61 protein-coding genes and 1 riboswitch (2 of these 62 running past the window's edge) are annotated in these 54,316 nt (G+C 60.1%); of the genes, 25 read left to right on the top strand and 36 right to left on the bottom strand.

What is annotated here, in order from left to right:
• On the top strand, positions 1-187 hold the 3' end of the coding sequence (locus ACP7CZ_RS18800) for a class I SAM-dependent methyltransferase (RefSeq protein WP_034126326.1). 812 nt of this gene lie to the left of the window's left edge; only the last 187 of its 999 coding nucleotides appear in the window; its start codon lies beyond the left edge, outside the window; it ends in the stop codon at positions 185-187.
• A gap of 50 nt (positions 188-237) precedes the next feature.
• Positions 238-357, top strand: a riboswitch (yybP-ykoY riboswitch).
• An 87-nt stretch (positions 358-444) separates the two neighbouring features.
• Positions 445-1,029, top strand: coding sequence for a TMEM165/GDT1 family protein (locus tag ACP7CZ_RS18795; protein ID WP_054897011.1), 585 nt, complete (start codon positions 445-447; stop codon positions 1,027-1,029).
• A 141-nt stretch (positions 1,030-1,170) separates the two neighbouring features.
• On the opposite strand, the gene ACP7CZ_RS18790 is transcribed toward ACP7CZ_RS18795, so the two are convergent.
• The 4 genes from ACP7CZ_RS18790 to ACP7CZ_RS18775 form a co-directional block, all read right to left on the bottom strand.
• Complete coding sequence (locus ACP7CZ_RS18790; RefSeq protein ID WP_014716953.1) at positions 1,171-1,989, bottom strand: M48 family metallopeptidase; 819 nt, start codon at positions 1,987-1,989, stop codon at positions 1,171-1,173.
• Between the two features lie 120 nt (positions 1,990-2,109).
• Positions 2,110-2,730, bottom strand: coding sequence for an SOS response-associated peptidase (locus ACP7CZ_RS18785; RefSeq protein WP_034126325.1), 621 nt, complete (start codon positions 2,728-2,730; stop codon positions 2,110-2,112).
• Between the two features lie 36 nt (positions 2,731-2,766).
• The gene (locus ACP7CZ_RS18780) at positions 2,767-3,027 is read right to left on the bottom strand and encodes a putative signal transducing protein (protein WP_032893538.1); all 261 of its coding nucleotides are present in this window, start codon (positions 3,025-3,027) and stop codon (positions 2,767-2,769) included.
• 32 nt (positions 3,028-3,059) lie between these two features.
• Complete coding sequence (locus ACP7CZ_RS18775) at positions 3,060-3,242, bottom strand: CPXCG motif-containing cysteine-rich protein (protein ID WP_034126324.1); 183 nt, start codon at positions 3,240-3,242, stop codon at positions 3,060-3,062.
• A 132-nt stretch (positions 3,243-3,374) separates the two neighbouring features.
• Here ACP7CZ_RS18775 and ACP7CZ_RS18770 point away from each other — a divergent pair, with 132 nt between their 5' ends.
• Positions 3,375-4,538 (top strand): 1-acyl-sn-glycerol-3-phosphate acyltransferase, encoded by a 1,164-nt coding sequence (locus ACP7CZ_RS18770; protein ID WP_169918829.1) that lies wholly within the window; start codon positions 3,375-3,377, stop codon positions 4,536-4,538.
• 165 nt (positions 4,539-4,703) lie between these two features.
• On the opposite strand, the gene ACP7CZ_RS18765 is transcribed toward ACP7CZ_RS18770, so the two are convergent.
• Positions 4,704-4,961 carry a hypothetical protein gene (locus tag ACP7CZ_RS18765; RefSeq protein WP_034126322.1) on the bottom strand — a complete coding sequence of 86 codons (258 nt, stop codon included), beginning with the start codon at positions 4,959-4,961 and terminating at the stop codon, positions 4,704-4,706.
• Between the two features lie 182 nt (positions 4,962-5,143).
• Here ACP7CZ_RS18765 and ACP7CZ_RS18760 point away from each other — a divergent pair, with 182 nt between their 5' ends.
• Positions 5,144-5,353, top strand: a complete 210-nt coding sequence (locus ACP7CZ_RS18760; protein ID WP_003188620.1) for a hypothetical protein — start codon at positions 5,144-5,146, stop codon at positions 5,351-5,353.
• 60 nt (positions 5,354-5,413) lie between these two features.
• Here ACP7CZ_RS18760 and ACP7CZ_RS18755 read toward each other — a convergent pair whose 3' ends face one another.
• Positions 5,414-5,998 (bottom strand): YajG family lipoprotein, encoded by a 585-nt coding sequence (locus tag ACP7CZ_RS18755; protein WP_034126321.1) that lies wholly within the window; start codon positions 5,996-5,998, stop codon positions 5,414-5,416.
• A 183-nt stretch (positions 5,999-6,181) separates the two neighbouring features.
• Between ACP7CZ_RS18755 and ACP7CZ_RS18750 the strand changes: the two genes are divergently transcribed.
• Together ACP7CZ_RS18750 and mqo are read left to right on the top strand one after the other, a co-directional pair.
• Positions 6,182-6,415 (top strand): hypothetical protein, encoded by a 234-nt coding sequence (locus tag ACP7CZ_RS18750; RefSeq protein ID WP_034126320.1) that lies wholly within the window; start codon positions 6,182-6,184, stop codon positions 6,413-6,415.
• 727 nt (positions 6,416-7,142) lie between these two features.
• On the top strand, positions 7,143-8,681 hold the full coding sequence (gene mqo / locus ACP7CZ_RS18745) for a malate dehydrogenase (quinone) (RefSeq protein WP_034126319.1): 1,539 nt from the start codon (positions 7,143-7,145) through the stop codon (positions 8,679-8,681).
• Between the two features lie 98 nt (positions 8,682-8,779).
• On the opposite strand, the gene ACP7CZ_RS18740 is transcribed toward mqo, so the two are convergent.
• From ACP7CZ_RS18740 to ACP7CZ_RS18730, 3 genes are all read right to left on the bottom strand, one after another.
• Complete coding sequence (locus tag ACP7CZ_RS18740; protein WP_003188614.1) at positions 8,780-9,067, bottom strand: PA4642 family protein; 288 nt, start codon at positions 9,065-9,067, stop codon at positions 8,780-8,782.
• A gap of 211 nt (positions 9,068-9,278) precedes the next feature.
• On the bottom strand, positions 9,279-9,746 hold the full coding sequence (locus ACP7CZ_RS18735; RefSeq protein ID WP_034126318.1) for a WbuC family cupin fold metalloprotein: 468 nt from the start codon (positions 9,744-9,746) through the stop codon (positions 9,279-9,281).
• A gap of 3 nt (positions 9,747-9,749) precedes the next feature.
• On the bottom strand, positions 9,750-10,307 hold the full coding sequence (locus tag ACP7CZ_RS18730; RefSeq protein WP_003188610.1) for a hypoxanthine-guanine phosphoribosyltransferase: 558 nt from the start codon (positions 10,305-10,307) through the stop codon (positions 9,750-9,752).
• 164 nt (positions 10,308-10,471) lie between these two features.
• On the opposite strand from ACP7CZ_RS18730, the gene upp reads away from it, so the two are divergent.
• Complete coding sequence (gene upp / locus ACP7CZ_RS18725) at positions 10,472-11,110, top strand: uracil phosphoribosyltransferase (protein WP_003188608.1); 639 nt, start codon at positions 10,472-10,474, stop codon at positions 11,108-11,110.
• A 2-nt stretch (positions 11,111-11,112) separates the two neighbouring features.
• Complete coding sequence (locus ACP7CZ_RS18720; protein ID WP_003188606.1) at positions 11,113-12,387, top strand: uracil-xanthine permease family protein; 1,275 nt, start codon at positions 11,113-11,115, stop codon at positions 12,385-12,387.
• A 127-nt stretch (positions 12,388-12,514) separates the two neighbouring features.
• Here ACP7CZ_RS18720 and hisC read toward each other — a convergent pair whose 3' ends face one another.
• The 10 genes from hisC to ACP7CZ_RS18670 form a co-directional block, all read right to left on the bottom strand.
• Positions 12,515-13,567: a histidinol-phosphate transaminase gene (gene hisC / locus ACP7CZ_RS18715; RefSeq protein ID WP_054897013.1), complete on the bottom strand. Its 1,053-nt coding sequence runs from the start codon at positions 13,565-13,567 to the stop codon at positions 12,515-12,517.
• 3 nt (positions 13,568-13,570) lie between these two features.
• Positions 13,571-14,887: a histidinol dehydrogenase gene (gene hisD, locus ACP7CZ_RS18710; protein WP_054919317.1), complete on the bottom strand. Its 1,317-nt coding sequence runs from the start codon at positions 14,885-14,887 to the stop codon at positions 13,571-13,573.
• A 128-nt stretch (positions 14,888-15,015) separates the two neighbouring features.
• Positions 15,016-15,651 (bottom strand): ATP phosphoribosyltransferase, encoded by a 636-nt coding sequence (gene hisG, locus ACP7CZ_RS18705; protein ID WP_003188599.1) that lies wholly within the window; start codon positions 15,649-15,651, stop codon positions 15,016-15,018.
• A gap of 211 nt (positions 15,652-15,862) precedes the next feature.
• Positions 15,863-17,128, bottom strand: a complete 1,266-nt coding sequence (murA, locus tag ACP7CZ_RS18700) for a UDP-N-acetylglucosamine 1-carboxyvinyltransferase (protein ID WP_034126315.1) — start codon at positions 17,126-17,128, stop codon at positions 15,863-15,865.
• Between the two features lie 23 nt (positions 17,129-17,151).
• On the bottom strand, positions 17,152-17,391 hold the full coding sequence (locus ACP7CZ_RS18695) for a BolA family protein (RefSeq protein WP_003188597.1): 240 nt from the start codon (positions 17,389-17,391) through the stop codon (positions 17,152-17,154).
• A gap of 114 nt (positions 17,392-17,505) precedes the next feature.
• Positions 17,506-17,811: an STAS domain-containing protein gene (locus tag ACP7CZ_RS18690; RefSeq protein ID WP_003188596.1), complete on the bottom strand. Its 306-nt coding sequence runs from the start codon at positions 17,809-17,811 to the stop codon at positions 17,506-17,508.
• Positions 17,808-18,455, bottom strand: a complete 648-nt coding sequence (locus ACP7CZ_RS18685; RefSeq protein WP_054919319.1) for an MlaC/ttg2D family ABC transporter substrate-binding protein — start codon at positions 18,453-18,455, stop codon at positions 17,808-17,810. Before ACP7CZ_RS18685 ends, ACP7CZ_RS18690 begins: the two co-directional genes overlap by 4 nt.
• Before the next feature lie 11 nt (positions 18,456-18,466).
• On the bottom strand, positions 18,467-18,934 hold the full coding sequence (mlaD, locus tag ACP7CZ_RS18680; protein WP_003188593.1) for an outer membrane lipid asymmetry maintenance protein MlaD: 468 nt from the start codon (positions 18,932-18,934) through the stop codon (positions 18,467-18,469).
• Positions 18,934-19,731 (bottom strand): lipid asymmetry maintenance ABC transporter permease subunit MlaE, encoded by a 798-nt coding sequence (gene mlaE, locus ACP7CZ_RS18675; RefSeq protein WP_003188592.1) that lies wholly within the window; start codon positions 19,729-19,731, stop codon positions 18,934-18,936. Before mlaE ends, mlaD begins: the two co-directional genes overlap by 1 nt.
• Positions 19,731-20,540: an ATP-binding cassette domain-containing protein gene (locus tag ACP7CZ_RS18670; protein ID WP_003188590.1), complete on the bottom strand. Its 810-nt coding sequence runs from the start codon at positions 20,538-20,540 to the stop codon at positions 19,731-19,733. The genes mlaE and ACP7CZ_RS18670 overlap by 1 nt, the downstream gene beginning before the upstream one ends.
• 310 nt (positions 20,541-20,850) lie before the next feature.
• Between ACP7CZ_RS18670 and ACP7CZ_RS18665 the strand changes: the two genes are divergently transcribed.
• From ACP7CZ_RS18665 to ACP7CZ_RS18620, 10 genes are all read left to right on the top strand, one after another.
• Positions 20,851-21,825, top strand: coding sequence for a KpsF/GutQ family sugar-phosphate isomerase (locus ACP7CZ_RS18665; RefSeq protein ID WP_294163506.1), 975 nt, complete (start codon positions 20,851-20,853; stop codon positions 21,823-21,825).
• A complete protein-coding gene (locus ACP7CZ_RS18660) occupies positions 21,826-22,350 on the top strand; it encodes a KdsC family phosphatase (protein WP_034126313.1) in 525 nt (174 codons plus the stop codon).
• Between the two features lie 8 nt (positions 22,351-22,358).
• Positions 22,359-22,931: an LPS export ABC transporter periplasmic protein LptC gene (gene lptC / locus ACP7CZ_RS18655; RefSeq protein ID WP_014716937.1), complete on the top strand. Its 573-nt coding sequence runs from the start codon at positions 22,359-22,361 to the stop codon at positions 22,929-22,931.
• Positions 22,918-23,451 (top strand): lipopolysaccharide transport periplasmic protein LptA, encoded by a 534-nt coding sequence (lptA, locus tag ACP7CZ_RS18650; RefSeq protein ID WP_032893554.1) that lies wholly within the window; start codon positions 22,918-22,920, stop codon positions 23,449-23,451. Before lptC ends, lptA begins: the two co-directional genes overlap by 14 nt.
• The gene (gene lptB, locus ACP7CZ_RS18645) at positions 23,451-24,176 is read left to right on the top strand and encodes an LPS export ABC transporter ATP-binding protein (protein ID WP_003188582.1); all 726 of its coding nucleotides are present in this window, start codon (positions 23,451-23,453) and stop codon (positions 24,174-24,176) included. The genes lptA and lptB overlap by 1 nt, the downstream gene beginning before the upstream one ends.
• 184 nt (positions 24,177-24,360) lie before the next feature.
• The gene (locus ACP7CZ_RS18640) at positions 24,361-25,854 is read left to right on the top strand and encodes an RNA polymerase factor sigma-54 (protein WP_034126312.1); all 1,494 of its coding nucleotides are present in this window, start codon (positions 24,361-24,363) and stop codon (positions 25,852-25,854) included.
• 75 nt (positions 25,855-25,929) lie between these two features.
• Positions 25,930-26,235 carry a ribosome hibernation-promoting factor, HPF/YfiA family gene (hpf, locus tag ACP7CZ_RS18635; RefSeq protein WP_003171804.1) on the top strand — a complete coding sequence of 102 codons (306 nt, stop codon included), beginning with the start codon at positions 25,930-25,932 and terminating at the stop codon, positions 26,233-26,235.
• 10 nt (positions 26,236-26,245) lie between these two features.
• Positions 26,246-26,710: a PTS IIA-like nitrogen regulatory protein PtsN gene (gene ptsN / locus ACP7CZ_RS18630; protein WP_034126311.1), complete on the top strand. Its 465-nt coding sequence runs from the start codon at positions 26,246-26,248 to the stop codon at positions 26,708-26,710.
• A 2-nt stretch (positions 26,711-26,712) separates the two neighbouring features.
• A complete protein-coding gene (gene rapZ / locus ACP7CZ_RS18625; protein ID WP_019816957.1) occupies positions 26,713-27,570 on the top strand; it encodes an RNase adapter RapZ in 858 nt (285 codons plus the stop codon).
• Between the two features lie 16 nt (positions 27,571-27,586).
• Complete coding sequence (locus ACP7CZ_RS18620) at positions 27,587-27,859, top strand: HPr family phosphocarrier protein (RefSeq protein ID WP_003188577.1); 273 nt, start codon at positions 27,587-27,589, stop codon at positions 27,857-27,859.
• Positions 27,860-27,976: 117 nt separating this feature from the next.
• Here the strand turns inward: ACP7CZ_RS18620 and ACP7CZ_RS18615 are convergent, their stop codons facing one another.
• The 6 genes from ACP7CZ_RS18615 to pmbA form a co-directional block, all read right to left on the bottom strand.
• On the bottom strand, positions 27,977-28,870 hold the full coding sequence (locus ACP7CZ_RS18615) for a ZIP family metal transporter (RefSeq protein WP_054897016.1): 894 nt from the start codon (positions 28,868-28,870) through the stop codon (positions 27,977-27,979).
• A gap of 32 nt (positions 28,871-28,902) precedes the next feature.
• The gene (locus ACP7CZ_RS18610; protein WP_034126308.1) at positions 28,903-29,514 is read right to left on the bottom strand and encodes a superoxide dismutase; all 612 of its coding nucleotides are present in this window, start codon (positions 29,512-29,514) and stop codon (positions 28,903-28,905) included.
• Between the two features lies 1 nt (position 29,515).
• Positions 29,516-29,944, bottom strand: a complete 429-nt coding sequence (locus ACP7CZ_RS18605; protein WP_003188573.1) for a hypothetical protein — start codon at positions 29,942-29,944, stop codon at positions 29,516-29,518.
• A 27-nt stretch (positions 29,945-29,971) separates the two neighbouring features.
• On the bottom strand, positions 29,972-31,348 hold the full coding sequence (locus tag ACP7CZ_RS18600; RefSeq protein ID WP_294163504.1) for a class II fumarate hydratase: 1,377 nt from the start codon (positions 31,346-31,348) through the stop codon (positions 29,972-29,974).
• Positions 31,341-31,736, bottom strand: a complete 396-nt coding sequence (locus ACP7CZ_RS18595; RefSeq protein ID WP_003188570.1) for a hypothetical protein — start codon at positions 31,734-31,736, stop codon at positions 31,341-31,343. The genes ACP7CZ_RS18600 and ACP7CZ_RS18595 overlap by 8 nt, the downstream gene beginning before the upstream one ends.
• A 146-nt stretch (positions 31,737-31,882) precedes the next feature.
• Positions 31,883-33,229: a metalloprotease PmbA gene (pmbA, locus tag ACP7CZ_RS18590; protein WP_034126305.1), complete on the bottom strand. Its 1,347-nt coding sequence runs from the start codon at positions 33,227-33,229 to the stop codon at positions 31,883-31,885.
• A 108-nt stretch (positions 33,230-33,337) separates the two neighbouring features.
• Here pmbA and yjgA point away from each other — a divergent pair, with 108 nt between their 5' ends.
• The gene (gene yjgA / locus ACP7CZ_RS18585) at positions 33,338-33,859 is read left to right on the top strand and encodes a ribosome biogenesis factor YjgA (protein ID WP_003188568.1); all 522 of its coding nucleotides are present in this window, start codon (positions 33,338-33,340) and stop codon (positions 33,857-33,859) included.
• 45 nt (positions 33,860-33,904) lie between these two features.
• On the opposite strand, the gene tldD is transcribed toward yjgA, so the two are convergent.
• From tldD to mreB, 8 genes are all read right to left on the bottom strand, one after another.
• Positions 33,905-35,347 carry a metalloprotease TldD gene (tldD, locus tag ACP7CZ_RS18580; RefSeq protein WP_003188566.1) on the bottom strand — a complete coding sequence of 481 codons (1,443 nt, stop codon included), beginning with the start codon at positions 35,345-35,347 and terminating at the stop codon, positions 33,905-33,907.
• Between the two features lie 16 nt (positions 35,348-35,363).
• Entirely contained in the window at positions 35,364-36,212 is an 849-nt protein-coding gene (locus tag ACP7CZ_RS18575; RefSeq protein WP_054897020.1) for a carbon-nitrogen hydrolase family protein, read from the bottom strand.
• 48 nt (positions 36,213-36,260) lie between these two features.
• A complete protein-coding gene (locus ACP7CZ_RS18570) occupies positions 36,261-40,076 on the bottom strand; it encodes a YhdP family protein (RefSeq protein WP_054897021.1) in 3,816 nt (1,271 codons plus the stop codon).
• A gap of 78 nt (positions 40,077-40,154) precedes the next feature.
• On the bottom strand, positions 40,155-41,612 hold the full coding sequence (gene rng, locus ACP7CZ_RS18565; RefSeq protein WP_003188562.1) for a ribonuclease G: 1,458 nt from the start codon (positions 41,610-41,612) through the stop codon (positions 40,155-40,157).
• 70 nt (positions 41,613-41,682) lie between these two features.
• Positions 41,683-42,279 carry a Maf family protein gene (locus tag ACP7CZ_RS18560; RefSeq protein ID WP_060764720.1) on the bottom strand — a complete coding sequence of 199 codons (597 nt, stop codon included), beginning with the start codon at positions 42,277-42,279 and terminating at the stop codon, positions 41,683-41,685.
• A 51-nt stretch (positions 42,280-42,330) separates the two neighbouring features.
• The gene (gene mreD, locus ACP7CZ_RS18555; protein WP_003188558.1) at positions 42,331-42,819 is read right to left on the bottom strand and encodes a rod shape-determining protein MreD; all 489 of its coding nucleotides are present in this window, start codon (positions 42,817-42,819) and stop codon (positions 42,331-42,333) included.
• A complete protein-coding gene (gene mreC, locus ACP7CZ_RS18550; RefSeq protein ID WP_072447076.1) occupies positions 42,819-43,892 on the bottom strand; it encodes a rod shape-determining protein MreC in 1,074 nt (357 codons plus the stop codon). The genes mreD and mreC overlap by 1 nt, the downstream gene beginning before the upstream one ends.
• 139 nt (positions 43,893-44,031) lie before the next feature.
• Positions 44,032-45,069 (bottom strand): rod shape-determining protein MreB, encoded by a 1,038-nt coding sequence (mreB, locus tag ACP7CZ_RS18545; RefSeq protein ID WP_002555108.1) that lies wholly within the window; start codon positions 45,067-45,069, stop codon positions 44,032-44,034.
• A 210-nt stretch (positions 45,070-45,279) separates the two neighbouring features.
• Here mreB and gatC point away from each other — a divergent pair, with 210 nt between their 5' ends.
• From gatC to ACP7CZ_RS18515, 6 genes are all read left to right on the top strand, one after another.
• Entirely contained in the window at positions 45,280-45,567 is a 288-nt protein-coding gene (gene gatC, locus ACP7CZ_RS18540; RefSeq protein WP_003188556.1) for an Asp-tRNA(Asn)/Glu-tRNA(Gln) amidotransferase subunit GatC, read from the top strand.
• Between the two features lie 16 nt (positions 45,568-45,583).
• Complete coding sequence (gene gatA, locus ACP7CZ_RS18535; RefSeq protein ID WP_014716920.1) at positions 45,584-47,035, top strand: Asp-tRNA(Asn)/Glu-tRNA(Gln) amidotransferase subunit GatA; 1,452 nt, start codon at positions 45,584-45,586, stop codon at positions 47,033-47,035.
• A gap of 10 nt (positions 47,036-47,045) precedes the next feature.
• Complete coding sequence (gene gatB / locus ACP7CZ_RS18530; RefSeq protein WP_054897023.1) at positions 47,046-48,491, top strand: Asp-tRNA(Asn)/Glu-tRNA(Gln) amidotransferase subunit GatB; 1,446 nt, start codon at positions 47,046-47,048, stop codon at positions 48,489-48,491.
• A gap of 130 nt (positions 48,492-48,621) precedes the next feature.
• Positions 48,622-48,993: a septal ring lytic transglycosylase RlpA family protein gene (locus ACP7CZ_RS18525; RefSeq protein WP_034126298.1), complete on the top strand. Its 372-nt coding sequence runs from the start codon at positions 48,622-48,624 to the stop codon at positions 48,991-48,993.
• Positions 48,994-49,019: 26 nt separating this feature from the next.
• Positions 49,020-50,099 (top strand): calcium/sodium antiporter, encoded by a 1,080-nt coding sequence (locus ACP7CZ_RS18520; protein WP_200582828.1) that lies wholly within the window; start codon positions 49,020-49,022, stop codon positions 50,097-50,099.
• Positions 50,096-50,479, top strand: coding sequence for a carboxymuconolactone decarboxylase family protein (locus ACP7CZ_RS18515; protein ID WP_034126296.1), 384 nt, complete (start codon positions 50,096-50,098; stop codon positions 50,477-50,479). The genes ACP7CZ_RS18520 and ACP7CZ_RS18515 overlap by 4 nt, the downstream gene beginning before the upstream one ends.
• 124 nt (positions 50,480-50,603) lie before the next feature.
• Here ACP7CZ_RS18515 and ACP7CZ_RS18510 read toward each other — a convergent pair whose 3' ends face one another.
• The 3 genes from ACP7CZ_RS18510 to ACP7CZ_RS18500 form a co-directional block, all read right to left on the bottom strand.
• Complete coding sequence (locus tag ACP7CZ_RS18510) at positions 50,604-51,545, bottom strand: AEC family transporter (protein WP_034126295.1); 942 nt, start codon at positions 51,543-51,545, stop codon at positions 50,604-50,606.
• A 219-nt stretch (positions 51,546-51,764) separates the two neighbouring features.
• Positions 51,765-53,318 (bottom strand): galactarate dehydratase, encoded by a 1,554-nt coding sequence (gene garD / locus ACP7CZ_RS18505; RefSeq protein WP_294161811.1) that lies wholly within the window; start codon positions 53,316-53,318, stop codon positions 51,765-51,767.
• Between the two features lie 10 nt (positions 53,319-53,328).
• Positions 53,329-54,316, bottom strand: partial view of an MFS transporter gene (locus tag ACP7CZ_RS18500; RefSeq protein ID WP_003188541.1) — the 3' portion only. It continues 377 nt past the right edge of the window; 988 of the gene's 1,365 nt are visible here — the last part of the coding sequence; its start codon lies beyond the right edge, outside the window — the gene reads right to left on this strand; the stop codon is at positions 53,329-53,331.

The following is a 54,316-nucleotide window of genomic DNA, read 5'->3' as shown; positions in this document are numbered from 1 at the left end:
TACCGATTATTTCGCCACGGAGAACCTGCTGCGAAAAGCAGCGAAACACCTGGCAAAAGGTGGCGAACTTCGCCTGGTTGCCAATAGCTTCCTGAAGTACCAGCCACTGATCGAAGAGCATTTGGGCATCTGCGCAATCAAGGCCGAAGGCAATGGTTTTCGCATTTACCGCGCCAAGCGCCCCTGACGGACGTTTGAAAAAGAACGCTTGCCGAATGGATTTTGCCTAGGCAGAATCCGCAGCGTCCTAGGGGAGTAGTCTCCCACGAGCCATGCTCGTCCGGCATACGTCAACATACTTGGTCAGCAGACCATGGCGTATGCGACCCAGGAGTCCGCACAGACGGACCGGGGTTTGACAAGACCTATGACACGCACACCTTACCCGGGGCGGGAAGGCTGTACGTGTCATAGCCGTGTCGACCCGCCCCTGGAAACTACCTGATGCTGGATTCACTACTCGTTCCTACCGCAATCGTTGCCTTGGCCGAAATCGGCGACAAGACGCAACTGCTCGCACTCATCCTTGCTGCTCGCTTTCGCAAGCCCTGGCCGATCATCGCCGGCATCGTTGCCGCGACCCTGGCCAACCATGCGGCGGCCGGTGCCGTGGGCGCCTGGTTCGGGAGTTTCTTCTCGGATGCGGTGCTGCACTGGATCCTCGCCGCGAGCTTCTGCGCCACGGCGCTGTGGACCCTGGTGCCGGACAAACTCGATGATGACGAAGCCAGTACCACCCGTAAGTTCGGGCCCTTCCTGACCACCTTGATTGCGTTCTTCCTCGCCGAAATCGGTGACAAAACCCAGATCGCCACGGTGATGCTGGCGGCGCAATACCCGGAACTGTGGCTGGTGATTATCGGTACCACCCTGGGCATGTTGATTGCCAACGTGCCGGTGGTGCTGGCGGGGAATTTTGCCGCGGAGAAACTGCCGCTGACCTTGATTCGTCGCTTGGCGGCTACGGCGTTCTTCGTGCTGGCGATTATTGCAGTGTACAAGGCCATGCAGAGCAGCGGCTGGATCTAAGGCAAACACGGAAGATGGTTTGCCCTGATGCTTGTAGGAGCGAGCTTGCTCGCGAAAAACTCACCGGCGCCGCGTTTATTCAGGCAACACGCGTTATCGTTGACGTTTTTCGCGAGCAAGCTCGCTCCTACACGGCGTCGATCAGGACTTCTTGGCCTGCTGGTAGAGCGGCATCACCTTCGGAATCGCCGCCTGCAAGGACGCGATGCGGCTGTCCGAAGCCGGGTGCGTGCTCATGAATTCCGGCGGTGCGCCTTCCGAAGCCTTGGCCATCTTGTTCCACAACGTGATGGCCGCGTTCGGGTTGTAGCCAGCGCGGGCGGCCAGCTCCAGGCCGATCAGGTCGGCTTCGTTTTCGTTGCTGCGGCTGTTGGGCAAGGTCATGCCGTAGTTGGCGACGGTATCGGCCAGTGCCAGGCTGTCCTGGCCGAGACCGAATATTGCCCCGGCGCCCTGCTTGGCCATCTGGATACCGTAGGCCTTGGACATGGCTTCGCGGCCGTGTTCACGCAGGGCGTGGGCGATTTCATGACCCATCACGGCAGCCAGCTCGTCATCGGTGAGCTTGAGGTTGTCGATCAAGCCGCTGTACACCAGGATCTTGCCGCCAGGCCCGCAGTTGGCGTTCATCTCATCGCTTTTGATCAGGTTCACGTCCCAGTTCCACTGGGCCGCATCCGCGCGGAAAGTCGGAGCCTGGGCGATCAGGCGCTTGGCAATGGCCTGCACGCGCTTGGCGTTTGCGCTGGTCTTGTCCAGCACCCCTTTGCTGCTGGCTTCACCCAGGGTCTGCTGATAAGACTGGGCATACATCTGGTCGACTTCCTGACTCGACAGCATGCTGAACATGTACTGCTTGCGCTCCACCCCAACGGCGCCGCCGCTGGTGGTATTGACCGACTGGCAACCCGCCAGCAGCATTGCTGCAACCAAACCACTTACCACCAATGACTTCTTCATGAACACGCTCCCTGAAAACATGGCGCGTATCGTAGGCGGTCATTTGTATCTGCGCCAGATACCCTGGACGTTTAACCGCTGAATTTAAGATACATCCGAACGCGGCTCGACGGACAAAGCTCATGCCGGGGTCAGGCACTCCGGCCCATTGAGCTTCGGATCGTTGACCATATTGGCCAGCACCCGCTCGCGCAGCACGGCAGGCTCAGCCGCCAGCAGGCCCTGTAGCACCTGCAGCGGAGTCTCGGGATCGAGCCAGGCGGCCTGCCCTGCCGCGTCCAGGATCAATGGCCGCCGCTGACTTTGCGCCGCTTGGGTAACCACCGCCGTGCTCAGCCACACCTGCTCCTGCACCGGATACGCTTCCCATACTGCGGCAAAGAACAACGTGGAGCCCTCCCCCGGCGTGAGCCAGTACGGGCGCTTGCGCTGGGTGCCGCGCCACTCATAAAAGCCATTGGCGGGCAGCAGGCAACGGCGCAAGCGGAAGGCTTCACGAAACATCGGTTGTTCGGCCAGGGTTTCTGCGCGAGCGTGGGCCGGGGTGCGCGACAGGTCTGTCAGCCAGGGCGGTGTGAGGCCCCAACGGGCACGCGCCAGGGTGAGTTGGCCCTCGCTCAGGCGCTGGATCAGCACCGAATCATTCGGGGAGATGTTCCACTGGGCCTGCTGGTCGGCGGGGAAGCCGGGCAAGGCAGCAAAGGCAGGGTTCCAGCGAAACAGGGCATAACGTCCACACATGGGGCAACACGACTCTTGGGTAAACCGACCGACAGCCTAACAGACCAACACGTCAGGGAAGCTGTCGGGTTCGTCGCCGGGCAAGGGTTGGGCGCCGATATAGGCGGTGATCAGTTCGCGGGCGCAGGCGGCCTGGTCGTTGTCGACCTCCAGCCCCAGCAAGCCGAATATCGGCAACTCGCCCGTGCCGCCGAGCAAATGGCGCCCCACCAGGTGCGCCTCGATACCTTCACTGGCAAGCATCTGCTGCAACAACTCGCCCTCCATCAGATTTTCCGGTTCGTAGATTCGCTGCATGGGCGTACCTTTTTATTCGTTCCCGCTGCGCATTATTCATTTTCGCTGCGGGTTTCAAGCATCCACTCTTCACCATGAACTTGCAGGTCGAACGTGATCGGCCGGCAACACACTTGGCAGTCTTCTATATAGGTCTGGTCCCCGCCAGACAAATCCACCGTCGTTTCGACCGCTTCGCCACAATAAGGACAATCGTACAGCGCAGTTTCGAGCATCGCAGTCTCCTAGGTGACTTGTGCGTATAATCGCCGGTCTATTTACAGGGCTATTCTTGGCCGGCCCCTTATTCGGACCGCACCCTGACATTTCCTTTTACTTACCCTAGCCGTTTCTAACAAGAGAGCATGATGGGCGAATTCGATACCATCCGACCTTACAACGACAGCGAAGTCCCGGCAGTGCTGGCGCGCCTGTTCAGTGACAAGGCCTTTCTGGACATCCTGACCCACTTCCGCTTCCCGCGCTTTGCAGGCGCCCTGGGCTGGCTGCTCAAGCCAATGATTGCGCGCAAACTGCGCCGCGAGTTCGCTGGCGTCACCACCGTGGCCACGCTGCAGGACAAGGTCGAGTACTACGTTGACCACACCATTGACCGGGCGACCGACGGCGTGACCTATACCGGCGTCGAGCAACTGAAATCCGGCACCGCCTACCTGTTCCTGGCCAACCACCGCGACATCGTGATGGACCCGGCCTTCGTCAACTACGCCGTGTACCACGCCGGCCTGCCGACGCCGCGCATCGCCATCGGCGACAACCTGCTGCAAAAGCCGTTTGTCAGCGACCTGATGCGCTTGAACAAGAGCTTCATCGTGCACCGTTCGATCACCGGGCGAAAGGAGAAGATGGCGGCTTACAACTTGCTGTCGGCCTACATCAACCATTCGATCCGCAACGACTGCCAGTCGATCTGGATTGCCCAGGCTGAAGGCCGGGCCAAGGATGGCGATGACCGTACCGAATCGGCGATCCTCAAGATGTTCCACGTCAGCCGCAAGGACGAGCCATTTGCCGAGGTCATCCAGTCGTTGAACCTGACGCCTGTGTCCATCAGCTACGAGTACGACCCCTGCGATGCCGCCAAGGCCCGCGAGCTGTATATCCGCGCCACCACCGGCACCTACACCAAGGCACCGGGAGAGGATGATGTGAGCATTGCCTTGGGCATTACCGGCTATAAAGGCCGAGTGCACGTGAACTTTGCGCCGCCGATCACCGAGCGTTTCGAAGACACCAAGCTGCTGGCCGCGGAAATGGACCGGCAGATCCTCGGTGGCTACCGCTTGTTTCCGGTGCACTACCTGGCGTACGCGCAGTGGAGTGATGCCGACCCGCAATTGCAGGTGCCCAAGGCGGCGGACGTGTTCCCGGCCGATGAGCTGGCCAAGGCGAAGGCGGAATGGGAGCGGCGCTTGAACGAGTGCCCGGCGGAGCACCGGCCTTATCTGGTGGTGCAGTATGCGACGCCGGTACGCAACCAATACCGAGTCAAGGCTGGGATCCCCCTGTAATAGTGAGCCCACAGGGGATATGTGGCAGGCGCTGACTCTGCGGGCAGTACATGGCCAGTGTGGGAGCTGGCTTGCCTGCGATAGCGTTGGTTCAGTTAAAGATTCAGTGGCTGATACACCGCCTTCGCGGGCAAGCCCGCTCCCACATTTGGTTTCGCAGTGGAATTATAAGCGGGTGCTGAGCCAGGAGATGGCCAGGGCCAAGCCAAGGCAGGCGAACCCGACGCGGTACGCCAGGCGATGCGCCCGTTCGGTGCGTGTATCCAGAAACAGCATCGGTTGGTCGATAGCGCGCTCTTCGCTGCGCAGGGCCAGGTCAGCTATCGCACGCTGTGCATGCAGACGGGTGATGAACAACACCCAGGCGCCCGAGCAGGCAACCAACAGGGCAACAATATTAATGAGCAGTGCGGGCAGCGCCATCGCAAACCTCGGTAAATCAGTCTTCGGGTATCAGTCCAGGTACACACCTGAACGACAGTCGCCTCCTGCGCATTTAATGCTCCTTCCCCATTGACGGCTAATGTATCCAGTAATTTACGCCGTCACCTGAACGTCACCTTAACAAGCCACTCTGTTGCCCTTCGACGCTTGAGGAGCTTGTCATGTTGCATGCGCAAAACCAGGATCGGCTGTATTTGATCGCCCAGAGCGAGGAACAGGAGGCGCTGATCGGCAGTCTCGCGTTCAACGTTCAGGACCGCCATTGGCTGGTGTATTGCGCCCTCGGCGGGCACCAGCATGCCGATCTGCCGGAGCTGGATCTGCTCACCGGTGTGAGCATGCTGGACTTTTATGTCGATACGGCCGCATGACAAAAACCACGGGCACAAAAAAACCGGGCTCAGCGATGAGCCCGGTTTTTTGTGAGCGGCTTATTGCGCGCTGAGCAGTTGACCGATGCTTGGGTCCTTGAACAGGCGGGTCAAGGCATCACTGAGCACGTCGCTGACCAGCTTGGTGTTGGTTTCCTGGTTGGGCGACATGCCGAACCGCTGGTTGAGCGAGGCTGCGTAGCGGCCACTGTAGCGGCGGGTACCGGCACTGACGTCAGACTTGAAGGTAGCGCCGATGGAAGCCTCGGTCACATACAGGCCGTCTTTGGGCGACTGGTATTTCAGCTCGGCCAGGGTCACGGTCAGTTGCGGCACGCCTGGCGAGTTGGTCGGCGTAAAGCCCAGCAAACGCACAGCGGCTTCAGCCTGGGCCTGCAACTTGGGCAGCACATCCTGGCCGTTCACCGAAATCAGTGCGGTCTCAGGATACAGGCCGCCACGCGAACCCAGGGTTGGCGACGGGCGACCGTCAACCACGCGTACCGAAACCGGCTGGCCGTGGCCTACCGCCGCCAACTGCGCGGTGACTTTAGGTTGCGGGCTGAGTTGTTGCGGGCTGTTGGCGCAGCCGACAAGGGTCAAACTGGTCACAGTGATCAAACCGAACAACAGGCGTTGCAACATACGCATTTCTCCAGGACTAGGTGCAGACAGGACGCCAGTATAACGGTGCACGCGCACCACTCACCAGCGATCCTGAACGGCGGCTGAAGCCCCTGCGCAAATTACAAATTCGCATAAATTCGTCACCCCAGTGTCATGCCACACTGGCAACCTTCAAGCATGTAACACACCAGGTACACAGCCATGCGCCTTCTCAAGACCCTGTTCATGTCCCACGCTCGTCATCGCCACTTTGCCCTGCTTGATGCCCACGGACATTGCCTGGCCTTCAAGCAGTGCAGCCTGCCGCCCGTCGGTGAAGGCTGGGTGGAAGTGACCGAGACTCACCTGGGCTGGATGCACCGCCCACTGCCGGCCAGCGCCCGGGTCAGCCCAAAGGTTTTTCGCCCACGACACCGGCAAGCGTTGGCCTCCTGACCAGCCCCCTAATAAAAGTCATAAAACACGCCCATTTCACTGACGTTCTTCGCTACAATCTCCCCCCGATTATAAGGACGTCTCCTGATCGGGCCTCGCAGCATCGTTAATGCCCAGGCATTAGCCCCAAAATCGCCCACAGAGAGCCGCCCACACAGATCGAGTGAAGCTGGCGTGCTTGCTGTTTCCTTTGCAAACCACCCCGTCTTTTATCGAATCTGCCAGAGCTGCCATTGCGCTCGGCCACTTGAGTTGTTTGCCCGTTTTGCCGCGTGTCGGCAGAGGTTTACGGGCCAGGTGCCAGGCTGGGGCAGCCCTTTTTTGAGGTTCACGTCTTCAAAAGAGCGTGAAAAAACGGGTTTTCACAACTTCACAAGAGTGTGGCGAGCAAATGAATAGTTTGGCGTTTGTACAAGCACCATCAGCGTCTGGGTCAGCCCAATTACACAGGATCGAGCCTTCCTCAAAAACCGGAGCTTGAGCCTGTCCGCTACGGATTGGTTGCACGAATCGCACGCTTTGACCATAAGTCGAATTGCCACAGGCGCCCATGAATGCGTTCATAGGCAGATTAGCCCGGCAGGAAGCGTGTGCTGAAGTTGCAAAGAATTGCGAATCGGACATGGCGATCCTGGCCATGGGTAACCTGGGGCAACACGTGAACCGCCCCATCACTCCTGGCAGCCATGCCGTCAATTTGGTGCTGCAGATTTTGGAGACGCGTTAAATGGCGCATAACGAAGCAGTCGACGTAGTACTGGTAGGGGCCGGCATCATGAGTGCCACCCTGGCCGTACTGCTCAAAGAGCTCGACCCCGGCCTCACGCTGGAAGTCGTTGAGCTGATGGATTCGGGTGCCGCGGAGAGTTCCAACCCGTGGAACAACGCCGGTACCGGCCACGCCGGGCTGTGTGAGCTGAACTACACGCCGCAGGCCGCCGATGGCTCCATCGACATCAAGAAAGCCGTGCACATCAACACCCAGTTCGAGGTGTCGAAGCAGTTCTGGGCTTACCTGACCAAGAAGGGCACCTTTGGCTCGTCCAGGTCGTTCATCAGCCCGGTGCCCCACCTGAGCTTCGTGCAGGGCGACAAAGGCGTGTCCTTCCTCAAGAAGCGCTTTGAGACCCTCAGCCAGCACCACGCGTTTTCGGACATGCACTACACCGAAGACCGCAGCGAAATGGCCGAGTGGATGCCGCTGATGATGCCGGGCCGCCCGCTCGATGAAAAAATCGCCGCCACCCGTGTGATGAACGGCACAGACGTCAACTTTGGCGCCCTGACCAATCAGTTGCTCAGCCACCTGACCAGCTCGCCGGACGCCCAGGTCAAGTACTGCAAACGCGTGACCGGCCTCAAGCGCAACGGCGCGGGCTGGACCGTGAGCATCAAGGACGTCAATAGCGGTAACAGCCGCGACGTCGATGCCAAGTTCGTATTCCTCGGCGCTGGCGGTGCGGCGCTGCCATTGCTGCAGGCCTCGGGCATCGAAGAGAGCAAAGGCTTCGGCGGCTTCCCGGTGAGCGGCCAGTGGCTGCGTTGCGACAACCCGGAAGTGGTCAAGCAGCACCAGGCCAAGGTCTACAGCCAGGCTGCCGTGGGCTCGCCGCCGATGTCCGTGCCGCACCTGGACACCCGCGTAGTGGATGGCAAGAAATCCCTGCTGTTCGGGCCATACGCCGGTTTCACCACCAAGTTCCTCAAACACGGCTCGTTCCTTGACCTGCCGATGTCGATTCGCGCCGGCAACATCGGCCCGATGCTGGCCGTGGCCCGCGACAACATGGACCTGACCAAGTACCTGGTCAGCGAAGTGCGCCAGTCCATGGAACAGCGCCTGGAATCCCTGCGTCGCTTCTACCCCGAGGCGAAAGCCGAAGACTGGCGCCTGGAAGTGGCCGGCCAGCGCGTGCAAATAATCAAGAAAGATCCGAAGAAAGGCGGCGTGCTGCAGTTCGGCACCGAACTGGTTGCTGCCAAGGACGGTTCGCTTGCGGCGCTGCTGGGCGCGTCTCCTGGTGCTTCGGTCACCGTCTCGATCATGCTGGAGCTGATCGAGCGCTGCTTCCCGCAGAAAGCCGCCGGTGAATGGGCCACCAAGCTGCACGAGATCTTCCCGGCGCGCGAGAAAGTGCTGGAGACGGACGCCGAGCTGTATCGCAAGATCAACACGCAGAACAACATCAGCCTGGAGCTGGTGGAACCTGTAGGAGCGAGCTCGCTCGCGAAAAACGTCAACGATAACGCGGCGCAAGTGGATTAAGGCGCCGCTCTCAGGTTCTTCGCGAGCAAGCTCGCTCCTACCGTTAAAAGCAAAACGCCCCGGACTCTGAAGCCGGGGCGTTTTTTTTGCTCGGACAATCAGCCGCGGGCGTTGTCGATCAGTTCGATGTACTCGGCGGCGTTGCGCTGGTCCTTGATCAGGTCGACGAAGGTCTGGCCATGCTCGTCCTTGCCGTCCAGGTCCAGGCCTGCTTCTTTGAAAAAGCCCAGGAAACGCTCGAAGTCGTCGATACGCAGGCCGCGATAGGCCTTGATCAGTTTGTGCAGGGACGGCGACGTCGCATCAACCGGCTCGAAGTCCAGGAACAACTTGATCTGGTCGTCACCGATTTCGTCGCCAATCACCTGTTTCTTATCTTTACGCATTACCGACTCCAGCCTGCAGACATTTACACGGGGTTTGAAGTCTACCTGCGCGACGCCGGATGTGGGAGGGGGCTCGCCCTAATACCTGTAGGAGCGAGCTTGCTCGTGAAAAGCTCAAAGGCGCCGCGTTTATTCAGGAAGCACGCGTTATCGTTGACGTTTTTCGCGAGCAAGCTCGCTCCTACAGACGCCCACATTTGGATGTCAGTGTTCAGTCGAACTGAGCAAGCATCCAGCGCTGGTAGTCAGCCACACCTGCATCACCTTCTCGCGGTGCCCAATCAGCCAGTTCGCCCTCACCCACCGGTCGATAAGGCCCGGCCTTGCATTCGAACATCACCGTGTCAGGCTCCAGCACCACCAGGCCATGAAACACTCCCGGTGGCAGATCGACGCCTGCGCACTCGCCACCCGCCTGCATCACGCGTTTGGCGATCACTTCACCCGCATCGGTGAATATCAGCAGACCGAGGCGCCCCTGAAGCACCAGCAAAGTCTCGGCCTTGTCGGCGCTCAGGTGCCGATGAGGCGGCACATAGGTACTCGGCTGCAGCGCCACCGCGAGGCGATGACACGGCTCCTCCATCTGGTGGAAATTATGGTGGTATCGGCCACGGGGGCTATCGCCCGCTTTCTCGGCCAACTCTGCAAATAAGGTCTGATCAAGAAAGCGGGCCATCGATTACATCCCTTTAACGGCGTAGATGCCATTGGCGTTACGCCAGTAGCCCTTGTAGTCCATGCCATACCCGAAGATATAACGGTCAACGCACGGCAATCCGACGAAATCGGCTTTGAGCTCAGGACGAGCCTTGCGGTCGTGGTCTTTGTCGATCAGTACGGCGGTGTGCACTTTGCGTGCGCCGGCATGTTTGCAGAAGTCGATGATCGCACCCAGGGTGTGACCCTCATCGAGAATGTCATCGATGATCAGCACATCACGGTCGATGAAAGACACTTCCGGCTTGGCCTTCCAGAACAAGTCGCCGCCACTGGTTTCATTGCGATAGCGGGTGGCATGCAGGTAAGAGGCTTCCAATGGGAACTGCAGGTGAGTCAGCAATTTGCCGGCGAAGATCAGGCCACCGTTCATCACGCAGAAGACCACCGGGTTGGTGTCGGCCATTTCGCGAGTAATGTGCGCGCCGACCTTGGCGATCGCTGCTTCGACTTGCGCTTCGGTGTACAGGCAGTCAGCCTCGTGCATGATTTGACGGATATGCTCGAGATCAGCAGACATGGCGCTCTCCAAGGGGGTGCTGTGGCAAGAAAAGCGGGCGAAGGTACGCTTCTCGTGCGCTCCAATCAAGCCTTTATGGACTAACGTACTTGATGTCTATAGGACAACACCCTCGGATAGATTAATCTAGGCCGGTTTTTTTGCCCGCCGCCGGAGCCTTTCCTATGCCCACTCGCGAGATCCGCCACCCGCTGATCCGACACAAACTCGGCCTTATGCGCCGTGCCGACATTAGCACGAAGAACTTCCGTGAGCTTGCTCAGGAAGTCGGAGCGTTGCTCACTTACGAAGCCACCAAGGATTTGCCCCTGGAAACCTACGAGATCCCCGGTTGGGCCGGTCCCGTACAAGTGGAGAAAATCGCCGGTAAGAAAATTACCGTGGTACCGATCCTGCGCGCCGGTATCGGCATGCTTGAAGGTGTACTCAGCCTGATCCCGGGTGCCAAGGTCAGCGCCGTGGGCGTAGCCCGCAATGAAGAAACACTGCAGGCCCACACCTACCTGGAAAAACTCGTCCCGGAAATCAACGAGCGCCTGGCCATGATCATCGACCCGATGCTCGCCACCGGCAGTTCCATGGTCGCCACCATCGACCTGCTGAAAAAAGCCGGTTGCCGGGACATCCGCGCCATGGTGCTGGTGGCCGCGCCCGAAGGCATCGCCGCCGTCGAGAAGGCCCATCCGGATGTACAGATCTACACCGCATCCATCGATGAGCGCCTGAATGAACACGGCTACATCATTCCGGGCCTGGGCGATGCCGGTGACAAGATCTTCGGCACCAAGCAGAAGGACGCGTGAGCATGCAGGATGAATTCAACGACCCGCTTTGGCGCCAGATCCTGTCTGGCGCACAAATGCTCTTCGTAGCATTTGGCGCGTTGGTGTTGATGCCGCTGATCACAGGTCTTGATCCAAACGTCGCGCTGTTTACCGCAGGCCTGGGCACGTTGCTGTTCCAGGTGGTGACAGGGCGGCAGGTGCCGGTATTTTTGGCATCGAGCTTCGCGTTCATCACCCCGATCATTCTCGCCAAGGGCCAGTTCGGCCTCGCAGCGACCATGGGCGGGGTGATGGCAGCAGGTTTCGTCTATACGTTCCTGGGCCTGGCCGTGAAGGTCAAGGGCACCGGCTTTATCGACCGGCTGCTGCCGCCCGTGGTGATCGGCCCGGTGATCATCTCGATCGGCCTGGCCATGGCGCCGATTGCCGCCAACATGGCCATGGGCAAGTCCGGCGACGGTGCAGAGCTGATCCACTACCAGACGGCGATGCTGATTTCGATGCCAGCGCTGCTCACCACCTTGATCGTGGCGGTGTTCGGCAAAGGCATTTTCCGCCTAGTGCCGATCATTTCCGGCGTGCTGGTGGGTTTTGCCATGTCGTTCTACTTTGGTGTGGTCGACACGGCGAAAATCGCCGCTGCGCCGTGGTTCGCCCTGCCCCACTTCACCGCGCCGGAGTTCAACTGGCAGGCCATCCTGTTTATCGTCCCGGTAGCACTGGCCCCGGCGATCGAGCATATCGGTGGTGTGATTGCGGTAGGCAGCGTGACCGGCCGCGATTACCTGAAAAAGCCTGGCCTGCATCGCACGCTGCTGGGTGACGGTATCGCCACCACGGCTGCCGGCATGTTTGGCGGCCCGCCAAACACCACCTACGCCGAAGTGACCGGCGCCGTGATGCTGACCAAGAACTACAACCCGAAAATCATGACCTGGGCGGCAGTGTTTGCCATCAGCCTGGCATTCATCGGCAAGTTCGGCGCACTGCTGCAGAGTATCCCGGTGCCGGTGATGGGCGGGATTCTGTGCCTGCTGTTCGGCTCGATTGCCGCGGTGGGGATGAACACGCTGATTCGCCACAAGATCGACCTGGGCGAGGCGCGCAACCTGGTGATTGTGTCGGTAACGCTGGTGTTCGGGATTGGCGGTGTGCTGGTCGGTACCGGCACCGGCCCGGATGATTTCGGCCTCAAGGGCATCGCCCTGTGTGCGGTGGTGGCGATTGGTTTGAATTTGTTGCTGCCGGGCAATGATGGCTGGAAGAACAAGAAGCCGGATGAGCCGCTGCTGTAACTGACTAAACGCAAATCAGTGTGGGAGCTGGCTTGCCTGCGATGACGGTGTATCAAACGACAGATAGGTCGACTGTTACACCGTCATCGCAGGCAAGCCAGCTCCCACATTTGATTTTCAGCGTCTGTCAGAGCTCGCCGAGCCCGTCGATCAGCGCCTGGTTCTGCTCCGGCGTCCCGATGCTGATGCGCAAGAACTGAGCAATCCGCTCCTGCTTGAAGTGCCGCACGATCACCCCTTGCTCACGCAACTTGGCGGCAAGCCCTGCAGCGTCATGCCGCGGGTGACGCGCAAAGATGAAGTTCGCTGCCGACGGCAATACCTCAAACCCCTTGCCCTGCAATTGCGCGACGACCTGGTTGCGGCTGTCGATCACCCACTGACAGGTTTTCTCGAAATATTCACGGTCGTCAAACGCGGCCGCCGCGCCAACAATCGCCAACCGATCCAACGGGTAGGAGTTGAAGCTGTTCTTGACCCGCTCCAGCGCTTCGATCAGGTCTGGGTGGCCCACGGCCAGGCCCACACGCAAACCGGCCAGTGAGCGCGATTTGGACAGGGTCTGGGTCACCAGCAGGTTCGGGTAACGGTCTACCAGGCTGATGGCAGTTTCGCCGCCGAAGTCGATATAGGCTTCATCGACCACCACCACCGAATCCGGGCTGGCCTTGAGGATCTGCTCCACCGCGTCCAGCGCCAGTACGCAGCCGGTGGGCGCGTTAGGGTTGGGGAAGATGATCCCGCCGTTGGGCCTGGCATAGTCAGTGGCCCGAATCTGGAACTGTTGGTCCAGTGGCACCGCGTCGAACGTGATGCCGTACAGGCCGCAGTACACCGGGTAGAAGCTGTAGCTGATATCCGGGAACAGCAGCGGCAGATCGTGCTGGAACAGACCATGGAAGATGTGCGCCAAGACTTCGTCGGAACCGTTGCCGAGGAACACCTTGCCGGCATCGATCCCGTAATACCTGGCCACGGCCTGCTTGAGCAGGTCGCTGTTGGGGTCCGGGTACAGGCGCAAGTTGTCGTTCAACTCGGCCTGCATTGCCGCCAGCGCCTTGGGCGATGGGCCGTAGGGGTTTTCGTTGGTGTTGAGCTTGACCAGCTTGGTCAGCTTCGGTTGCTCACCGGGTACGTAAGGCACCAGGTCCTTGACGAAAGGGCTCCAGAATTTGCTCATGCCTTACTCTCCCTTGACGATGCGGTATTCAGCGCTGCGTGCGTGCGCGCTGAGGGATTCACCACGGGCCAGCACCGAGGCGGTCTTGCCCAGTTCGGAAGCGCCTTGTGGCGAGCAGAAGATAATCGACGAGCGCTTCTGGAAGTCGTACACCCCCAGCGGCGACGAGAAACGCGCAGTACCGGAGGTTGGCAACACGTGATTGGGGCCGGCGCAATAGTCACCCAGGGCTTCGCTGGTGTGACGGCCCATGAAGATCGCCCCAGCGTGACGGATCGATGGCAACCAGGCCTGTGGGTCCGCTACGGACAGCTCAAGGTGCTCCGGTGCGATGCGATTGGCCACTTCAATGGCCTGCTCCATGTCACGCACCAGAATCAGCGCACCACGGCCGTTGATCGACTTCTCGATGATCTCGGCACGCTCCATGGTCGGCAGCAGCTTATTGATGCTGGCGGCGACCTTGTCGAGGAACTCGGCATCGGGGCTGACCAGGATCGCCTGGGCGTCTTCATCGTGCTCCGCCTGGGAGAACAGGTCCATGGCGATCCAGTCCGGGTCGGTCTGGCCGTCACACACCACGAGGATTTCGGAAGGACCGGCAATCATGTCGATACCGACCTGGCCGAACACATGGCGTTTGGCGGTGGCGACGTAGATATTGCCGGGGCCGACCACTTTGTCGACCTTCGGCACGCTTTCGGTGCCATAAGCCAGCGCTGCGACGGCCTGGGCGCCACCGATGGTGAACACACGGTCCACACCGGCGATGCAGGCGGCAGCCAGCACCAGCTCGTTGATTTCGCCACGCGGGGTCGGCACCACCATGACCACTTCGGTCACACCTGCGACTTTGGCCGGGATCGCATTCATCAATACCGACGATGGATACGACGCCTTACCGCCCGGCACGTACAGACCGGCGCGGTCCAGTGGCGTGACCTTCTGGCCCAGCACAGTGCCGTCGGCCTCAGTGTAGCTCCAGGAGTCCTGCTTCTGCTTTTCGTGATAGCTGCGTACCCGCGCCGCAGCGACTTCGAGGGCTTCGCGCTGCGGTGCGGTGATGCGCGTCAGCGCAAGCTCCAGGCGTTCACGCGGCAGGATCAGGTCAGCCATGGACTGCACGTCCAGGCCGTCGAACTGGCGGGTGAAGTCCACCAGCGCTGCATCACCGCGCTCACGCACGGCCTTGATGATGTCGAGCACCCGCTGGTTGACCGAGTCGTCGGACACGCTTTCCCAGCTCAGCAGATGATCCAGATGATGGGCGAAATCCGGGTCGGCAGCGTTGAGTCGGGCAATTGCAGTGGACGTGGTCATAGCGAGGGCCTCAATAGAATTGGCAAAAACTCAGGCGCCCTAAACTAGCAGTCGTTTCCGCTTGGGCACCTGAGAATTCTGGCTATGAGGCGGATAGACGGGCGTAGCTCTTCAGCTACGCGGGGGAGTCAACCGCGGTGTCGAGACTCCACTGCCTTGCGCAGGGTGTCGATCAACGCCTGGATACGGGCGTGCTGCATCTTCATCGATGCTTTGTTGACGATCAGGCGGGAGCTGATGTCAGCGATAAAATCCTGGGGCTCCAAACCGTTGGCGCGCAGGGTGTTGCCGGTGTCGACCACGTCGATGATCTTGTCCGCCAGGCCGATCAGCGGTGCCAGCTCCATGGAGCCGTAGAGCTTGATGATATCGACCTGACGGCCTTGTTCGGCGTAATAGCGCTTGGCAACGTTGACGAACTTGGTGGCGACCCGCAAGCGGCCCTTGGGTTCGACATCACCGACGCGGCCGGCGGTCATCAGCTTGCACAGTGCGATGCGCAGGTCCAGGGGCTCGTACAGGCCCTGGCCGCCGTATTCCATCAGCACATCCTTGCCGGCAACACCCAGGTCGGCGGCGCCATGTTCAACGTAGGTCGGCACGTCGGTAGCCCGCACGATCAGCAGGCGCACGTCGTCCTGGGTCGTGGGGATGATCAGCTTGCGGCTCTTGTCCGGATTCTCGGTCGGCACGATGCCCGCTTCAGCCAGAAGCGGCAACGTGTCGTCAAGGATGCGGCCCTTGGACAGTGCGATGGTCAACATGGGAAATGTCAGTCCTTCATCAGGCTATTGCTGTCCGGTCGCAAACGGCGCCAGACACAGATCGAGGCCATGACAGCCTCGATTTGAAACAAACCAGTCAACAACAAACTGTGGCGAGGGAGCTTGCTCCCGCTGAGACGCGAAGCGGCCCTCGAAGAGCGGGACTGCTACGCAGTCCAGCGGGAGCAAGCTCCCTCGCCACAAACAGGGACTAGCCCGGTACGCGGCGAATCTTCGCGCCGAGCATCTGCAGTTTCTCTTCGATGCACTCGTAACCACGGTCTATGTGGTAGATGCGGTCGATCAGGGTGTCACCTTCGGCGCACAGTGCCGAGATTACCAGGCTGGCCGAGGCACGCAGGTCGGTTGCCATGACTGGCGCGCCCTTGAGCTTGTCGATCCCGGTGACGATGGCGGTGTTGCCTTCGACCTGGATCTTGGCGCCCATGCGGTGCAGTTCATACACGTGCATGAAGCGGTTTTCGAAGATGGTCTCGATCACGGCACCGGTGCCTTCGGCAATCGCGTTCAAGGAGATGAACTGCGCTTGCATGTCGGTCGGGAACGCCGGGTACGGAGCGGTACGCACGTTGACGGCTTTTGGCCGCTTGCCGTGCATGTTCAGCTCGATCCAGTCTTCGCCGGTGGTGATCTCTGCGCCGGCTTCCTTGAGTTTTTCCAGGACGGCTTCCAGGATGGTCGGATCGGTGTCCTTGACCTTCACACGGCCACCTGTCACGGCAGCGGCAACCAGGTAGGTACCGGTCTCGATGCGGTCAGGCATGACTTTGTAGGTGGCGGTGTGCAGACGCTCTACACCATCAATAGTGATGGTGTCGGTGCCAGCACCGGAAACCTTCGCGCCCATGGCGTTGAGGAAGTTGGCCAGGTCGACCACTTCCGGCTCGCGTGCGGCGTTCTGCAACACGCTGCGACCGTTGGCCAGAGCAGCGGCCATCATGATGTTCTCGGTACCGGTGACGCTGACGGTATCAAAGAAGAAGTTCGCGCCGCGCAGGCCGCCTTCCGGCGCCTTGGCCTTGATGTAGCCGCCTTCGACGTCGATGACTGCGCCCATGGCCTCAAGGCCACGGATGTGCAGGTCGACCGGACGCGAACCAATGGCGCAACCGCCAGGCAAGGCTACTTCGGCTTCGCCGAAACGGGCAACCATAGGGCCCAGCACCAGGATCGACGCACGCATGGTTTTCACCAGTTCGTACGGAGCGACCAGGGTCTTGATGGTGCGTGGGTCGATTTCGACGGCCAGCTTCTCGTCGATCACCGGCTCAATGCCCATGCGACCGAACAACTCGATCATGGTGGTGATGTCGTGCAGGTGCGGCAGGTTGGCCACAGTCACCGGGCCATCGCACAGCAGGGTCGCTGCCAGGATCGGCAAGGCGGAGTTTTTCGCACCGGAAATGCGAATCTCGCCATCAAGGCGGGCACCGCCGGTAATAATCAATTTATCCATAAGAATCTCGACGCCTTGGGGGCTCAGGTGCGCTCGGCCCAGGCCGCGCGGCTGAAAAATTTCATAGTGACCGCATGGATGCTGCCATCGGTGATCCATGGGTTCAAATGGGCATAGATCTGCTGCTGACGCTTGACCGGGCTCAATGCCGCCAGTTCATCGCTAATCACGTTCAGCTGGAAATTGCAGCCTTCGCCTTCGACTTCTACAGTCGTTTCAGGCAGCTTTCCTTCAAGGAAGCTCTTAACTTCTAGGGCCTGCATGCTCAACCTCTATCGGCGCCCAGTGCGCACGGGTCGCACATCATACAAAAAAGCCCCGCGCCTGCGAACCCCGCATAGCAGGACTCTGACGGGGGGCTTCTTTAATAATGTGTATCAGGGATGCGCCAGCAGCTCGGTCAAACCGGAAACTTCGGCAATTTCGCGCATGTCTTCTGGTAACGCACGGATGCTTACCGGCTTTTTCGCCGCCTCGGCATCACGCATGAAGCACAGCAACAACGACAAGCCGACGCTGCTGGACTTGGTCACCGCCGAGCAATCAAGCACCAGCTCTGGCGCCTTGCTGGCCTTGATCAGCGCCTGGCCCTGCTTGCGCAGGTCAGGCCCGGTGCGGTAATCCAGCACGCCGCTGAGGAACAGCTCGCCGGCGTCGCCGATACGAACAGCCGACTCGGTCATTGCGCAGGCTTCCCGGCAGCTTTATCGGTTTCTTCCTTGGCCTTGGCCACTTCACCGGCCCAACCATTGATGGTCTTGTCCAGATCGTTGCCATTGCGCTGCATCGCGTCGGCGAACTGATCACGGAACAGCTTGCCGATGTTGATACCGTTGATGATCACGTTACGCAGTTTCCACTCACCGTTGATCTTCGTCAGGGTGTAGGACACAGGGTACACGGCGCCATTGCTGCCGGAGACTTTCATTCCGACTTCGGCACGGTCGCCCGACTCGTCCTTGGGCGCATCAACGATAATGCCCTGGTTGTTGTATTCCAGCAGAGCGTTACCGTAGAACTGGAACAGCCCCTTCTTGAAGTTTTCCTGGAACGTCTGCATTTGCGCAGGCGTAGCTTTGCGCGAATATTTGACCGTCATGATGCTTTTGGAGATGCCTTCAGCATCGACCACAGGGCCAACGATCGTGTTGAGCGCGTTGTAGAACCTGGAAGGGTCTTGCTTGTACTGTTCTTTATTAGCCTTGAGGTCAGCCAGCATTTTGCTGGTGGTGTCCTGCACCAAATCGTGGGCAGAACCTGCCGCGTTGGCCATCATCGGCAATGCTGCAAGCAGTACCAGCAGGCCACGTCGCAAGGTAGAGATCATGAACAGATTCCTCATTTAGCGTCTTTATTGACCGTATTGAGCAAAAATTTCCCGATCAGGTCTTCAAGCACCAGCGACGACTGTGTGTCGTGGATGGTCGAACCATCCTTGAGCAGGGCTGTTTCCCCCCCCACGCTGACCCCGATGTACTTCTCGCCCAGCAAACCCGCAGTGAGGATAGATGCCGTGGAGTCAGTTGGCAGATTATCTACCTTCTTGTCCAGTTGCATCGTCACCCGACCGGTAAAGCTGTCGCGATCCAGATCGATTGCCGTGACCTTGCCGATGGTGACGCCGGCCATGGTCACTTTGGATCTGACCGTCAAACCGGCGATATTGTCGAAGTACGCGTAAAGTTTATAAGTATCGGCGGTAGGGCTGGCCGACAGGCCACTGACTCGCAGGGCCAACAACAGTAAAGCCAGGATGCCAGCCAGCAAGAAAAGGCCGACACCGATTTCCACAGTGCGGTTTTGCATCAGAAATCTCCAAACATCAAGGCGGTCAAAATGAAGTCAAGGCCCAGTACCGCCAACGAAGCGTATACAACGGTCTTGGTAGTGGCACGGCTGATCCCCTCTGAAGTGGGCTCACAGTCATAGCCTTGGAATACGGCAATCCAGGTCACCACAAAGGCAAAGACGATGCTCTTTATGATGCCGTTGAGCACGTCACCGGTGAAGGTCACGCTGTTTTGCATGTTGGCCCAGTAGGAGCCGTCGTAGACCCCCAGCCAGTCAACCGCCACCCACGAACCACCCCAGATACCCACCACGCTGAAGATCATTGCCAGCAGTGGCAGGGAAATGAAGCCGGCCCACAGGCGCGGGGCAACAATGTACTTGAGCGGGTCCACGCCGATCATTTCCAGGCTGGACAGCTGCTCAGTGGATTTCATATTGCCGATTTCAGCGGTCAGCGCCGAACCTGCACGCCCCGCGAACAACAAGGCGGTAACCACCGGGCCAAGTTCACGCAACAGGGTCAGGGCCACCATCTGCCCTACCGCCTGCTCCGAGCCGTAGCTGGACAGGATATTGAAACCCTGCAGCGCCAGCACCATGCCGATGAATACGCCGGAGACCACGATGATCACCAGGGACATCACCCCCACCGAGTGCAGCTGCTTGACCAGCAGGCCAAAGCCGCCGCCGATACCGCCGCGCCCCAGCAAGGCGTGAAACAGGAAAATGGTCGAACGCCCCAGCACTTCGACGATGTCGATGCCCGAGCGACCGAAAAGGCGAACCTTCTCGATAAGAGATGTCTTGCGCATCAGCGCTTCCCCAGAAGATCTGAGCGGTAGTCCGCTGCCGGAAAGTGAAAAGGCACCGGGCCATCGGGATTGCCGGTCATGAATTGGCGAATGCGCGGGTTATCGGCGTTCATCAGCTCTTCAGGCGTACCCTGCCCCAGCACCTGACCATCACCCACTACATACAGGTAGTCGGCGATGCTCGCGGTTTCGGCCAGGTCGTGGGAAACCACGATGCTGGTGATCCCCAATGCATCGTTGAGCAGACGGATCAGGCGCACCAACACGCCCATGGCGATCGGGTCCTGACCCACGAATGGCTCGTCATACATGAGGATCTGTGGGTCGAGGGCAATCGCCCGCGCCAAGGCGACACGGCGCTTCATGCCGCCGGACAACTCGTCCGGCATCAGGTCGATGGCGCCGCGAAGCCCTACGGCCTGCAGTTTCAACAACACGATGTCACGAATCATCTCATCGGACAGCTGGGTGTGCACCCGCAGCGGGAAGGCTACGTTTTCGAACACATCGAGGTCGGTGAACAGCGCGCCGCTCTGAAATAGCACGCCCATATGCTTGCGCGCATCGAACAGATCGCTACGCGACAGCGTTGGCAGGTTCTGGCCGTTGACCCACACTTCCCCGGCACTGGGGCGCAATTGCATGCCCATCAGGCGCAACAGGGTGGTCTTGCCGCAACCGGAAGGCCCCATGATGCCCGTGACCTTGCCGCGAGGAATGCGAATATCGACGTTATTGAAGATGCTGCGCGTACCGCGCTTGAAGGTAAGACCCTTCAGCTCGACCGCGTAGGCGTTATCGGCACTCATCTAATCTCCTTGGGATGCAGCCTTTCACTCAGACACCATGTGTGCGACTTTGGTTTTCAACAGATGCGCAATAGTTGAGCACATGGGTTGGGCGGACCGAACTGGCGGCGAACTATATCACTGCTGGTACAGAGCCCCCAAGGCCGGAACAGCGCTGGTTCAGATTTGAGACAGGGAAAAAACGTTGCTTGCTATGTTACCGACGGTGGTTTTCAGTTATTCCGCGCACAAAGCCTGACGAACTTGCGTGAGCGAATTGATCATTACCGCTATAATCGCCGACTTTTCGTCAGGCTATACGATTTCAGACATGAGCCAATCCAGCGACCTTATTCAATCCGCACAACGCACCATACGCCTTGAGCTTGAAGCCGTAGAGGGCTTGCTGGCGCATATCGACGCGGATTTCGTGCGCGCCTGCGAGATGATTCTGGCCAGCAAGGGCCGCGTGGTGGTGGTCGGCATGGGCAAGTCCGGCCACATTGGCAACAAGATCGCAGCGACCCTGGCGAGCACTGGGACCACCGCGTTTTTCGTGCACCCGGCCGAAGCCAGCCACGGCGACATGGGCATGATCACCAAGGACGACGTGATCCTCGCCCTGTCCAACTCCGGTACTACCAACGAAATCGTGACCCTGCTGCCGCTGATCAAACGCCTGGGCATCCAGATGATCAGCCTCACTGGCAACCATGAGTCAACGCTGGCCAAGGCCGCCGATGTCAATCTGAACGTGCACGTAGCCCATGAGGCCTGCCCGCTGAACCTGGCGCCCACCTCCTCCACTACCGCCGCGCTGGTAATGGGCGATGCCCTGGCGGTGGCACTGCTGGAGGCCCGCGGGTTTACGGCCGAGGACTTCGCATTTTCCCATCCGGGTGGCGCACTGGGCCGTCGCCTGCTGCTGAAAGTGGAAAATGTCATGCATCGCGGCGCCGAGCTGCCGAGCGTTCCACGCGGCACCCTGCTCAGGGATGCGCTGATGGAAATGACCCGCAAGGGCTTGGGCATGACTGCCATCGTCGAAACCGATGGCCGACTGGCAGGGATATTCACCGACGGTGACCTGCGTCGCACCCTGGACCGCACCATTGATATCCATACCGCGACCATCGACGCAGTGATGACCCCTCACGGCAAGACCGCGCGCGCCGAAATGCTTGCGGCCGAAGCGTTGAAAATCATGGAAGATCACCGCATAGGTGCTCTTATCGTGGTCGACGACGATGACCGGCCGATCGGGGCCCTTAACCTTGGCGACTTGCTGCGCGCAGGAGTGATGTAAATGAACAGCGACCTGTTGCAACGCGGTAAAGAAATCAAGCTGGCGATTTTCGACGTTGACGGCGTGCTGACCGATGGCCGCCTGTACTTCCTCGAAGACGGCAGCGAATTCAAGACCTTCAACACCCTCGACGGCCAAGGCATCAAGATGCTGATGGCAGCGGGCGTGCAAACCGCAATTATCAGCGGTCGAAAAACACCGGTTGTGGAACGCCGTGCACAAAACCTCGGTATTCCTCACCTGTATCAGGGCCGCGAGGATAAACTGGTGGTGCTGGACGAGCTTCTTGGCCAACTCAACCTAAGCTATGAACAAGTCGCCTATCTGGGCGACGACCTGCCAGACCTGCCGGTGATTCGCCGGGTGGGCCTGGGCATGGCCGTCGCAAATGCCGCGGCGTTTGTCCGCGAACACGCCCATGGCATCACCACCGCCCGTGGCGGCGAGGGTGCCGCCCGCGAGTTCTGCGAGTTGATCCTGCGTGCCCAAGGCAGTCTTGAAGCGGCTCACGCCGCCTACCTATAGAGCGTTATATGCTGAGTAAAAAGATTCGCAACTTCCTGTTATTCGGGGTCATCGCCGCGCTGCTCCTGGCGGTGGGCTACTGGAATATCAGCCCGGAGCGCTTTCTCGACAAGCCTGTTGCACAGGTTGACGAAGGCCTTATCGACTATTACGCCACCAATGCCTACAGCATTCAGTATCTGCCCGACGGCAAGGTGCAGTATGAGATGACATCGGACAAGGTCGAGCACTTGAAGGCTTCCGAAGTCAGCCTGCTGACCAATCCGGACCTGAACCTGTATCGCGGCACCGAATTTCCCTGGCACGTGACCAGCAAGCGTGGCGAAGTCAACCCTGACGGCACCGAAGTTGAACTGATCGACTCGGTTCGCGTCGCACGTACAGACGCGCAGAACCGCGACACCATCATTACCAGCAGTCGCATGACCGTATTCCCACAGAAGCAATATGCGCAGACCGAGCAAGACGTTAGAATCGACGGCGCTGGCGGTGTATCGACTGGCAAGGGAATGAAAGCGTATTTGAAAGAAAGCAGGATACACCTGCTATCGAACGTAAGAGGACAGTATGAGGCTCGTTAAAACTCTCCCTATTTTGCTCGGTCTGGGCGCAGCACTGGGAAGCGTGAGCGCCTGGGCTCTGCCGAACGATAGCCAGCAACCGATCCACATCTCGGCTGACGATGCGCAGCTCGATGACAAGCAAGGTGTCGCCACCTACACCGGCGGCGTGATCATCACCCAAGGCTCGATGAAGATTACCGGCAACACGGTGACCCTGACTCGTACCAAGACCGGCGATATCGATGTGGTGACTTCGGTCGGCAACCTGGCTTATTTCGAGCAGAAGCAGTCCGCTACCGATACAGGCCCCATGAAAGGCTACGGCAAGACTATCCAGTATCACGCCCAGCAGAACCGCATCGTACTGATTGATCAGGCCAAGGTGCTGAGCCCGGACGGCAACTCCACGGAAGGTGAAAAAATCACCTATGACACCGTGAAGCAGATCGCTAACGCCGGTCGCGCCAACGGCAACAAGGTCACCGCACCCCGCCCACGCATCGACATGGTTATCCAGCCGAAGAAGAAGGCCGAGTAATGGCAACCCTGAAAGCCCAGCATCTGGCCAAGGCCTATAAAAGCCGCCAGGTGGTACGCGACGTCAGCCTGTCGATCGACAGCGGCCAGATCGTCGGCCTGCTCGGTCCTAACGGTGCCGGCAAAACCACCTGCTTCTATATGATCGTCGGGCTGGTCCAGGCGGACCAGGGTCGCGTATTGATCGACGACCTGGACGTCAGCCACCAACCCATGCACGGTCGTGCACGGGCAGGTATCGGCTATCTTCCGCAGGAGGCGTCGATCTTCCGTAAACTGTCGGTAGCCGACAACATCATGGCGATCCTCGAGACCCGCAAGGAACTCGATCGCGATGGCCGCCGCCAGGAGCTGGAAAGCCTGCTGCAGGAATTCCACATCAACCATATTCGCGACAACCTCGGCATGAGCTTGTCCGGTGGTGAACGTCGTCGCGTGGAAATCGCCCGCGCCCTGGCGACCGCGCCGAAATTCATCCTGCTGGATGAACCCTTTGCCGGCGTCGACCCGATTTCGGTGGGCGACATCAAGCAGATCATCCATCACCTCAAGGCCAAGGGCATTGGCGTGCTGATCACCGATCACAACGTGCGCGAAACCCTCGATATCTGCGAAACCGCGTATATCGTCAACGATGGTCAGCTGATTGCCGAAGGCGATGCCGAAACCATCCTGGCCAACGAGCTGGTGAAGGAAGTGTACCTGGGTCACGAGTTCCGCCTGTAAACACAGGGGTATCGCGCTCTTACCTGGAGCGTGCGGGAGTCAATGGAAACCTCGGTTTTTTTATTGTTACCGCGCTCTAGGCAAAGGCCCCGAGATCAGGCATATAATTTGCTTATGTTTGGCGCTCACGCGCCCTGTCGTGGATGGCGCATTGCGCCGGCGAATAAGGTGTTAAGCCCCTGCCATGAAACCATCGCTAGTCCTGAGAATGGGCCAGCAGCTGACGATGACACCGCAGCTGCAACAGGCCATCCGCCTGCTCCAATTGTCGACCCTGGACCTGCAACAGGAGATCCAGGAGGCCCTGGAGTCCAATCCGATGCTCGAACGCCAGGAAGAAGGCGACGACTTCGATAACGCAGATCCTCTGGCCGATAACATCGAGCAAAAACCCAATTCCGACGTGCAGGAACCCTCCTATCAGGAAACCGCCCCGACGGTGGACAACCTGGAGGAAGGCGACTGGAACGAACGCATTCCCAACGAGCTTCCCGTGGACACCGCCTGGGAAGACGTCTACCAGACCAGCGCCAGCAGCCTGCCAAGCAGCGATGATGACGAGTGGGATTTCACTACCCGCACGTCGGCGGGCGAGAGCCTTCAGAGCCACTTGCTGTGGCAACTGAACCTGGCGCCGATGTCCGATACCGATCGCCTGATCGCGGTAACCCTGATCGATTGCATCAATAATCAGGGTTACCTGGACGAAACCCTCGACGAGATCCTCGAGGCCTTCGACCCGGAACTGGATATCGAACTGGACGAAATCGAAGCCGTCCTGCACCGCATCCAGCAATTCGAGCCCGCAGGCATCGGCGCACGCACACTCAGCGAGTGCCTGTTACTGCAACTGCGCCAATTACCGGCCAAGACGCCATGGCTCACGGAAGCGCAACGCTTGGTCAGTGACTACATCGACCTGCTGGGCAGTCGCGACTACAGCCAACTGATGCGCCGTATGAAGCTCAAGGAAGATGACTTGCGCCAGGTCATCGAACTGGTGCAAAGCCTCAACCCGCGTCCAGGCTCGCAGATCGAGTCCAGCGAAGCCGAATATGTGGTGCCCGACGTCATTGTGCGCAAGGACAACGAACGCTGGCTGGTGGAGCTGAACCAGGAGTCAGTACCGCGCCTGCGGGTCAACCCGCAATACGCAGGTTTTGTGCGCCGCGCCGACACCAGCGCCGATAACACCTTCATGCGCAACCAGTTGCAGGAAGCGCGGTGGTTCATCAAGAGCCTGCAAAGCCGCAACGAAACCCTGATGAAAGTCGCAACCCAGATCGTCGAACACCAGCGCGGTTTCCTGGAGTACGGCGACGAGGCCATGAAGCCTCTCGTGCTGCACGACATCGCCGAAGCCGTCGGCATGCATGAATCGACGATTTCCCGGGTTACCACGCAGAAATTCATGCATACCCCACGGGGTATTTATGAGCTGAAATACTTTTTCTCCAGCCACGTCAGCACCTCTGAAGGCGGTGAATGCTCGTCCACGGCGATCCGTGCGATCATCAAAAAACTGGTTGCCGCTGAAAATCAGAAAAAGCCGTTGAGTGACAGCAAGATCGCTGGTTTACTGGAGGCACAAGGCATTCAGGTCGCCCGTCGAACCGTCGCCAAGTACCGCGAGTCCCTAGGGATCGCGCCTTCCAGCGAGCGTAAGCGGTTGATGTGACGGGCGGGCCACAGCGTTCCAGTGGTGGGTATTCCTGCCCACCGCTTTATGCACTGGCAACGAAGGAGAAGCTGTATGCAAGTCAACATCAGTGGACACCAGCTGGAAGTCACCAAGCCCCTGCGTGAATACACCGAGAGCAAACTGAACAAGCTTGCGGGGCATTTTGACAAGATCACCAACGTGCAGGTCATCATGGAGGTCGATAAGCTCAAGCAGAAAATCGAGGCCACCCTGCACGTACCGAATGCCAAGCTCGTCGCCAATGCGGAACATGAAGATATGTACGCGGCCATTGACTCCCTCTACGACAAGCTCGACCGCCAACTCATAAAGCATAAGGAAAAGAATCTGCACCTGATGCAAGGTACAGGTCGTTAACTCTCCCCCCATGATCCGACTTGAAAACATCCTGACCCCCGGCCGTTCCCTCGTGAACGTGCCGGGCGGCAGTAAAAAGCGCGCCCTCGAACAAATTGCCAACCTGATCGCCCGGGAAATTCCGGATCTGGAGATGCAAGATGTCTTCGAAGCTCTGATTGCCCGTGAAAAACTCGGCTCCACCGGTTTTGGCAACGGCATCGCGATCCCCCACTGCCGCCTCAAAGGTTGTGATAAACCCGTGAGCGCGCTGATGCACCTGGACGCTCCGATTGATTTCGACGCCATCGACGGCGCCCCGGTCGACCTGCTGTTTGTGCTGCTGGTCCCGGAAGCCGCCACCGATGCGCACCTGGAACTGCTACGGCAGATCGCCAGCATGCTAGACCGCAAGGATGTACGCGACAAACTGCGCAGCGCTTCCAGCAATGAAGCGTTGTACCAAGTTGTCCTGGATGAACAAAACGGGCAGTAATCATGCGTTTGATCATCGTCAGCGGTCGCTCCGGCTCCGGTAAGAGCACCGCCCTCAATGTGCTTGAGGACAACGGCTTCTATTGCATCGACAACCTGCCTGCCGGCCTGCTGCCAGAGCTGGCGGAGCGTGCACTGATCCATACCGAATTGGCGCAGCCGCTCGTTGCGGTCTCGATTGATGCGCGCAACCTGCCCAGCCACCTCTCGCGCTTCCCGGAACTGTTGGAAGAAGTGCGTGCCAAGCACATTCATTGCGATGTGCTGTACCTGGATGCCGACGAAGAGACCCTGCTCAAGCGTTTCTCCGAAACCCGTCGACGCCACCCCCTCAGCAGCGCCAACCGTTCCCTGGCCGAAGCCATCGAGGACGAGACCAAGCTGCTCGGGCCGATCATTGACCTGGCCGACCTGAAGATCAACACCACCAACCTGAACCTGTATCAGTTGCGCGACGCGATCAAGCTGCGCCTGCTGAACCAGCCTGAGCCGGGCACAGCGTTTCTGGTCGAGTCGTTTGGCTTCAAGCGGGGCATGCCGGTAGATGCCGACCTTGTGTTCGATGTGCGCTGCCTGCCCAACCCTTACTGGAAACCGGAGTTGCGCGATCAGTCCGGGCTGGATCAGCCTGTGATCGACTACCTGGCCGCACAACCGGATGTGGAAGAGATGTTCCAGGACATTTCCAGCTACCTGCTCAAATGGTTGCCGCGCTTTGCCGCCAGCAATCGAGCCTATGTCACCATTGCCATTGGCTGCACCGGCGGCCACCACCGCTCGGTCTATTTGACTGAACGGCTGGGCCAGGTGCTGCAACAAACCCTCAAGAACGTCCAGGTTCGCCACCGCGACCTGAGTTGAAAGGAACACCTGCGCGATGCCTGCTCTGGAAATTGAAATCATCAACAAGCTGGGCTTGCACGCCCGGGCGTCGGCTAAATTCGTCGGCGTGGCCGGCCAGTTCCCCTGCCAGATCCGTGCTGGGCGTACGCCAGAGTCCATGGTCGATGGCAAAAGCATCATGGCGATGATGATGTTGGCGGCCGGCAAAGGCACAAAAATTCATCTGAGCACCGAGGGCGAGCAAGAAGACGAAGCAATGGCCGCACTGGTCGAGTTGATCAACAACTACTTCGACGAAGGCGAATAACCCCCTTATGTAGGAGCGAGCTTGCTGGCGAAACGTCAACGATAACGCGGGCATCCTGGTTTAACGCAGTGTTCTCAGGTTTTTCGCGAGCAAGCTCGCTCCCACATGGAACCACCCTCAGCCCAACGCCGTATCCATCACCATCATCACGCAAAACCCGAGGCACAGCCCAAGGCTGGCAAGCTTTTCATGGCCATTGCGGCGCGACTCGGGGATGACTTCATGAGTCACTACCAGCAACATTGCCCCGGCGGCCAACGCCAAACCCAGCGGCAACAACACTTCGGCAAGGCTCACCAGCCATGCGCAGAGCACCGCAAATACCGGTTCAACCAAGCCCGATGCAGCGCCAATCAGGAAGGCTTTGATCCGCGACATTCCCGCCCCAGCCAATACCAACGCAATCACTAGCCCTTCAGGTACATCCTGCAAGGCAATGCCCATGGCGAGGCTGTCGGCATCCGCCATGCCTCCGCCCGCGGAAACACCTACAGCCATGCCTTCCGGAATATTGTGCGCAATGATGGCAAACACGAATAACCAAATACGCGGCGGGATAACCGGTTTATCCGGTGTACCCACCAGCATTTCCGGGCTGGCGCCAGAAACCTTGCGATCTACGAGGTACAGGCCGAACGCCCCGAGCATGATGCCGAAGCTGATCAAGCCACTGGCGCCCCAAGGTGAAAGTCCCAGGCTTTCGGCGGCGGCGATACCCGGCACCACCAGAGAAAACGCAGTCGCCGCCAGCATCACACCAGCACCAAAGCCCAGCAGGGTGTCGCTAAGCGCCATCGGCATGCGCCGAATCACCAACACCGGCACCGCGCCCAGCGCCGTGCCAAGCGCGCAAATCGCCCCACCCTGCAAAGCACGCAGTATGCGCGGTTCCAGGTTCAACCAGGCCAGCCCATGGGCCACCAATAACGCAGTACCTGCCAATAGCAGCAGCGTGCCAAACGCATAACGAAACATTCGCACGCTACCGATCGCCAGTGTTTGAGTGCCCATAGTCGGCCTTAGATCTTGTTATGGAGTGAATGTCAGGCCAAAGCGGCCTGATAGCGCGCGGCAACCTCCGGCCAGTTGATGACGCTATAGAATGCATTGATGTACTCCGGTCGTCGGTTTTGATATTGCAGGTAGTAAGCGTGCTCCCAGACGTCCAGGCCCAGCACCGGCGTATTGCCGCTCATCAGCGGGCTGTCCTGGTTGCCGCTGCTTTCCACCACCAGCGTTTTCTGTGGCGTGACACTCAACCAGGCCCAGCCGCTACCGAAACGCGTCAACGCCGCCTTGGTGAAGGCCTCCTTGAAGCTGTCGAAACCACCCAATTGCTCGTCGATAGCCTTGCCCAGCGCGCCCTCGGGTTTGCCGCCCCCTGTCGGTGACATGACCGCCCAGAACAACGAGTGGTTCGCATGCCCGCCTCCTTGGTTGACCACGGCAGCGCGTAATTTCTCCGGCAATGTTTCGACGCTGGACACCAGCTTCTCCACGGGCCAGCCGGCGAACTCAGTGCCCTCGACCGCGGCATTGAGGTTATTGATGTAGGTCTGGTGGTGTTTGGTGTAGTGAATTTCCATGGTTTGCGCGTCGATATGCGGCTCGAGGGCATCGTAGGCGTAAGGCAAGGCCGGCAAGGTATAGGTCATATCAATGTGCTCCATAATGGGACGTGGACGTTGGCGTCGCAGCACTTCCCAGCAGCCGATGAGTGCGTGGGTATTCGCCGTGATCGCTGATGAAATTCAGCAGCTCGACGTAGGTCTTGCTGCTCTGGCGCAACGCGGCCTCGCGCAGTGACGGGCTGAGGCGTGGGTCCTGCATGGTCTGCAAGAGGCGCTGATGGATAGCGCAGAGGTATTCGGCGCTTTCCTCAGGCTGGTTCAGGCGCAAGTGCAGGTCCGCCAGGTTGTGATGGGAAATGACACAGGCCGCCACTGCTTCGTCAGCATCCGCCCAGCGTTCGAACAACACTTGGGCCAGGGCCAGGGCTTGCAGATAGGCCTCGCGAGCGTCAACCAACTCGCCTGCCATAAAGCAGCGATTGGCCCGTTCGATCGTGCGTTTCCAGTGCTCCATGGTGAGCCTCCAAAGCAGGGTCGTTGATTACACGCCGCCGGCGGTGAGCTTTTCCGGGTCCAGCAGGACTTCCAGTTGGCTGCGAGGCAGGTCGGTGTGTTCGAGGGCGACATCGATCACCGGGCGGCCTTGCTGATACGCCTTCTTGGCGATTTCAGCGGCTTTCTGGTAGCCGATGATCGGGTTGAGTGCAGTGACCAGAATCGGATTGCGCGACAGCGCTTCCTTGAGCTTGGGCTCATTGACCTTGAAGCTGGCAATGGCCTTGTCCGCCAGCAACCGGCTGGCATTGGCCAGCAGCTCCAGGCTGCTGAGCAGGTTTTGGGCAATGATCGGCAGCATCACATTCAGCTCGAAGTTGCCCGATTGGCCGGCCACCGTGATCACTGTGTCATTGCCAATGACCTGGGCGACCACCATGGCGGTCGCTTCCGGAATGACCGGGTTGACCTTGCCCGGCATGATCGAAGAGCCTGGCTGCAGCGCCTCCAGTTCGATTTCACCCAGGCCGGCCAATGGCCCGGAGTTCATCCAGCGCAGGTCATTGGCGACCTTCATCAGCGACACCGCCGTGGCTTTCAACTGGCCAGAGACTGCAACGGCGGTGTCCTGGGAGCCAATCAGCGCGAACAGGTTCTTGCCGGGCGTGAATTTCACCCCGGTCAAAAGGCTCAGTTGCTGGCTGAAGCGCCTGGCAAACTCGGGGTGTGCGTTGATCCCGGTACCGACCGCCGTGCCGCCCTGAGCCAATGCTTGCAGCGCCGGTAGCAGGTCCTGCAAGTGACCGATATTGGCCTTGAGCTGCTGCGCCCAGCCGTTCAGCACCTGGCTCATGCGCACCGGCATGGCGTCCATCAAATGCGTGCGGCCGGTTTTGATGAACGGGTGAACCGCCTCGGCTTTTTGCTCGATGACTTGCACCAGATGCAGCAGGGCCGGCAACGTTTGCTCGTGCAGCACCAACGCGGCACTGACGTGGATGGTGGTGGGGATGATGTCGTTGCTGCTCTGGCCGCAATTCACATGATCGTTGGGGTTGACCGCCTCGCCCAGCAAACGGCTGGCAAGGGTCGCGATCACTTCGTTGGCGTTCATGTTGGAACTGGTGCCGGAGCCGGTCTGGAAGATATCCACCGGGAAGTGCAGCATGTAGTCGCCTTCCAGCAAGCCTTGGGCAGCATCGACAATGGCCTTGCCCTGCCCTTCGCTGATTTGCTTGAGCTCGACGTTGACCTTGGCCGCGGCTGTCTTGGCCAGGATCAGGGCGCGGATGAATTGCGCCGGCATGGGTTGATGACTGATGGGAAAGTTGTTCACCGCACGCTGTGTTTGCGCGCCATACAACGCTTCTTGCGGCACATGCAGTTCGCCCATGCTGTCGCGTTCGATACGGGTGTCACTCATCATTAGATCCTTGCACCAAGTCAGAAACGGAAATCGAAGGCAGTAATTCGCAGCTCGCCAATTGCCAGGCAAAGGTCTGCCAGCGCTTGAGGCGGCAGGCACAGTGGGAGAGTTTTTCCAGGTCGCGCAGTGGCCGCCAGGCCTGGTCCAGGCACAGGGAGCGCCAATGCCAGGGCAATGCGACATCAGCGGCGGTGTCGATCAACAAACGAAATGAGGTTTCAGCGATCGTCCACGGATGGGTTGCGGTGCAACACGCCAGATACCGACCTTCGTTCAGGTAGTGCTCAATCAGGCGGGGTTCATTGGGATCGAGGCCACAGCGAATCTGGCGGCTCATCCAACGCCAGCTTTCCAGATAGGGATCCTCATGCAGGACAGAACTCATGAGCCACACTCATTCGGTAATGATATTTATTATTAAATGATATTGAGAATCAAAACAAGAGCAGCCCATTAATCCTGTCGTGACAAGGCAATAAAAAAGGCGCGCCATCTTTGCGATGGCGCGCCTTTCAGGACGTGCGGGAGGAATTAGCTGCCAGCGACCGTCATGCGTTCGATAAGCACCGAACCCGTGCGAATATTGCTGCGCAGTTCCAGGTCGTTACCCACGGCAACGATCTGCTTGAACATATCGCGCATATTGCCGGCGATGGTCACTTCCTGGACGGCGAACTGAATCTCGCCATTCTCCACCCAGAAGCCCGCCGCACCCCGCGAGTAGTCACCGGTGACCATGTTCAGGCCATGGCCCATCAATTCAGTCACCAGCAACCCGCGCCCCATCCGCCGCAACAACGCCGCCTGGTCTTCATCACCGTGGGTCACGAACAGGTTATGCACACCGCCCGCGTTAGCGGTGCTTGGCAGGCCCAGCTTGCGACCGGCATAAGTGCCCAGCACATAGGACACCAGCTCACCCTTCTCGACAAACGGCTTGGCATAGGTCGCCAGGCCATCGCCGTCGAACGACGAACTGCCCATCGCGCGCATCAGATGCGGGCGCTCGTCAATGGTCAGCCACTCAGGGAACAGTTTCTGACCGATGGCGCCTTCCAGGAACGAAGACTTGCGATACAGGTTGCCACCGGAAATCGCGCCCAGGAAGCTGCCGAATAAACCACCAGCCAGCTCTGCGGAAAACAGCACAGGCACTTCGCAGGTCGGCACCGGGCGCGCGCCCAGGCGGCTCGCGGCCCGTTGCGCCGCACGCTGGCCAATGCTTGCAGGGTCTGCCAGTAAATCGCCTTGGCGGTTTACGTCGTACCAGTAATCACGCTGCATCTGCCCATTGGCTTCGGCAATCATCACGCAACTGAGGCTGTGACGCGTGGAGGCATAACCACCGATAAAGCCATGGCTGTTGCCGTAGACGCGGCAACCCTGATGAGTGCTCAAGGTGGTGCCGTCCGCATTCTTGATGCGGGCATCGGCATCGAACGCTGCCGCTTCGCAGGTCAGCGCCAGCTCGATGGCTTGCTCAGGGGTGATATCCCAGGCATGGAACAGGTCGAAATCCTGCACATCCTTGGCCATCAGCGCCTTGTCGGCCAGGCCCGAGCTTTCATCCTCGGAGGTGTGCTTGGCAATCGCCAGTGCTGCGGCGACGGTCTCGCGAATCGCCTCCGGCCCACTGGCCGAGGTGCTGGCCGAACCTTTGCGCTGGCCCGCATACAAGGTGATGCCAAACCCTTGGTCGCGATTGAATTCAACCGTTTCCACTTCCCGCTGGCGCACCGAAGTCGACAACCCTTGCTCCAGCGACACCGCCACTTCACAGGCGCTGGCCCCCTGGCGCTTGGCTTCGGCAAGGATCTGCTCGACTTGTTCCTGCAGTGCCGGTAACGCTTGTGGACCGACGCTTTGGGCTGCACTCATGGTTTTCTCCACTCAAATTCTGCTTTCGGTAATGGCCATCGAGCGACCGGGCCGGACAAGCGGCCCCCGACTGGTTATCATGGCGGCGTTTCTTTGCGGACTGCCACCATGGTTGATTCTTACGACGACTCCCTCGATGGGGAGAAAAGCAAAACCCAGGTCAAACGTGAGCTGCATGCTCTGGTTGACCTTGGCGAGCGCCTTACAACGCTCAAAAAGGATTTGGTTGCCAAACTGCCACTGACCGACGAAATGCGTCGGGCCCTGGCCGATGCGCCCAAGCACACCGCGAATATCGCGCGTAAACGGCACATCTCGTTTATCGGCAAACTGATGCGCGACCAAGACATTGACGCCATTCTGACTTTGCTCGATCAAACCGATGCCTCCACTCGCCAGTACAACGAACGCTTCCACAACCTGGAACGTTGGCGTGACCGCCTGATCTCGGGCGATGACGCGGTGCTGGAGAAATTCGTACTGGACTATCCGGACGCGGACCGCCAGCAATTGCGCTCCCTGATCCGTCAGGCCCAGCACGAGCTGGCGCATAACAAGGCGCCGGCCACCAGCCGTAAAATCTTCAAGTACATCCGTGAGCTGGACGAGACTCAACGCGGTCTGCGCTGATCCTCTTCCCCGGGTGGCGGTCTTCGCCACCCGAAGCTCCGGCTCCTACGATCCCGTGCCACCCACGGTAATCGCATCAATTTTCAAAGTTGGCTGGCCGACACCTACCGGCACCGACTGCCCATCCTTGCCGCACGTGCCCACGCCGCTGTCCAGCGACAGGTCGTTACCGACCATCGACACCTTGCTCATGGCTTCCGGCCCGTTACCAATCAGCGTCGCCCCTTTGACCGGCGCGGTAATCTTGCCGTCTTCGATCAGGTATGCCTCGCTGGTGGAGAACACGAACTTGCCGCTGGTGATATCCACCTGGCCGCCGCCGAGGTTGGCGCAGTAGATACCGCGTTTTACCGAGGCAATGATTTCTGCCGGATCGCTTTGACCACCGAGCATGTAGGTGTTGGTCATGCGCGGCATCGGTAGATGCGCATAGGACTCACGACGACCGTTACCGGTGCGCGCCACGCCCATCAGGCGGGCGTTGAGCTTGTCTTGCATGTAGCCCTTGAGCACGCCGTTCTCGATCAGGGTGGTGCATTCGGTCGGCGTGCCTTCGTCATCGACGCTCAGCGAACCACGGCGGCCGGCCAGGGTGCCGTCATCGACAATGGTGCACAGCTTGGACGCAACCATTTCGCCCATGCGCCCGCTGTAGGCGGAACTGCCCTTGCGGTTGAAATCGCCCTCCAGGCCATGGCCCACGGCTTCGTGGAGCAACACGCCAGACCAACCCGAACCCAGCACCACCGGCAAGGTGCCGGCCGGCGCGGGAATCGCTTCCAGGTTGACCAATGCCTGGCGCAGCGCCTCACGGGCATAGCCCATGGCACGGTCGTCAGCAAGGAAATAACGGTAGTCGGTGCGCCCACCGCCGCCATGTCCGCCGCGCTCGCGGCGCCCGTTCTGTTCGACGATCACACTCACATTGAAACGCACCAGCGGCCGTACATCCGCCGCCAGCCCACCGTCGGTGGACGCCACGAGGATGCGCTCCCACACGCCAGCCATGCTCACGGTCACTTGCTGGATACGCGGGTCCAAGGCACGGGTAGCAGCGTCGATACGCTTGAGCAGCTCTACCTTTTCCGCACGACTGATCACTTCCAAGGGGTTATCCGGCGCATACAACTGCGCCACGTCCTGGGTACTGAACGCCTGCACCGTGCCATTCTGCCCGGCACGGGAGATCGAACGGGCGGCACGCGCCGCCAGGCCCAGGGCCTCCAGGGTGATCGCATTGCTGTAGGCAAAGCCGGTCTTCTCACCCGATTGCGCGCGAACGCCTACGCCCTGGTCAAGGTTGAAACTGCCTTCCTTGACGATCCCATCTTCCAACGCCCAGGACTCGGAAATCTGCCCCTGGAAATACAGGTCAGCCGCATCGATACCCGGCCCGGCCAGATCGCCGAGCACGGTTTGCAGGCTTTCGATGGTCACGCCACCGGGTGCCAGGAGGTGATCACTGACTGAGGACAACAACTCGCTCATAGGTTTGGCCTTAAATTCATCGTTCTGAAGCAGGCCGCTGCGCGCCCTGCGAGAAAAAGCGCCGGTGATTGGCCACCGGCATGCGCGCCCGTATCGACGCCTGTTCACTGCTATCGCGTTCGGCCAGTAACACCGCTTCGCCTTGATCCTGTTGCGCCAGCACTCGGCCCCAAGGGTCGACAATCGCCGCATGGCCAAACGTTTCCCGTGGGCCTGGGTGCACACCGCCTTGGGCGGCTGCCAGCAGGTAGCACTGGGTTTCGATGGCACGTGCGCGAATCAGCACATCCCAGTGTGCAGCCCCGGTCACCGCCGTGAAGGCCGAGGGCGCGGTAATCAGTTCAGCCCCCGCCGCACGTAACTCGCTGTACAGCTCGGGGAAACGCAGGTCGTAACACACCGTCAACCCCACACGGCCCACCGGCGTATCCGCCACCACCACATGGTTACCGAAAGCATAGTCGTCAGATTCGCGATAACGACCGCGAGCATCCGCCACGTCCACATCAAACAGATGGAGTTTGTCGTAGCGAGCGACGATTTCACCCTGATCATTGATCAGCAGCGAGCAAGCATTGGGTTTGGCGTGGGGCTGGTCCTTGGGCGGCAGCGGCAATGTGCCGGCCACTATCCATAAGGTGAGGTCGCGGGCGGCCTGTTTCAACCAGGGCAGCACAGGCCCTTGGCCCAACGCCTCGGCGCGGCCAATGTCGGCCAAGTCGCGGCGGCCCATGGCGGCGAAATTCTCTGGCAGCACCGCGAGTTTCGCGCCATCGGCCGCCGCCTGCTCCAGCAGGCGACGCGCCTGGGCGAGGTTGGCCAGCACGTCACTCTGGCTGACCATTTGAATTACCGCAAAGGACATGGGCCGACACTCCATACAGGGCATGGGGCCATGCTACTCCACAGGCTCTCAGTTTGGCTTTTCAAATGGCTTGTCGAAGGTGATTTTTGGATCCTTCCAGGGGCCTTGCACCTTGTATTGCACACTGGCGAAGCGCGAAACCCGGTCACCGATCAGCTTGTCGATCAAAAACAGCGCACCACCAATGGCCGGCGCACCGACAATCAGCGCCGCAATCGGCAGGTTGTTGGTCACAGGCAAGGTGACCAGCAATTTGGCGTCGACGCGATCAGCAACCAGATCCAGGGTGCCGTTAAGCTCCAGGTTGGTGGAAGGCCCGGTCATGGTGATGGGCTCGCGGGTCACGAACACGCCATTACTGGCGGCCAACAAGCCTTTGACCCTGTCGTAGCTCAAGCCCTTGCCGAACAAGTCGGAAAAGTCCAAACGCAAACGCCGCCCAATGGAGTTGAAGTTAAGCAGGCCAAACACTCGCAATGCCTGGGCCCCGCCCTCCACTTCGACGAACTGACCTTTACGGAACGCGGCATCCAGGCTGCCGGAAAACCGCTTGGGCCCGACCCAGGCCGGCGACCCCGGCCAGCGGCCATCCACGTCCAGATGAAAGTCTTCGCTGGTCACCGTAGGCGCAAAACCCCAGCCCTTGAGCACGTCGGCAATGTTGCGGCCATCAAGGCGGCCCTTGTACCAACTGCTGCTGGCGCCTGGCGCACCTTCCCAACCCCCGGCGCCCTTGAGCAGCATGCCCTTGAGGCCAAGGTCGAGGTTATTGAAGGCCAGCCCTTTGGCGGTGGGGCGGATCCTCAGCGACCAGGCCCCGATCAGGTCCGAGCCCTGGAACAGCTGGTCGACGGCAATATCCAGCGCCGGAATGCTTTTTGGGTCGATATCGGCCAGCGGGTCCGGCGCGTTTTCGTCCGCCTGCGCGGTCGGGTCTGGCGCAGGCAATTTCACATACTTGAGATTGACCGCAATCGGCGCGCCTTTGGCGTCCGGCAGGTTCACCGCGCCCTTGGCTTGCTGGCTATCGAGTTGCAGGCCCCAGGCCGCTGGTTTGCGATCGAGCTGCAAGCTGACCTGATCAAACTGGGTACCAAACCCGGTCAGTTTGCCCACCTTGAAGTCCGCACCGCTGAGCAGTTGCTTGGCATTGCCACCTGGATCATTGCCCGCGTAGCGATCCACAAGTTTCTTCCAGGGATCGATATCCAGTTCCGACAGCACGCCACGAATGCGCAGGCCCTTGGCACCGGGCAACATGGCATCACCGTCGCCGAGAAACAGTTCGCCGCGGCCATCATTGAACTTGTCCGGCGGCGCGGCAAAAGTGAAATTCGCCAACTCGCCGTAATCAAACCAGTAACGGCGCTCAGCACCCTGCAAGGTCATGCGAAAGGTGCTGTCACGCCCCTGGCTGGCGGGCATGCCGAACGGTGCCGGCAGGTCCACCGCGACACCCTTGAGGTTGGAGTTGACCATCAACTGGCTGTCCGCGCCGTCCAGGATCACTTGCAACTGGTACGGAATATCGCCGGAGACCGGCAACGGCTGGCTGATTTTCAACCAGTCCGTAAGGCGCTTGACGGTGACCTGGCCATTGGCAGTCACCCGCGTGCTGATATTACCCGGTTTGCCTTCGGCAAAGATCTGCGCCGTGATGGGGCGGTCGAACGCCTGGGCCGAGATCTTCTGCCCGCTCAGGCCCTTGGCGCTGTCGAAGCGAAAATCACCCTTGAGCTGGGTCAGGTCCAGCGGCGGCTCGGCCAATTGCAGGCGCGCCTTGTCGGTCTTGAAGTCCACCACGATCTTGGGCTCAGTGCCTTTGGCCAGCGGTACGTCCAGGTCCAGGCTACCTTGCAGGTCGCCCTCGCCTTTCCAGCCGGCGAACGTAGACGCCGTGCCGATAGGGGCTTCTTGAAGGATCTTCAGGCCGTCGCCCAAACCGCCGGAGAACCCGCCCGTGAGCAGCAGATGACTGTCCCCGCCCGCTGGGGCGTGGGGGATATTGACGTAGACATCCTTGACCTGGGTGTCGAGCAACTGGCCCTTGCTCGCCAGAATGCGTACGCCGCTCTCCTCGACAAACACTTCGCCATTGACCTTGTTCACATGAGGCCAGCCCGGCTGGAAGGCGAGTTCGGCATCATGCACCTTGAAGAACAGGCTGATATTGCGCGATGCGGGCAGCGCATTGTGGCTGAGCGAGCCCTGGTACTGGAAGAAGCCTTCGTCCACCGCGCCCTTGAGGATCGCCGTGCGCAGCCATTCATCCAGCGCCGGGCTCAACACGGCGGGTAGATACTTGGGGGTGAAACGGCCATCGCCATCGACCATGCCGACCCGCAGGTCCATGTAGTCTTCCTGGCTGTGGTCGAAATGCAGACGAATCAGGAAGTCCGCCGCCACCTTGCCTTCCTCGCCCAGTACCTTGATATACGGGGCGATCAGGGTGAAGCCTTGCTTGTCCAGCTTCCAGGTCAGGCGCGCATTCGCCTGGATGTACTGCCACGGCTTGGCGAAGATCGGATACAGATGCAAGGAAAAGTCCTTGCTGTCCATGCGCAACTCACCCTGGCCCAGGTCGCCACTGATGCTGCCGGATACATTGCGTGCGGCCGGTGCGCCAAAGTAGGCATCGAAGCCGACACGCTCCAGGTTGGCGGCAAAACTGAGTTTGCGGTCGGTGGTGTCTTGCGGTCGGAAGTCCACCAGCACATTGCGTAACAGGCCAGTGGCTTTGAGGTGTTCGACGGCCTTGGCGAAACCGTCTGGCAGCGGCGCCAAGGCGTTGAGCAACGGGGTAATGGGGGTCAGGTCGAGGCGGTCGGCCTGCAATTTCCATACTTCCTGTTCCTTGTCGGTCGCCAGGCTTTGCTGCAATTGCAGGCGCGACTCCCAGCGGGTTTCGCCAATGTTCATCGCCAGGGAATCAAACAGCACCTTGAGGCCAGTGTCACTGCGCTGCAGGTAGGCGGTCAGGGCCAGGTTTTCGAGGTGTACCGGCTTACGGTCGGCATAGCTGCCCTTCACTTGGGGCGAATTGAGGCGCACGGCAGCGCTTTGCACCGTACCTTTGGCCCAACTGAGCCAAAACTCGCCGCCAGCCTTCAATTGCGTCAGCTTCCATTGCTGGGTCAGTTTGGCGGGAATCCACTTGGCCCAGTCGCTCTGCGGCAGGCTCAGGTAGGCATCGACCTCAGCGTCTTGCCACTGGCTGGCACGAATGCGGCTACGCAGGCTGACCGCCAACGGTTGGCCATCGGGCAATGTCAGGCGAGCGTCCAGACGCTGCTGGCTCATGCCGGTATGCAGGCTCAGGCCCACATAGGTCACGGTCACTGGTGCCTGGTCGAAGGGTTGCAGGGTCACCTGGCTGTCCAGCACCGACACGCGCTTGACCATTTGCATGCGCGTCAGCAGTTGTTGCGGGTCCAACGGCTGGTCGTCCTGCACCGGCAAGCCTTGCAGGGTCCAGCGGCCGTCCTGGTCTTCCTTGACACTCAGTTGCAAGCCACTGACTTGCAGATGAGCGATACGCACTTCGCGGGCCAACAGGCTGGCCCACATATCCGGCACCACTTCCACCTGGTCCAGGCGCAAGGCACTGCTGCCCTCGCCGACCATGACGTCGTGAGCCAGCAATACCGGGGCAAACCCGCTCCAGCGGCCTTCCAGGCTACCGATATGCAGCGGTGTATCCAGCGCAGCCTGGGCCTTGGCCTCGACTTCGGCGCGGTATTCGGCCACCAGCGGGGTGAGTTCGCGCCCCAGGCTCACGTACACCGCCGCCAATACCAGCAACAACGCACACAGGCCCAGACTCCAACGGGTCAAAGCGGCAAAAAAGCGTATCAGACGCTCCATGTCAGGCGACCCTCAAAAAACAGTTAGCGGACCGCAGATCAAGGTCTGCCGGTCTCGAAGAAAGTGCACAGTTGGGGATCAGAGCAACACCACGTCGTATTGTTCCTGGGAATACATGGTTTCGACCTGGAAGCGAATGGTGCGACCGATAAAACTTTCCAGTTCGGCGACGTTACCGGACTCTTCGTCCAGCAGGCGATCCACCACCTTCTGATTGGCAAGCACTCTATAACCTTCGGCCTGATAGGCGCGTGCCTCCCGCAGGATCTCACGGAAAATCTCGTAGCAAACCGTTTCCGGGGTCTTCAGTTTGCCGCGCCCCTGGCAACTGCTGCACGGCTCGCACAGTACCTGTTCCAGGCTTTCACGCGTGCGCTTGCGGGTCATCTGCACCAGGCCCAACTCGGTGATGCCGATGATGTTGGTCTTGGCGTGATCGCGCTCCAGTTGTTTTTCAAGCGTACGCAGCACCTGGCGCTGGTGCTCTTCATCTTCCATGTCGATGAAGTCGATGATGATGATGCCGCCCAGGTTACGCAGGCGCAGTTGACGAGCGATGGCCGTGGCCGCTTCGAGGTTGGTCTTGAAGATCGTCTCTTCAAGGTTGCGATGGCCCACGAAGGCACCGGTGTTGACGTCGATGGTGGTCATGGCTTCTGCCGGGTCCACCACCAGGTAGCCGCCGGACTTGAGTGGCACCTTGCGCTCCAGGGCTTTCTGGATTTCGTCTTCGACGCCATACAGGTCGAATATCGGCCGCTCGCCGGGGTAGTGTTCCAGGCGATCGGCGATTTCTGGCATCAACTCAGCAACAAATTGCGTGGTGCGCTGGAAGGTTTCCCGCGAATCGATGCGAATTTTCTCGATCTTCGGGCTGACCAGATCGCGCAACGTGCGCAACGCCAGGCCAAGGTCTTCATAAATGACGCTGGGCGCGCCAATGGTCTTGATCTGCGCGTCGATTTGGTCCCACAAGCGCCGCAGGTAGCGAATATCCATGAGGATCTCGTCAGCGCCTGCGCCTTCTGCGGCGGTGCGCAGGATAAACCCGCCCGCTTCCTTGATGCCCTCGGCGGCGACGCAGTCGCTGACCACCTTCTTCAGGCGCTCGCGCTCGGCTTCATCTTCGATCTTCAAGGAAATGCCCACATGGGCGGTGCGCGGCATGTACACCAGGTAGCGCGAGGGAATCGACAGCTGGGTGGTCAAGCGGGCGCCCTTGGAACCGATGGGGTCCTTGGTGACTTGCACCACCAGGCTCTGGCCCTCGTGCACCAGAGCGCTGATGCTTTCCACCGCAGGGCCCTCGCGCAAGGAAATTTCCGAGGCATGGATAAACGCTGCACGGTCCAGGCCGATGTCGACGAAGGCCGCCTGCATGCCCGGCAATACGCGCACCACCTTGCCTTTGTAGATATTGCCGACGATCCCGCGCTTCTGGGTGCGCTCGACATGCACTTCTTGCAGAACACCGTTCTCTACCACCGCCACGCGCGATTCCATCGGCGTGATATTGATCAGAATCTCTTCACTCATGGCTGGGTCTCGTTCAGGCGTTTTCACAATAGTGACCGTTCGCTTAAGGCTTGGCGCTGGAATACGGCGTTCAGCACACGGTAAGGTTTTGCCAACAGGGTATGCCGAATTGGGCGAGCAGTTGCGCGGTTTCGCAGACTGGCAGGCCCACCACGGCGGAATAACTGCCATTCAGCCCGGCCACAAACACCGAGCCCAGCCCTTGGATAGCATAGCCGCCGGCCTTGTCCTGCGGTTCGCCACTGTGCCAGTAGGTGGTAGCCTCCCGCACAGAAACCTCGCGGAAACGTACACGGCTGCTGACACATTGGGTTTCACATTGCTGGCCGTCGGTCAGGGCGATGGCGGTGAGCACTTCATGCTCGCGGCCGGAAAGGGCCATCAGCATGGCCAGTGCATCAGCCTGGTCCACCGGCTTGCCCAGGATCCGCCCATCGACAATCACCGCCGTGTCGGCCCCCAGTACGCAGGTGCCCGAGGTGTGGCCAAGCGCGACAAAACCTGCCGTCGCCTTGCCCCGCGCAAGGCGCTCGACATAGGCAACGGCAGGTTCGTCGTTCAGGGGAGTTTCATCAATAGCGGCGCTGACCAGGGTGAAGGGCACACCGATCTGGGCCAGCAGTTCACGTCGCCGCGGGGAGCCCGAGGCCAGATAAAGCGAATTCATTGCAGACTCTCCCTGTGGGGTTCGATAACCAGGCAGAGCCTCGCAATCCATTCAATTGATTTTATAGCGACGACGCAGCCCACGCAGGCCAAAACTGATCCAGGGCCATAACAAGGCGCTGACCAGCGCCGGCAGAACCAAGGCCAGGGTCGGCTGGCGGTTGCCGGTCAACGCGCTGAGCCATAGCTGCACCAACTGCGCCAGGCCGAAGATCACCAGGATCACCAGGCACTGCTGCCACATCGGGAACATGCGCAAGCGCTGCTGCAGCGACAGCACCAGAAAGGTAATCAGGGTCAGGATCAACGCGTTCTGGCCTAGCAAGGTGCCATACAGCACATCTTCGGCCAACCCCAGGCACATGGCCGTGACCATGCCCACCTTGTGCGGCAGGTTCAATGACCAGAACGCCAGCAACAAGGCCAGCCAGAGCGGGCGAAGGATTTCCATGAACTGCGGCAGCGGCGAGACGCTGAGCAGCAAGCCGATGGCGAAGGTCAGCCAGACGATCCAGCCATTGCGTGAATGAGTACCCGCCATTAGTCCCCCCTCTGCGGTGTGGTGGCCGGAGCGGCGGTCGGTTTAGCCGGGCGCGCGTTATGCGCGGCAGGTTTGGCCGGCGTTGCCACAGGTGCTGCAGCTGCCGGTGCAGGTGACGTGGCTGGGGCGGGTGCAGGTGGGCCAACAAAAGCAGGTTTTGGCACCGTGGCCGGCACGATAGGCGCGGTGCCATTCTGCTGGTCCTCCGCTTCCTGGGCCTGGGCAGCGTCGTTAGCGCGCTCTTCCGGGGTGCGGTTGTCGCTGAACACCAGCAGCAGGTAACGGCTGCGGTTCAGCGCGGCAGTCGGTACCGCCCGAACGATAGCGAACGGCTGGCCGGAATCGTGGATCACCTCTTTGACCGTCGCCACCGGATAACCCGCCGGGAAGCGCTGGCCCAGGCCAGAGCTGACCAACAGGTCGCCTTCCTTGATGTCAGCGGTATCCGCCACATGGCGCAGCTCCAGGCGTTCCGGGTTACCGGTGCCGCTGGCGATTGCGCGCAAGCCGTTACGGTTGACCTGCACCGGAATGCTGTGGGTCGTATCCGTCAGCAATAGTACCCGCGAGGTGTAGGGCATCAACTCCACCACCTGGCCCATCAGGCCACGGGCATCGAGCACCGGCTGGCCAAGCACCACACCGTCGCGCTCACCCTTGTTGATGATGATGCGGTGGGTAAAGGGGTTGGGGTCCATGCCGATCAGCTCGGCCACTTCGACCTTTTCGTTGACCAGCGCGGAAGAATTGAGCAACTCGCGCAGCCGAACGTTCTGCTCGGTGAGGGCCGCCAGCTTTTGCATGCGCCCCTGCAACAGCAGGTTTTCAGTCTTGAGTTTTTCGTTCTCGGCGACCAGTTCGGTGCGGCTGCCAAATTGGCTGGACACGCCCTGGAAGAGACGTTGCGGCAGGTCGGTGATCCAGTAGGTCTGCATCAACACCAGCGACATCTGGCTGCGCACCGGCTTGAGCAGTGCAAAGCGGGCATCGACCACCATCAGCGCGACCGAAAGCACGGTCAGCACCAATAAGCGCACACCCAATGAGGGGCCTTTGGCGAAAAGCGGTTTAATAAGCCGCTCCTCCCAGGCAAATGTTCTCTTTATTCATACGGCATCAAACCGGCCTGGATGCAGATTGAAGAAGATAAACGCCAACAGGCAGCACTGCAAAGTGCTGCCTGCCGACGAAGCATGAACCATCCAGGCAATCTTATTCGCTGGAGAGCAGGTCCATGGTGTGTTTATCCATCATTTCCAGCGCACGACCACCGCCACGGGCAACGCAGGTCAGCGGGTCTTCGGCGACGATCACTGGCAGGCCGGTTTCCTGGGCCAGCAACTTGTCGAGGTCGCGCAGCAAGGCGCCACCACCGGTCAGTACCAGGCCACGCTCGGCAATATCGGAAGCCAGCTCCGGCGGCGATTGTTCCAGAGCACTTTTCACCGCCTGAACGATGGTGGCCAGGGACTCTTGCAGAGCCTCCAGCACTTCATTGGAGTTCAGGGTGAAGGCACGTGGAACGCCTTCGGCCAAGTTGCGACCGCGCACATCGACTTCGCGCACTTCACCGCCTGGGTAAGCGGTGCCGATTTCCTGCTTGATGCGCTCGGCGGTGGATTCGCCGATCAGGCTGCCGTAGTTACGACGCACATAAGTGATGATCGCTTCGTCGAAGCGGTCGCCGCCCACGCGCACGGATTCGGCATACACCACACCGTTCAGGGAAATCAGGGCGATTTCGGTAGTACCACCACCGATATCCACCACCATCGAACCGCGCGCTTCTTCCACCGGCAGGCCGGCACCGATCGCAGCCGCCATTGGCTCTTCGATCAGGAATACTTCACGGGCACCGGCGCCAAGGGCCGATTCACGGATGGCGCGACGCTCCACCTGGGTGGACTTGCACGGAACGCAGATCAGCACGCGAGGGCTGGGCTGCAGGAAACTGTTTTCGTGAACTTTGTTGATGAAGTACTGCAGCATCTTTTCACAGACGCTGAAATCGGCGATCACGCCATCCTTCATCGGACGAATGGCAGCAATATTGCCTGGTGTACGGCCGAGCATGCGCTTGGCCTCGGTGCCAACGGCAACGACACTTTTCTGATTACCATGGGTCCGAATGGCCACAACCGATGGCTCATTCAGAACGATACCGCGCTCGCGCACGTAAATAAGGGTGTTGGCAGTGCCCAGGTCAATGGAGAGATCGCTGGAAAACATGCCACGCAGTTTCTTGAACATGGGGAAAGGACCCTAGGCAACGCGTGGGTAAAAAAGTGCGGCAAACTCTAACAACGACAGGGATTTTGGGCAAGGCGCCAATGTGCTAAATTGGCCGACTTTCTGTGCACCAACCCCCACAATCGCGGCCTTATGACCGTAGAAATGCGGTAGTGTTCCGACAATCTAACACACGGACGCCCTCCGTTCTGTTTTCCACTGGAGAATCCCATGGCGCTTGAACGCTCCGACGTGGAAAAAATCGCACATTTGGCCTCGCTTGGCCTTAATGATGCCGATCTTCCACAGACCACCGCAGCCCTGAACAGCATTCTCGGGCTGGTCGACCAAATGCAGGCCGTGAATACCGACGGCATCGAGCCCCTGGCTCACCCACTGGAAGCCAGCCAGCGCCTGCGCGCAGACGTCGTGACCGAACGCAATAATCGCGAGGCCTACCAGTCCATCGCGCCAGCGGTCGAAAACGGCCTGTACCTGGTTCCGAAAGTCATCGACTAAAGGGAAAGAGCCTTTCATGCATCACATGACTCTGGCCGAGATCGCCCGCGGTCTCGCCGACAAATCGTTTTCTTCCGAAGAGCTGACCCAGACCTTGCTGGCGCGTATCGCCGCGCTCGATCCGAAGGTCAACAGCTTCATCAGCCTCACCGAGGAGCTGGCCCTGAGCCAGGCCAAGGCCGCCGACGCCCGTCGCGCCAACGGTGAGAACGGCGCGCTGCTCGGCGCACCGATCGCCCACAAGGACCTGTTCTGCACCCAGGGCATTCGCACCAGCTGCGGCTCGAAGATGCTCGACAACTTCAAGGCGCCCTACGACGCCACTGTGGTCGCCAAGCTGGCCGCCGCCGGCGCCGTGACCCTTGGCAAGACCAACATGGACGAATTCGCCATGGGTTCGGCCAACGAGTCCAGCTACTACGGTGCGGTGAAAAACCCGTGGAACCTGGAACACGTCCCGGGTGGTTCGTCCGGTGGTTCGGCTGCGGCCGTGGCCGCACGCTTCCTGCCGGCCGCTACCGCCACCGATACCGGCGGTTCGATCCGCCAGCCAGCCGCCTTCACCAACCTCACCGGCCTGAAGCCGACCTACGGTCGCGTTTCCCGCTGGGGCATGATCGCCTACGCCTCAAGTCTCGATCAGGGCGGCCCTCTGGCACGCACGGCTGAAGACTGCGCAATATTGTTACAAGGCATGGCAGGCTTCGATAAACAGGACTCCACCAGCATCGACGAGCCAGTGCCGGACTACAGCGCCAGCCTGAACACCTCGATCAAGGGCCTGCGCATCGGCGTGCCGAAGGAATACTTCAGCGCTGGCCTCGACCCGCGTATCGCCGAACTGGTGCAAAACAGCATCAAAGAGCTGGAAAAGCTTGGCGCCGTGATCAAGGAAATCAGCCTGCCGAACAACCAGCACGCGATTCCCGCCTACTACGTGATCGCGCCAGCAGAGGCCTCTTCCAACCTGTCGCGTTTCGACGGCGTGCGCTTCGGCTACCGCTGCGAGAACCCGAAAGACCTCACCGACCTGTACAAACGCTCCCGCGGCGAAGGCTTCGGCAGTGAAGTGCAGCGCCGGATCATGGTCGGGGCCTACGCCCTGTCGGCCGGCTACTACGACGCGTACTACCTCAAGGCGCAAAAAATCCGTCGCCTGATCAAGAACGACTTCATGGCCGCCTTTGAAGAAGTCGATGTGATCCTTGGCCCGACCGCGCCGAACCTGGCGTGGAAGATCGGCGCCAAGACCGGCGACCCGATCGCCGAATACCTGGAAGACCTCTACACCATCACCGCCAACCTCGCGGGCTTGCCGGGCTTGTCCATGCCCGCAGGTTTCGTCGATGGCCTGCCGGTGGGCGTGCAATTGCTCGCCCCATATTTCCAGGAAGGCCGCCTGCTCAATGTGGCGCACCAGTACCAGTTGAACACCGACTGGCACACCCGCACCCCTACCGGCTTCTGAGGAGAACACTATGCAATGGGAAGTTGTGATCGGGCTGGAGATTCATACCCAGCTCGCCACCCAATCGAAGATTTTCTCCGGTAGCGCCACCACGTTCGGCTCCGAGCCCAATACCCAGGCCAGCCTGGTAGACCTGGGCATGCCCGGCGTGCTACCGGTGCTGAACCAGGAAGCGGTGCGCATGGCGGTGATGTTCGGCCTGGCGATTGACGCCGAAATCGGCCAGCACAACGTGTTTGCGCGCAAGAACTACTTCTACCCGGACCTGCCCAAGGGCTACCAGATCAGCCAGATGGAACTGCCGATTGTCGGCAAGGGCCACCTGGACATTCCCCTGGAAGACGGCACCATCAAGCGCGTCGGCGTCACCCGTGCACACCTGGAGGAAGACGCCGGCAAAAGCCTGCACGAAGAATTCCCGGGCGCCACCGGTATCGACCTGAACCGTGCCGGCACGCCGCTGCTGGAGATCGTGTCCGAGCCGGACATGCGCAGCGCCAAGGAAGCCGTGGCCTACGTCAAGACCATCCACGCGCTGGTGCGCTACCTGGGCATCTGCGACGGCAACATGGCCGAAGGCTCGCTGCGTTGCGATTGCAACGTGTCGATCCGCCCCAAGGGCCAGGTCGAGTTCGGCACCCGCTGCGAGATCAAGAACGTCAACTCGTTCCGCTTCATCGAGAAAGCGATCAACAGCGAAGTACGTCGCCAGATCGAACTGATCGAAGACGGCGGCAAGGTGATCCAGCAAACGCGCCTGTACGACCCGAACAAAGACGAAACCCGCGCCATGCGCAGCAAAGAGGAAGCCAACGACTACCGTTACTTCCCCGACCCGGACCTGTTGCCGGTGGTGCTGGAGGATTCGTTCCTCAATGACATCCGCGCCACCCTGCCGGAACTGCCGCAGCAAAAACGCGAGCGCTTCCAGGAGCAGTTCGGCCTGTCGGTCTACGATGCCAGCGTCCTGGCCTCCAGCCGTGAACAAGCCAACTACTTCGAAAAAGTCGTGAGCATTGCCGGCGACGCCAAGCTGGCGGCCAACTGGGTGATGGTCGAGCTGGGCAGCCTGTTGAACAAACAGGGCCTGGAAATCGACGACGCGCCGGTCACCGCCGAACAACTGGGTGGCATGCTGCTGCGCATCAAGGACAACACCATCTCCGGCAAAATTGCCAAGACCGTGTTCGAAGCGATGGCCGCCGGTGAAGGCAATGCCGACGAGATCATCGAGAAGCGTGGCCTCAAACAAGTCACCGACAGCGGCGCGATCTCGGCCGTGCTCGATGAAATGCTCGCGGCCAATGCCGAACAGGTCGAGCAATACCGCGCCGCAGACGAAGCCAAGCGCGGCAAGATGTTCGGCTTCTTTGTCGGCCAGGCGATGAAAGCCTCCAAGGGCAAAGCCAACCCGCAACAGGTGAACGAACTGCTCAAAAGCAAGCTCGAAGGCTGATCCATGATCGTTCCCACGCTCTGCGTGGGAACGCCTCACGGGACGCTCCGCGTCCGCTTTTGTGACGCGTAGCGTCACCAGCTGCATTCCCACGCAGAGCGTGGGAACGATCCAACGGGGACATCTTGAAATGAAGCGTCTACTCGGCCTCCTGGCCCTGTCCTCCCTGCTGGCCGGTTGCGCCAGCGGCCTCATCGACCCCAACGGCTACGACGAAACCGGCACCGCGTCCTATTACGGCGCCAAGCACCATGGCAAGAAAACCGCCAGCGGTGAACCTTTCAACCAGAACGCCTTGACCGCCGCCCATCGGCGCCTGCCCTTCGGTACGCAGGTCAAGGTGACCAACCTCGACAACAACCGTTCTGTCGTGGTGCGTATCACTGATCGCGGCCCGCATACCCGTGGCCGCCTGATCGACGTTTCACGCAAGGCTGCCGAGCAGTTGCGCATGCTGCGCAGCGGTACCGCACGGGTACGCGTGCAAGCCCTGAACAACTGATCGAGGCAGCCTTGAGCATTTTCGGATTGAACGCCCTCTCACCCTGGAGCCTGCTCGAACTGGTGGGCGGCCTGATCTTGCTGATCATCGGCGCTGAAATCCTGGTACGCGCCGCAGTACGCCTGGCGGCGAGCCTCAAGGTGCGGCCACTGATCATCGGCTTGAGCATCGTCGCCTTCGGCAGCAGTGCGCCGCAGATGACCGTCAGCCTTCAGGCCACGCTGGCCGGCAACACGGATATCGCTGTGGGCAGTGTCATCGGCAGCAGTATCTTCAACATCCTCGTGACCCTGGGCTTGTCCGCACTGATCATTCCGTTGCGGGTCTCGCGGCAACTGGTGCGCGTAGATATCCCGGTGATGATCGTCGCCGGCCTGCTGGTATTTATCCTGGCGGCTAACGAAATGCTGACGCACTTCGATGGCGCCGTGCTGCTGGTGGCGCTGGTGGCCTACCTTGGCGTATTGCATTACCAGACGCGTCATTCCCGCCGCCCGCGCACTCTGGACACCGTGGCGAAGGCGCCATGGCTGAGCAGTGTGCTGCTGATGCTCGGCGGTTTGCTGGTGCTGGTGCTGGCCGGGCATTTGTTGCTCGGCGCAGCGGTGGATGTAGCGGGCGATCTCGGATTGTCGGAGCGCGTCATCGGCCTCACGTTGATCGGCGTCGGCACCTCGCTGCCGTGCCTTGCCACATCGCTGATCGCCGCGTTGCGTGGCGAACGGGAGATCGCCGTGGGCAACGTGATCGGCAGCAACCTGTTCAACCTGCTCGGCGTGCTGGGCTTTACCGCACTGGTGGCGCCGACGCCGCTGTCGGTCTCGCCCAACGCCCTGGACTTCGATTTACCGGTGATGCTCGGCGCCATCATCCTGTGCCTGCCGGTGTTCTATACCGGCTATCGGGTAACACGTATCGAAGGGCTGGTGCTGCTGGGGCTGTACCTGGCGTACGGGCTGCATGTCATGGCCTTCACCACTGGCATGCCGCTGGCCAACAAGCTTGAACAATTGATGCTGTATTACGTCCTGCCAGCGTTAGGGGCTCTGCTGTTGTTCACCTCACTGCGCGCCTGGCACCGCCAACACAAGAGGGAATCGCAATGACCGAACAGAAAAAACCCGGGGTTGAAGTACGTCGCCAGGTCATGGGCGATGCGTTCGTCGACCGCGCCTTGGGTAATGCCACGGCGTTCACCCAACCGCTGCAGGACTTCGTCAATGAGCACGCGTGGGGCAGCGTCTGGAACCGCGAAGGGTTACCGCTCAAGACCCGCAGCCTGATCACCCTCGCCGCCCTCACCGCCCTCAAGTGCCCGCAGGAACTCAAGGGCCATGTGCGCGGTGCGCTGAATAATGGCTGTACGGTCGAGGAGATCCGCGAAGCGCTGCTGCATTGCGCGGTGTATGCAGGGGTGCCGGCGGCGATTGATGCGTTTCGGGCGGCGCAGGAAGTGATTGAGGCGTATCAGGCCGATCAGCAGTGACTGTCCTGTAGCTATCGCAGGCAAGCCAGCCCCCACACTTGAGGGTATTCACACGTCCACATGTGGGAGCTGGCTTGTCGGGTCGCCGCATCGCTGCGATGGGGCCTCAAGCTGCCCGCCGATTTCAGATCCAACCCCCCGCCTGCAACACAAAAATCCCGATATTCGTGGTCACCGCCGCCATCAGCGTGGTGATCACGATAATCGCGGCCGCCAGCTCATGATTACCCTGCGCCGCCCGGGCCATCACAAAGCTTGCGGCGGCGGTCGGCGCGCCGAAATACAGAAACAGAATCCCCAACTCCGGCCCTCGGAACCCCAGCAACCACGCGCCCAGGGTGGCGATCACCGGTAGCCAGATCATCTTCATCAGGCTCGCGCTCAACGCCATGTTGCCGCTCTTGCGCAGCGCGGCCATGGACAAGGTGCCACCGATGCAAATCAGCGCCAGCGGCAGCGTGGTATCGGACAGGTACTGCAAGGATTTCTCAAGCCAACCGGGCACGCCGATCTGGAAGTACGCGAACGGCGTAGCGACGATCACGCTGATAATCAGCGGGTTGGCCAATACGCTTTTGAAGATGCTCCACGGGTCGGACTTGATCACCGGGCTATAGACCGCCAGCACAATGGTCGACAGCGTGTTGTAAAAGAGGATCACCAGCGCGGCGAGGATCGCGCCCAGGGATATGCCGTAATCGCCGTACATACTGGCCGCCAGTGCCAGGCCGATGACCCCGTTATTGCCACGAAACGCGCCTTGGGCGTAGATGCCTCGGTCTTCGCGCTTGCAGCGAAAGATCGCCCAACCCCAGGCCACGGCAAAGCTCACCAGGGTGGCGACGCAGAAGTAGATGAGCAGGCCCGGCTTGAGCGCCGAGTGCAGGTCGGCATGCAGAATGCCAAGGAACAGCAGCGCCGGCATGGCCACGTTGAACACCAGGGACGATGCGGTGTGGATAAAGTTGTCGTTGATCCAATTGATGCGCTTTAGAAACACGCCCAGGAACAGCATGGCAAACACCGGCGCGGTGATGGTGAGGGTGGTGAGGAAGATTGCCAGCATGCCGGGGAGAACCTTGGTGGGCGTCGTTAGTTGGCTAATGATAAGCCAGTACGAGCGGGTTCGTGTGGGCAACGCCATTCAAATGTGGGAGCTGGCTTGCCGTCGTAGGAGCGAGCTTGCTCGCGAGAAACTCCCAGGCGCCGCGTTCATTCAGTTAACACGCGTTATTGTTGGCGTCTTTCGCGAGCAAGCTCGCTCCTACAGGGTTAGCGCCTGGTCTCAGGTAATCGGCGCCGGGTTGAACAGCGTGATGTCGTTATGCAGCTTATGCCGCTCTGCCCAGGTCTGCTTCTTGCCGCTGGCCACATCCAGATAGAAGTGGAATAGCTCCCAACCCAGCTCCTCGATACTCGCACGCCCCGTCGCAATGCGCCCGGCGTCGATATCGATCAGGTCCGGCCAACGCTGGGCAAGCTCGGTGCGGGTGGAGACCTTCACCACCGGCGCCATCGCCAGCCCATACGGCGTGCCGCGCCCGGTGGTGAACACGTGCAGGTTCATCCCCGCTGCCAGTTGCAAGGTGCCGCAGACAAAATCACTGGCCGGTGTGGCGCAGAAGATCAGGCCCTTTTCCTTGAAGCGCTCGCCAGGGCCAAGTACACCGTTGATTGCACTGCTGCCGGATTTGACGATGGAGCCCAACGACTTCTCGACAATATTCGACAGCCCGCCCTTCTTGTTACCCGGCGTGGTATTGGCGCTGCGGTCTGCCTCGCCCTTGGCCAGGTAACGGTCATACCAGTCCATTTCCCGGACCAGCTCGCGGGCGACGTCCGGGTTCTTCGCGCGTGAGGTCAGCAGGTAAATCGCATCGCGCACTTCAGTCACTTCGGAAAACATCACCGTCGCGCCGGCGCGCAGTAACAGGTCCGAGGCATACCCCAGCGCCGGGTTGGCGGTGATGCCGGAGAACGCATCACTGCCGCCGCACTGCATGCCCAGGATCAACTCGGAGGCCGGCACGGTTTCGCGGCGACGCTGGTTGAGTTTTTTCAAGCGCACGTCGGCCAGGGCCATGATCTGCTCGATCATTTCGGTAAAGCCATGGCTGGAATCCTGCAAGCGATACAGCCACGGCTCGCTCAGGTCCACGGAGCTGTCGTTGTCGTGCATCACCTGGCCGGCCTGGAGCTTTTCACAGCCCAGGCTGATCACCAAGGCTTCGCCGCCCAGGTTGGGGTTGCGCGCCAGGTTGCGCACGGTGCGGATGGGGATGTAGGCATCCGTCGCCGTAATCGCCACGCCGCAGCCGTAGCTGTGGGTCAGCGCCACCACGTCATCGACATGCGGGTACTGGGGCAGCAACTCGTCCTTGATGCGCTTGACCGCATGGTCCAGCACGCCGGTAACGCATTGCACGGTGGTGGTAATGCCGAGGATGTTGCGCGTGCCCACGGTGCCGTCCGCATTGCGATAGCCCTCGAAGGTAAACCCCTCCAGGGGCGCCTGGGTTTCAGGCACCTCGGTGGACAGCGGCAAGCTGTCCAGCGGCGGTGCGGTGGGCATGCGCAACTGGTCCTCCTGCACCCAACTGCCACGCGGAATCGGCGCCAGGGCATAACCGATGGTCTGGCCGTAGCGAATAATCTGGCCGCCCTCGGGGATGTCTTCCAGCGTCACCTTGTGGCCCTGCGGGATGAAATCCACGGTGACCAGGCCGTCGGGAAACTCGGTACCGGCGGGTACCCCTTGATCGTTCACCACGATCACCACATTGTCGCGCTCGTGCAAACGGATCGAGCGCGGCGAGTCGGCATGTTCAATCAACTGCATCACACGAACCTCAGGAATGCGCTTGAGAAAGGTTGGTCAACTCTGGGCCCTGGGTAGGCGGCTCCTTGAGCACCACGCGCTTGATCGGGCCGACAATCACCAAGTAACTGAACACCGCCACCAGCGCGTTGGCGCCCACGAAGACCAGCGCCCATTTGAACGAGCCGGTGGTGCTGATGATGTAGCCAATCACAATCGGCGTGGTGATCGAGGCCAGGTTACCGAAGGTGTTGAACAAGCCGCCACTGAGGCCTGCGATTTGTTTCGGTGAGGTGTCGGACACCACCGCCCAACCCAGTGCGCCAACGCCTTTGCCGAAGAAGGCCAAGGCCATGAAGCCCACCACCATCCATTCGATGTCCACGTAATTGCACGCCACGATGCTGCTGGAAATCAGCAGGCCACCAATGATCGGCGCCTTGCGCGCGAAGGTCAGCGAATGGCCTTTGCGCAGCAGATAGTCGGAAATCACCCCGCCGAGCACTCCGCCGATAAAGCCGCAGATCGCCGGTAACGAGGCAATGAAGCCGGCCTTGAGGATGGTCATGCCACGCTCCTGCACCAGGTACACCGGAAACCAGGTCAGGAAGAAGTAGGTGATGCCGTTGATGCAGTACTGGCCCAGGTAGACGCCGAGCATCATGCGGTTGGTCAGGAGCTGGCGGATGTAATCCCACTTCGGCCCGTCGGTTTTCTTACCCTTGCCCTTGTCCTGATCCATATCGACCATCGCGCCATTGGCGGCGATGTGATTGAACTCGGCCTCGTTGATCATCGGATGCTGGCGCGGGCTGTGGATAACTTTCAGCCAGATCAGCGAGAAAACAATGCCGATCACCCCCATCACGATAAACACGTGCTGCCAGCCGAAGCGATAGACTATCCAGCCCATCAACGGCGCGAACAGCACCGTGGCGAAGTACTGGGCCGAGTTGAAGATCGCCGACGCAGTGCCGCGTTCAGCCGTAGGAAACCACGCCGCAACAATACGGGCATTT

Origin of the sequence: Pseudomonas sp. DWP2-2 (assembly GCF_049897065.1) — a bacterium.
GTDB classification, from domain to species: domain Bacteria; phylum Pseudomonadota; class Gammaproteobacteria; order Pseudomonadales; family Pseudomonadaceae; genus Aquipseudomonas; species Aquipseudomonas paracarnis.
Note: the sequence above shows the minus strand (reverse complement) of the source record. Positions and strands in the feature narration are given on the sequence as shown.

What these genes read in the sequence shown, in the direction of transcription:
- ACP7CZ_RS18795 (WP_054897011.1), top strand. Translation starts at nt 445, where the DNA reads ATGCTGGATTCACTACTCGTTCCTACCGCAATCGTTGCCTTGGCCGAA.
- ACP7CZ_RS18790 (WP_014716953.1), bottom strand. Translation starts at nt 1,989, where the DNA reads ATGAAGAAGTCATTGGTGGTAAGTGGTTTGGTTGCAGCAATGCTGCTG.
- ACP7CZ_RS18785 (WP_034126325.1), bottom strand. Translation starts at nt 2,730, where the DNA reads ATGTGTGGACGTTATGCCCTGTTTCGCTGGAACCCTGCCTTTGCTGCC.
- ACP7CZ_RS18780 (WP_032893538.1), bottom strand. Translation starts at nt 3,027, where the DNA reads ATGCAGCGAATCTACGAACCGGAAAATCTGATGGAGGGCGAGTTGTTG.
- ACP7CZ_RS18775 (WP_034126324.1), bottom strand. Translation starts at nt 3,242, where the DNA reads ATGCTCGAAACTGCGCTGTACGATTGTCCTTATTGTGGCGAAGCGGTC.
- ACP7CZ_RS18770 (WP_169918829.1), top strand. Translation starts at nt 3,375, where the DNA reads ATGGGCGAATTCGATACCATCCGACCTTACAACGACAGCGAAGTCCCG.
- ACP7CZ_RS18765 (WP_034126322.1), bottom strand. Translation starts at nt 4,961, where the DNA reads ATGGCGCTGCCCGCACTGCTCATTAATATTGTTGCCCTGTTGGTTGCC.
- ACP7CZ_RS18760 (WP_003188620.1), top strand. Translation starts at nt 5,144, where the DNA reads ATGTTGCATGCGCAAAACCAGGATCGGCTGTATTTGATCGCCCAGAGC.
- ACP7CZ_RS18755 (WP_034126321.1), bottom strand. Translation starts at nt 5,998, where the DNA reads ATGTTGCAACGCCTGTTGTTCGGTTTGATCACTGTGACCAGTTTGACC.
- ACP7CZ_RS18750 (WP_034126320.1), top strand. Translation starts at nt 6,182, where the DNA reads ATGCGCCTTCTCAAGACCCTGTTCATGTCCCACGCTCGTCATCGCCAC.
- mqo (WP_034126319.1), top strand. Translation starts at nt 7,143, where the DNA reads ATGGCGCATAACGAAGCAGTCGACGTAGTACTGGTAGGGGCCGGCATC.
- ACP7CZ_RS18740 (WP_003188614.1), bottom strand. Translation starts at nt 9,067, where the DNA reads ATGCGTAAAGATAAGAAACAGGTGATTGGCGACGAAATCGGTGACGAC.
- ACP7CZ_RS18735 (WP_034126318.1), bottom strand. Translation starts at nt 9,746, where the DNA reads ATGGCCCGCTTTCTTGATCAGACCTTATTTGCAGAGTTGGCCGAGAAA.
- ACP7CZ_RS18730 (WP_003188610.1), bottom strand. Translation starts at nt 10,307, where the DNA reads ATGTCTGCTGATCTCGAGCATATCCGTCAAATCATGCACGAGGCTGAC.
- upp (WP_003188608.1), top strand. Translation starts at nt 10,472, where the DNA reads ATGCCCACTCGCGAGATCCGCCACCCGCTGATCCGACACAAACTCGGC.
- ACP7CZ_RS18720 (WP_003188606.1), top strand. Translation starts at nt 11,113, where the DNA reads ATGCAGGATGAATTCAACGACCCGCTTTGGCGCCAGATCCTGTCTGGC.
- hisC (WP_054897013.1), bottom strand. Translation starts at nt 13,567, where the DNA reads ATGAGCAAATTCTGGAGCCCTTTCGTCAAGGACCTGGTGCCTTACGTA.
- hisD (WP_054919317.1), bottom strand. Translation starts at nt 14,887, where the DNA reads ATGACCACGTCCACTGCAATTGCCCGACTCAACGCTGCCGACCCGGAT.
- hisG (WP_003188599.1), bottom strand. Translation starts at nt 15,651, where the DNA reads ATGTTGACCATCGCACTGTCCAAGGGCCGCATCCTTGACGACACGTTG.
- murA (WP_034126315.1), bottom strand. Translation starts at nt 17,128, where the DNA reads ATGGATAAATTGATTATTACCGGCGGTGCCCGCCTTGATGGCGAGATT.
- ACP7CZ_RS18695 (WP_003188597.1), bottom strand. Translation starts at nt 17,391, where the DNA reads ATGCAGGCCCTAGAAGTTAAGAGCTTCCTTGAAGGAAAGCTGCCTGAA.
- ACP7CZ_RS18690 (WP_003188596.1), bottom strand. Translation starts at nt 17,811, where the DNA reads ATGACCGAGTCGGCTGTTCGTATCGGCGACGCCGGCGAGCTGTTCCTC.
- ACP7CZ_RS18685 (WP_054919319.1), bottom strand. Translation starts at nt 18,455, where the DNA reads ATGATCTCTACCTTGCGACGTGGCCTGCTGGTACTGCTTGCAGCATTG.
- mlaD (WP_003188593.1), bottom strand. Translation starts at nt 18,934, where the DNA reads ATGCAAAACCGCACTGTGGAAATCGGTGTCGGCCTTTTCTTGCTGGCT.
- mlaE (WP_003188592.1), bottom strand. Translation starts at nt 19,731, where the DNA reads ATGCGCAAGACATCTCTTATCGAGAAGGTTCGCCTTTTCGGTCGCTCG.
- ACP7CZ_RS18670 (WP_003188590.1), bottom strand. Translation starts at nt 20,540, where the DNA reads ATGAGTGCCGATAACGCCTACGCGGTCGAGCTGAAGGGTCTTACCTTC.
- ACP7CZ_RS18665 (WP_294163506.1), top strand. Translation starts at nt 20,851, where the DNA reads ATGAGCCAATCCAGCGACCTTATTCAATCCGCACAACGCACCATACGC.
- ACP7CZ_RS18660 (WP_034126313.1), top strand. Translation starts at nt 21,826, where the DNA reads ATGAACAGCGACCTGTTGCAACGCGGTAAAGAAATCAAGCTGGCGATT.
- lptC (WP_014716937.1), top strand. Translation starts at nt 22,359, where the DNA reads ATGCTGAGTAAAAAGATTCGCAACTTCCTGTTATTCGGGGTCATCGCC.
- lptA (WP_032893554.1), top strand. Translation starts at nt 22,918, where the DNA reads ATGAGGCTCGTTAAAACTCTCCCTATTTTGCTCGGTCTGGGCGCAGCA.
- lptB (WP_003188582.1), top strand. Translation starts at nt 23,451, where the DNA reads ATGGCAACCCTGAAAGCCCAGCATCTGGCCAAGGCCTATAAAAGCCGC.
- ACP7CZ_RS18640 (WP_034126312.1), top strand. Translation starts at nt 24,361, where the DNA reads ATGAAACCATCGCTAGTCCTGAGAATGGGCCAGCAGCTGACGATGACA.
- hpf (WP_003171804.1), top strand. Translation starts at nt 25,930, where the DNA reads ATGCAAGTCAACATCAGTGGACACCAGCTGGAAGTCACCAAGCCCCTG.
- ptsN (WP_034126311.1), top strand. Translation starts at nt 26,246, where the DNA reads ATGATCCGACTTGAAAACATCCTGACCCCCGGCCGTTCCCTCGTGAAC.
- rapZ (WP_019816957.1), top strand. Translation starts at nt 26,713, where the DNA reads ATGCGTTTGATCATCGTCAGCGGTCGCTCCGGCTCCGGTAAGAGCACC.
- ACP7CZ_RS18620 (WP_003188577.1), top strand. Translation starts at nt 27,587, where the DNA reads ATGCCTGCTCTGGAAATTGAAATCATCAACAAGCTGGGCTTGCACGCC.
- ACP7CZ_RS18615 (WP_054897016.1), bottom strand. Translation starts at nt 28,870, where the DNA reads ATGGGCACTCAAACACTGGCGATCGGTAGCGTGCGAATGTTTCGTTAT.
- ACP7CZ_RS18610 (WP_034126308.1), bottom strand. Translation starts at nt 29,514, where the DNA reads ATGACCTATACCTTGCCGGCCTTGCCTTACGCCTACGATGCCCTCGAG.
- ACP7CZ_RS18605 (WP_003188573.1), bottom strand. Translation starts at nt 29,944, where the DNA reads ATGGAGCACTGGAAACGCACGATCGAACGGGCCAATCGCTGCTTTATG.
- ACP7CZ_RS18600 (WP_294163504.1), bottom strand. Translation starts at nt 31,348, where the DNA reads ATGAGTGACACCCGTATCGAACGCGACAGCATGGGCGAACTGCATGTG.
- ACP7CZ_RS18595 (WP_003188570.1), bottom strand. Translation starts at nt 31,736, where the DNA reads ATGAGTTCTGTCCTGCATGAGGATCCCTATCTGGAAAGCTGGCGTTGG.
- pmbA (WP_034126305.1), bottom strand. Translation starts at nt 33,229, where the DNA reads ATGAGTGCAGCCCAAAGCGTCGGTCCACAAGCGTTACCGGCACTGCAG.
- yjgA (WP_003188568.1), top strand. Translation starts at nt 33,338, where the DNA reads ATGGTTGATTCTTACGACGACTCCCTCGATGGGGAGAAAAGCAAAACC.
- tldD (WP_003188566.1), bottom strand. Translation starts at nt 35,347, where the DNA reads ATGAGCGAGTTGTTGTCCTCAGTCAGTGATCACCTCCTGGCACCCGGT.
- ACP7CZ_RS18575 (WP_054897020.1), bottom strand. Translation starts at nt 36,212, where the DNA reads ATGTCCTTTGCGGTAATTCAAATGGTCAGCCAGAGTGACGTGCTGGCC.
- ACP7CZ_RS18570 (WP_054897021.1), bottom strand. Translation starts at nt 40,076, where the DNA reads ATGGAGCGTCTGATACGCTTTTTTGCCGCTTTGACCCGTTGGAGTCTG.
- rng (WP_003188562.1), bottom strand. Translation starts at nt 41,612, where the DNA reads ATGAGTGAAGAGATTCTGATCAATATCACGCCGATGGAATCGCGCGTG.
- ACP7CZ_RS18560 (WP_060764720.1), bottom strand. Translation starts at nt 42,279, where the DNA reads ATGAATTCGCTTTATCTGGCCTCGGGCTCCCCGCGGCGACGTGAACTG.
- mreD (WP_003188558.1), bottom strand. Translation starts at nt 42,819, where the DNA reads ATGGCGGGTACTCATTCACGCAATGGCTGGATCGTCTGGCTGACCTTC.
- mreB (WP_002555108.1), bottom strand. Translation starts at nt 45,069, where the DNA reads ATGTTCAAGAAACTGCGTGGCATGTTTTCCAGCGATCTCTCCATTGAC.
- gatC (WP_003188556.1), top strand. Translation starts at nt 45,280, where the DNA reads ATGGCGCTTGAACGCTCCGACGTGGAAAAAATCGCACATTTGGCCTCG.
- gatA (WP_014716920.1), top strand. Translation starts at nt 45,584, where the DNA reads ATGCATCACATGACTCTGGCCGAGATCGCCCGCGGTCTCGCCGACAAA.
- gatB (WP_054897023.1), top strand. Translation starts at nt 47,046, where the DNA reads ATGCAATGGGAAGTTGTGATCGGGCTGGAGATTCATACCCAGCTCGCC.
- ACP7CZ_RS18525 (WP_034126298.1), top strand. Translation starts at nt 48,622, where the DNA reads ATGAAGCGTCTACTCGGCCTCCTGGCCCTGTCCTCCCTGCTGGCCGGT.
- ACP7CZ_RS18515 (WP_034126296.1), top strand. Translation starts at nt 50,096, where the DNA reads ATGACCGAACAGAAAAAACCCGGGGTTGAAGTACGTCGCCAGGTCATG.
- ACP7CZ_RS18510 (WP_034126295.1), bottom strand. Translation starts at nt 51,545, where the DNA reads ATGCTGGCAATCTTCCTCACCACCCTCACCATCACCGCGCCGGTGTTT.
- garD (WP_294161811.1), bottom strand. Translation starts at nt 53,318, where the DNA reads ATGCAGTTGATTGAACATGCCGACTCGCCGCGCTCGATCCGTTTGCAC.